The following is a 57,671-nucleotide window of genomic DNA, read 5'->3' as shown; positions in this document are numbered from 1 at the left end:
GACAGGATTATTGCCAGATTTTGCCATGATTCGTGATAGGGCGGTAAAACCGTTCCAGAAGAAAATATATAGCTTGTTAAGCTTCGGTTGGACAGGTAGGGCCAAAGATTGGCAACGTTTTGAAGAAGTATCTTTGGTTTTGGCAGGTTTGGCAACACCACTTGTACTTTCAGTACACACCATTGTATCGTTTGACTTTGCCACTTCGGTGATTCCAGGTTGGCATACAACCATATTCCCACCGTATTTTGTTGCGGGTGCAATTTTCTCAGGATTCGCTATGGTGAACACACTTCTTATTATTATGAGAAAAGTGTGTAGCCTTGAAGCATACATAACCGTACAGCATATTGAATTGATGAACATTGTAATCATGATTACAGGTTCAATTGTTGGATGTGCCTATATCACCGAGTTGTTTATTGCTTGGTATTCTGGAGTTGAATACGAACAGTATGCATTTTTAAATAGGGCAACAGGACCTTACTGGTGGGCTTATTGGTCTATGATGACTTGTAATGTGTTTTCACCACAGTTTATGTGGTTCAAAAAATTGCGTACAAGTATCATGTTCTCATTCTTCATTTCAATTGTTGTAAACATAGGGATGTGGTTTGAGCGATTTGTGATCATTGTAACTTCATTGCATAGAGATTACTTGCCTTCATCTTGGACAATGTTCTCTCCAACATTTGTGGATATTGGAATATTTATAGGTACCATAGGTTTCTTCTTTGTATTGTTCCTATTATATTCAAGAACATTCCCTGTAATTGCACAGGCAGAGGTTAAATCAATTTTGAAAGCTTCAGGGGAGAAGTACAAGAAACTAAGGGATGCTGGAAAACCTTTATATGAAATGCCAGCTAAGGCCGGTGCTAAAAAGGAAAAAGCTCCAAAGGCAGAAAAACCTAAATCAGATGAGAAGCAAGTTTCCTCGCTACTGGATGCCATTGGTTCCTTTGATGCAGATACGGAAACTGCCGATGATTTGAAAAAAGTTAAGGGAATAGGACCTCAAATGGAGCAAACCTTGAACCAAATAGGAATTTTTACGTTTGCGCAAGTAAGTAAAATGACTAAAAAAGAATATGACTTGTTAGACTCCATCACTGGTTCGTTCCCTGGAAGGGCGCAACGTGATGATTGGGCAGGACAGGCAAAAAAATTAAACGCTAAAAAATAATTATGGCATCAAAAGTTATACAGGCACTTTATACCGATGATGATATCTTGATGCATGCCGTAAAGAAGGTTAGGGCAGAGCACCATCATATTGAAGAAGTGTATACACCTTTCCCAGTGCATGGTTTGGATAAGGCAATGGGCTTGGAAGATACCCGAATAGCAATTACTTCCTTTATGTATGGATGTTTGGGACTTACCGTGGCCATTGTTATGATGAACTATATCATGATTGAGGATTGGCCCCAGGATATTGGCGGTAAACCAAGTTTTAGTTATTTGGAGAATATGCCGGCCTTTGTTCCTATTATGTTTGAATTGACGGTTTTCTTTGCAGCGCATTTAATGGTAATTACATTTTATTTAAGAAGTAGAATGTGGCCCTTTAAAAAAGCTGAAAATCCAGATGTGAGAACAACGGATGACCATTTTTTAATGGAATTGGGCATTCATGATAATGAAAAGGAACTTACAGCATTGTTGTGGGATACTGGAGCTGTGGAAATAAATGTTACAGAAAAGGATTCTTAAAAATATGAAGCATTTAGGTAAAATAAGTGTTGTCTTGGTTTTGGTTTTGTCTATGGCCGCTTGTGCTGACAAGAACAGTCCAAACTATCAGTATATGCCAAACATGTACGAGCCTGTAGGTTATGAAACCTATCAGGGAGTAGATAATGGATTGTTCCCCAATGGAACAGAAGCTATGCTTCCAGCGGAAAATACAATCTCAAGAGGCTATATGCCATACAAGTTTGAAAATACTCCGGAAGGCAAAGAATTGGCAAGATTAAATGTGAGTCCTTTGGATTCACTGCAAAGCGAAGCCAATTTAGCTACGGGGAAAGAGCTCTATGATATTTATTGCGCCATTTGTCACGGACCAAAAGGTAAAGGACAGGGTACTTTGGTAAAAAGAGAAAAAATATTGGGTGTTCCCAGTTATGATGATGTTGCACGTAACATTACCGTGGGAACCACATACCATACTATTTATTACGGTTTAAATTCCATGGGTTCTTATGCGGCCCAGTTTGCCAATGAAGAGGAGATGTGGCAAGTTTCGGAATACGTAATGAAATTAAAGGAAGACCTAACAAAATAATTGGATAAGAGGATACTATGTACACGTTTTCAAACAGACTAAAAATAGGATCTTTCATTGCAATGGCAGTTGGATTGATTTGTTTAGCAACAGGTTTTTTATCTGCTCCCAGTACTGTGGAAGAAGCCAAGGCAATGGTGGCTTCAGCACATGGTGATGGTCACGGAGGTGGACATGGCGAAGAAGCCTCAAGCCATGCTGCAGAAGGAGATCATGCAGAAAAGGATACACACGGTGAAGCTGCAGCACATGGAGAGGAGCATGATGCTTCGCATGACGAACATGTATTGCATCAATTACAGAATAGACCTTGGTCTGCATTATATGTTGCGGCCTTTTTCTTCTTTATGATATCCTTGGGTGTTTTGGCTTTTTATGCTATTCAGCGTGCTGCCCAGGCAGGTTGGTCACCCCTATTATTTCGTGTAATGGAAGGAATTACGGCTTATATCGTACCAGGCGGAATCATAGTATTTGTGATTTTGGTACTTTCTGTATTGCATATGAATCACATGTTTGTATGGATGGATGCTGATGTAGTTGCCCATGACAAACTATTACAAGGAAAAGCAGGATACTTAAACCCTACTTTCTTTTTGGTTCGTGCGGCCATTTTCTTGGGAGGTTGGATTTTCTATCGTGAGTATTCCAGAAAACTTTCATTGGCACAGGATGAATCTGACGATAATTCAAACTTTAAATTGAATTTCAGAATTTCCGCTGCTTTCTTGGTTTTCTATTTGATTACGGAATCCATGATGTCTTGGGATTGGATCATGAGTGTGGACCCACACTGGTTTAGTACCCTATTTGGATGGTATGTTTTTGCCAGTATGTTTGTTTCAGGGATTACCGTAATAGCAATGGTTGCTATTTACCTGAAATCAAAAGGACATTTAGAGGATGTAAACGATAGTCATATTCATGATTTGGCAAAATTCATGTTCGGTATCAGTATTTTTTGGACCTACCTGTGGTTTTCTCAATTTATGTTGATTTGGTATGCCAACATCCCAGAAGAAGTAACCTATTTTATTACAAGAATAGAAGATTATAAATTACCATTCTTTGGAATGCTTGCCATGAACTTTATATTCCCATTGTTGGTATTGATGAACAGTGATTACAAAAGGGTAAACTGGTTTGTTATCATGGCCGGTATTGTAGTGCTTTTTGGTCACTATATGGATGTGTTCAATATGATTATGCCTGCAACGGTTGGAGATCAATGGTATATAGGATTACCTGAAATTGGAGGAATATTGTTCTTTGGAGGATTGTTTGTGTATTGGGTATTCAACACCCTTACAAAACAACCATTACAACCAAAGCGCAATCCATTTATTGAAGAGAGTAGACAATTTCATTATTAATACGATTAAGTCTTAGAAAGATATACAATGACTGCATTATTAACATTGACTGTTTTAGTACTGGTAGCAATCGCAATCTGGCAGATGACCAAGATTTTTGAATTGTCTCAACTGAAAGCAGAAAGTACGGAGGTAGCCACGGATTCAGATAATAACTACAATGGTTATTTGTTGTTCGGATTCCTGATTTTTATCTACGGAATAACCATATTTAGCTTTGCTAAGTACAACAAAGTACTTTTGCCAGAAGCATCTTCAGCCCATGGTGGTGACTATGATCAATTAATGTGGGTATCCTTTGCCATTATCTTTTTTGTGCAGACCATCACACAGGCATTGTTGCATTATTTTGGCTATAAATATCGTGGGAAAAAAGGTCAAAAAGCTCTGTTCTTTGCAGATAACGACCGGTTGGAGTTCATTTGGACCATTATTCCAGTTATAGTTTTGGCAGGTTTAATTCTATGGGGATTGTATTCGTGGACCAATATTATGGACATAAATGATGATGATGACCCACTTATTGTAGAACTATATGCACAACAATTTAATTGGTCTGCTCGCTACGGTGGAGAAGATAATGTTCTAGGTGATGCCAGCGTAAGATTAATTGATATTGATAGGGCAAACGTTCTTGGTTTGGACGAAGCTGACCCAAATGGAGCAGACGATATTATAGTGAAAGAATTGCATCTTCCGGTTGGACGAAAAGTTAACTTTATGATGCGTTCACAAGATGTATTGCATTCTGCATATATGCCACACTTTAGAGCGCAGATGAACTGTGTTCCTGGTATGATAACACAATTTTCATTCACACCAACAATAACAACAGAAGAAATTAGATTAAATCCTGATGTAATTGAGAAGGTTAAAAGGACCAATGCCATTAGAGCAAAGCGCGCCGCAGCGGGAGAACCAAATTCGGATCCATGGGAATATGATTACATTTTACTTTGTAACAAAATCTGTGGAAAATCGCACTATAACATGCAAATGAAAATTATAGTGGAAACAGAAGAGGAATATAATAAATGGATTGCCGAGCAAGCTACTTTTAAAGAAACGCTTGCAACAGTTGAATAAGTTAGGCTAGGAAAAGAACTATAATAAAATTTAAAAAGATTATGTCAGCTACTGAACACGGACACGAGGATCACGGACATCATCATAAAGAAACCTTCGTTACCAAATACATCTTCAGTCAAGACCATAAGATGATTGCTAAGCAATATCTTATTACGGGTGTTTTGATTATGGGCTTCATCGGAATTGCAATGTCATTGCTATTTAGAATGCAATTGGCATGGCCTGGGGAATCTTTTTCCGTCTTTGAAGCGTTTCTAGGGAAATGGGCTCCTGGTGGAGTTATGGATGCTGACATTTACCTGGCATTGGTTACCATGCACGGTACTATTATGGTCTTCTTTGTGCTTACTGCTGGGTTGAGTGGTACTTTTAGTAATTTATTGATTCCATTGCAGATTGGCGCTCGTGACATGGCCTCAGGCTTCCTGAATATGCTTTCCTTTTGGATGTTCTTTGTATCTGCCGTTATCATGGTGATTTCATTGTTTGTTGAAGCAGGTCCTGCAGCAGCTGGATGGACTATTTACCCTCCACTTAGTGCATTGCCAATGGCGCAACCGGGCTCCGGAGCAGGTATGACACTCTGGTTGGTTTCTATGGCAATATTTATTGCATCATCCCTATTGGGTTCATTGAACTATATAGTTACTGTCCTTAACCTAAGAACAAAGGGAATGTCAATGACGCGTTTACCTTTGACCATTTGGGCGTTTTTTGTGACAGCTGTAATTGGGGTAATTTCTTTCCCAGTGCTACTTTCCGCAGCATTGCTGTTGATTATGGACAGAAGTTTTGGAACATCATTTTTCCTATCAGATATTTTTATTCAAGGAGAAGTATTACACTATCAAGGAGGATCACCAGTATTGTTTGAACACTTATTTTGGTTCTTGGGTCATCCAGAAGTATACATTGTTATTCTACCAGCTATGGGGATAGTGTCCGAAGTAATGGCTGTTAACGCTCGTAAACCTATCTTTGGATATAGAGCAATGATTGCCTCTATTTTGGCCATTGCATTCTTATCGACCATTGTTTGGGGACACCATATGTTCATTTCAGGGATGAACCCGTTTTTGGGGTCTGTCTTTACATTTACAACATTATTGATTGCCATTCCATCAGCAGTAAAAGCATTCAACTGGATTACTACCTTATGGAAAGGAAATCTGCAACTAAACCCTGGAATGCTTTTTTCAATAGGAATGGTGTCAACCTTTATTACAGGTGGTCTTACCGGTATAATATTGGGTGATAGTACATTGGACATTAATGTACATGATACGTATTTTGTAGTGGCCCACTTCCACTTGGTAATGGGTATATCAGCATTGTACGGACTTTTTGCAGGGGTTTACCATTGGTTCCCTAAAATGTTCGAAGGTAAGATGATGAACAAAAACTTAGGCTATGTCCACTTTTGGATTACGGCCATTGGATCATATGGAATATTCTTCCCAATGCATTTTGTGGGTATGGCCGGTGTACCTCGAAGATATTATGAGAATACAGCGTTTCCAATGTTTGATGAACTTACCAATGTTCAGGTATTGATGACGGTTTTTGCAATAATAACTGCAGGTGCACAATTGGTATTTGCCTTCAATTTTATTAGAAGTATTTTCTACGGAAAAAAAGGCCCCTTAAATCCATGGAAAGCCACTACTTTGGAATGGACAGCTCCACAGGAACATATTCATGGTAACTGGCCAGGTGCAATTCCACATGTACACCGTTGGGCATATGACTATAGTAAAACACATGAAAATGGTGAGTATATTCTTCCGGGTCAGGATTTTGTTCCACAGACCGTTCCGCTTCAGGACAATGAAGAAGAACTGAATCATTAAAACTTTACATAAAGAAAACCCATCCCACTCGGATGGGTTTTTTGTTTATGGAGTTTGGTACGGCAATTGTTATTTGTAATATCTTTAAGAACCTTAAATCAAACACTTGTGAAAAATCTTATAGTATTACTTCTATTGTTGTGCCAAGTAATGGTGCTGGCACAACGCAAACCCAAAATAAAAGGAAGTCGAATTGTTTCCGAGGTGAACGAGGAACTACCTGCTTTTAATGCAATTCAACTTAACGACAATCTAGATATCAAATTGAAAAAATCCTTTGGTCCAGGGTATACTATTGTGGCGGATGATAATTTGATAGACATCTTGAAATTTAGGGTAGAGGATAGCACGTTGGTGGTAAGTGCTTTCTATGATGTAACTGCCAAAAAGCAATTTGACATTACGATAAATTATACAGAACTAAGGGCAATCACTGTTAAAGAGGGTAGCATTATCTCAGATGATATTATAAATAGCGATGAGTTGTTTGTTGATGCCTTTGCAGATGCCAGACTGAATTTAAAGGCAAGCGCTGCGGTAATGGATATTAATTTGGAAGATAATAGCAAAGGAGACTTTAACGTAGATGTTGACTCACTGAATGTTGGATTGACCAATAGAGCTGAAGCTTACATCTATTCCGTAAATGAAGTGAGTGTGGTTGATTTGGATGGGAATGGATCTTTGACTTACGAAGGGACCTCAGATAGAATAGCAATTGACCTAACTGGAAATTCAAAATACAAAGGCGAGAAAATGGAAGCGGGAACAATACATGCGAAGCTTGAAAATACGGCAAACGCGCGCATGTACGCGTACCGTGATTTAGAGCTCTCCGCCAAAGGAAATTCCAGGGTTTACCTATATGGGAACCCTAAAATTACAATTCTTGAGTTTTTGGATACTTCCCAACTCATTAAGAAGGTAGAGTGAGTTGCACTATTTGGCGATTGGAGCGGTAATGCAGTGTTCCGGTATACCAAACCCATCTACCAAAACTTCAACGTGCGGGCGAAGTTCAGTGGACAAGCGTTCTACGCGTTGCCGAATTGCTTTGGATTTAGTTCCACTAAAATACCCCTGCTCCAAAAACCAACCCGTATCAGCATGAAGTTGGTGCAATGCATAAAGTGTTCCCAGCTTATCCAATAAAATTTTATGCTTTTTATCGGTAACCGAAGCACAAAATTCATTGTATATCTCGTAGGCCAATTCTACACTATAAGCTTTTCCCAAAGCCAGCAAATGGGTCTGGACTTTTAAAAACGCTTGATAGGATGGAATCCCTTTTTTGATATAACTTCGTATACGCATGGCCAATGTATAGGTAAGTCTGCGGGTTCTATAATTAAATGCATGCCGGTGAAATTTTGGATTATATAGATGTTCCTTGTCCACTTTATTCGAATAAATAGGATTGATGGTACTCAATTTATCTGCAAGTTGGCTTCGCAATAATTTTAAAACCGAAGTAAAACCAGCACTATTGAATTCCGCTTTAAAATCCGATAAAACCCCTTTGGCTGCCAATTGAAGTAAAACGTTATTGTCCCCTTCAAAAGTGGTAAATATATCCACATCCCCTTTTAGGTCTGCAATTCTATTTTCCAATAGATACCCTTTTCCACCACAAGCTTCTCTACACTCTTGAATGGTGTCATTTGCAAACCAGGTAATGATGGATTTAAGGCCAGCGACTTGGGTTTCTATTTTTCTTTTATCAGGTTGTGAATCATCGCTGTATCGTTTCATCATTTCCTCCAAAGTAACATGATAAATATATGCACTTGCAATTGCAGGAGTAAGTCGTAATTGATGCGTAGGGTAATCCATAATAAGATCTTCCTGAACCTTTACGCTGTCATTGAATTGCCTTCTGTTCAAGGCATGCTTAACCGCAATGGTCAATGCCATTTTTGCACCACCAACGCCTCCTTTTGCTACGCATATACGGCCACCAACCAAAGTGCCGAGCATGGTGAAAAATCGTTTATTGGGGTTCTTGATTGCTGAAAAGTAAGTTCCATCATCTCTGATTTCGCCGTATTTGTTCAATAAATTTTCACGAGGAACAGCAACTTGGTTAAACCAAATTTTACCATTGTCAACACCGTTTAAGCCAAGTTTATAGCCATTGTCTTCAATCGTGATACCATTCAATATAGTATTGTTTTTATCCCGTACAGGAACCAAAATGGCATGGACTCCTTCATTCTTGCCATCCACAATCAACTGTGCAAAAACGGATGCCATGGTTGAGTGCAGCGCATTGCCAATATATTCTTTATTGTCGTTTTTGCCTGGCGTATGAATTATAATTGAGTCGTTTTTTTTGTCATAAGTGGCTGTGGTTTTAATACCTCTAACATTGGAACCGTGTCCAGTTTCCGTCATTGCAAAACAACCCAACAGTTTTGCCTTGCCTGTATCGGTCAAGTATTGGTCATGATGTTTTTTAGTACCCAATTTTTGAATGCTACCCCCAAAAAGTCCAAATTGAACCCCAAATTTTATCGCTAGGCTGCCATCAACAAACATAAGGTGTTCAAAAATTGCTGCATAAGCTGGCATATTTCCGGTTCCGCCATATTCTGGACTGAACGCCATGGCACCATAACCCTTGTCGCCTAATAACTGAACCTGCTGCAATACTTTTCCTCTAAAATCTTCTTTGTTTCTAAGAACATCCCATTGAAAAATAGGTTGATTCAGAATATCACGAAAATCATCGACCGCCATAGAATGTGGCCCTTTTAAAATAGTATCAAGTGCGTTGGAATCATAAAAATTGGATGATTTATGGTGTATGACTTCAACATCGAATAAATGATTGTAATGGTTGGGTTGTATCCCCAAATTAATTTCAATATGTTTTAAATGGTCGTTGAAATCGCAATTATCACATTGTAAATTCCCGAAGCGTTGACTTAGTGATGTTAGTGGATAGGTATCACTTTCAATCAATTTAACATTGGAATTTGATATGGTGTGTTTCCAACTTTTCAATACGTTATCAGCAGGCGGGTTCTCCCGGTCCAACCAACGTGAAAGTTGATTTTTTTCATCAACATTAAGCGCTGCGTCCAACTCAATTGTTTTTTTGACTACGGATATTTCGGAGGCCGAAAGTAAATCATCGGACCAGATGACATAAAAAAAAGGGATGTATTGCAGAATGCCTAAGGAATAATCGGATTTAACCATAAAACGCTAAGTTGAAGAAATAGTATTTTTTTTGACGTAACTAATTTAAGGTATAGAATTTTAAGATAGATACTTCAATTCCTATACTTCAGCATTTTAGATAAAATGGTTTCTAGCACATCTGGTTTTCAACTATATTTGTTAGGATATGAATGAAAATCTAGACCCTACACCTGAGAATTTCTCTCAAGAAGAGCTTGATATTGAAAGAGCATTGAGGCCCATTACCTTTGATGATTTTACGGGTCAGGAGCAGGTGTTGGAGAATTTGAAGATTTTTGTCCAGGCGGCTAATCTACGCGACGAGGCTCTAGATCATACATTGTTCCATGGTCCGCCAGGTTTGGGAAAAACCACACTTGCACATATTTTGGCCAATGAATTGGGAGTGGGTATAAAGATTACTTCTGGTCCTGTTTTGGACAAACCAGGTGATTTGGCAGGACTATTGACCAATCTTGAAGAACGGGATGTTCTGTTCATAGATGAGATTCATCGTTTAAGTCCCATTGTGGAAGAATATTTGTACTCCGCCATGGAGGATTACAAGATTGATATCATGATAGAGACAGGGCCAAATGCCAGAACCGTTCAAATCAATTTAAGTCCATTCACTTTAGTGGGGGCTACAACGCGTTCAGGTCTATTGACAGCGCCAATGCGAGCACGATTTGGTATCCAAAGCCGATTACAATATTACAATACAGAACTTTTATCGACCATTGTTGAACGAAGTGCTGAGATTCTAAAAGTTCCCATTACAAATGAAGCGGCAATAGAAATTGCCGGCAGAAGCAGAGGAACCCCAAGAATTTGTAATGCCCTTTTACGAAGGGTTCGGGATTTTGCCCAGATTAAAGGCAATGGGAATATAGATATGGATATTTCAAAGTTCAGTTTAAAAGCCCTAAATGTAGATGCCCATGGTCTGGATGAAATGGACAATAAAATTTTAACTACTATCATCGATAAGTTTAAAGGAGGGCCAGTAGGTATTACAACTTTGGCTACGGCAGTTTCTGAAAGTGCTGAAACCATTGAAGAAGTTTACGAGCCTTTTCTGATACAGCAAGGATTTATCATGCGAACTCCAAGAGGACGGGAAGTGACCGAACTGGCCTATAAACATTTAGGCAGAATCAAAGGGGCAACACAAGGAGGGTTGTTTTAATTTGAGTCTAAAAACTACCTATACGAAACTTATCAAAACCGAAGCCAAACGCCTCGGTTTTTTGTCTTGCGGTGTTTCCAAAGCTGAATTTCTGGAAGAAGAAGCACCACGATTGGAAAAGTGGCTCAACCAAAATAGGCATGGTGAGATGCGGTATATGGAAAACCATTTTGACAAACGTTTAGATCCAACCAAATTGGTTGAAGGCTCAAAATCCGTAATTTCCTTACTCCTAAATTACCATCCTTCCGAAGAACAAAATCCGAATGCCTATAAGATTTCGAAATACGCCTATGGTACGGACTATCACTTTGTAATAAAGGGCAAATTAAAAAGCCTCCTTAATTTTATCCAGCAAGATATTGGAGAAGTTCATGGTCGCGCTTTTGTGGATTCAGCTCCAGTTTTGGATAAAGCATGGGCTGCTAAAAGTGGATTGGGATGGATAGGCAAGCATAGTAACCTGCTTACCCAACAAGTTGGATCTTTTTATTTTATTGCTGAATTGATTGTTGATTTAGAGTTGGATTATGATACTCCTGTCACTGATCATTGTGGTACATGTACCGCCTGCATTGATGCCTGCCCAACCGAAGCCATTGTGGAACCATATGTAGTGGATGGGAGTAAATGCATTTCTTATTTTACTATTGAATTAAAGAATGAAATTCCTAATGAGTTCCAAGGAAAATTTGATGATTGGATGTTTGGTTGTGATGTCTGCCAAGATGTTTGTCCGTGGAACCGTTTTTCAAAATCGCATAATGAACCACTCTTTAATCCAAATCCAGAACTGCTATCCATGACCAAAAAAGATTGGGAAGAAATTACCGAAGATGTCTTTAAAAAAGTGTTTAAAAAGTCAGCAGTAAAGCGTACAAAATTCTCTGGTTTACAGCGAAATATCAATTTTTTGAAATCCACATAACCAACTACATCGATTTCGTTCAATCTGCCAAGGTATTTGGTGTTAAGTTTTTTTTAAGAAAAAATTAAAAATACTATATTGGTAGCTGTTCATACTGTGATTTTCTCAAAAATAGACTATCAAATTTATCATAATCTAATTTTTTGATTTTTCCTCATTGAGATTTTGAACGATTTGAACCTAAACTAACTAAATTAAGAAAAACCATGAGTGGATTACAGACCCTAGATATTATTGTGATTCTTGTATATCTGGTAGGAATAATTATTTACGGAATATCAAAATCAAAAAGAAGCAGTTCAGAAGATTATTTTTTAGGTGGTAGAACAATGACATGGCCCATTGTGGGGATAGCGTTGTTTTCTGCAAACATTTCAAGTTCTACTTTGGTAGGTTTGGCTTCTGATGGTTTTCAGACAAATGTTAATGTATACAACTACGAGTGGTATGCCGTTGTAATCTTGATTTTCTTCTCTATATTTTTCTTACCTTTTTACTTGAAATCTGGAGTTTACACCATGCCGGAATTTATGCAAAGGCGTTATGATAAAAGATCCAGATATTACTTTTCTTTAATTACAATTGTAGGTAATGTATTGGTAGATACTGCTGCAGGACTTTATGTAGGGAGCATTGTGTTGAAACTATTATTTCCAGATGTTGATTCCACATATATTATAATAGGTTTGGCAGTTGCTGCGGCAGCATACACCATCCCAGGGGGGTTAAACTCGGTTATTCAAACAGAAGTAATTCAGGCCGTATTGTTGATTATAGGTTCATGTTTGCTTACTTATTTTGCATTTGATGAACTTGGTGGCGGATGGAGTGGTATGATGTCCAAGTTGGATGCAGCTTTGGCTTCTGGTGATGTTAATTTTGGTGATCGAGCTGCCGAAGGGAAATTCATCCCCTCAAATTCGGGTGAAGTATTTAGTTTGGTACGTCCCAATAACGATGAGTTTATGCCTTGGTGGGGGCTTCTGACAGGGGTTCCACTTTTGGGCTTTTATTTTTGGGCCAATAACCAATTCATGGTCCAGCGTGTATTAGGGGCAAAAGACCTTAACCATGGTCGTTGGGGTGCATTGTTCGCTGGGTTGTTAAAACTTCCTGTAATCTTTATAATGGTAGTGCCTGGGGTGCTGGCTCTTTTGCTTTTCAGTACTTTGGATATTTCAGGCTTAAACTATCCCTTGGCAGATGGGGGTATGTGTGAAAACCTTGTGGATTGCCCTAACCTTACCTATCCGGTATTGTTGTTCCAACTTTTGCCTACAGGTATATTAGGTCTGGTGGTGGCAGGATTGTTAGCAGCAATGATGTCTTCCGTTTCCGCAACATTTAACTCGGCATCAACACTTATTACAATGGATTTTGTAAAACAATTACGTCCAGAAATGACCAGCAAGCAATTGGTAAGGGCCGGGCAAATAGCCACATTGATATTGGTTGTCCTTGCTTCTGCTTGGGTACCCTTCATAGAACGAGTAAGTGATTCGCTCTGGGGATATCTTCAATTGGTAATTGCTTTTACCAGTCCACCGGTTGTTTCAGCATTTATATTAGGGTTGTTTTGGAAAAGGGCGAATGCAAATGGGGCATTTATGAGTTTACTTGTTGGTGGAGCCGCTGCGGTCTTTATGATTTTATCTGCTAGCTATGATATTTCACCTTATATAAATGAATTCCATTTTCTCGCAAAAGCAAATCTATTATTTGTGATTAGCATTCTAACCCATGTGGTGGTTAGTTTATCTACGGGACAACCTGATGCTCAAAAAGTAGCGGAGTACACCTATAAGAAGGAAATGTTTGCTGAGGAAACAGAAGAATTAAAGGGATTGCCATGGTATAAAAACTACAGATATTTGGCAATTATATTGCTTGTAGTTACCTCAATTATTGTAGGTTACTTTTGGTAGATAGGGATAAGAATTATATAATTGGGCGCCACTTACTATTGGCGTCTTTTTATTTGGGATTATTGTAACCTTAATCCAAAGAATAAGGTATAAATTTACACCTTCAATCTGTATAAATGAACAAAGAACAACAACGTCGGGAAGCACTCTTATACCATGCTAAACCCCAGCCGGGAAAAATAAAAATTGTTCCTACCAAGCCCTATGCCACGCAGCGAGATTTGGCATTGGCTTACTCTCCGGGAGTTGCAATCCCTTGTTTGGAAATTGAAAAGAACAAGGAAGATGTCTATAAGTATACCGCTAAAGGAAATATTGTTGCTGTAATTTCAAACGGTACAGCAGTTTTGGGATTGGGAAATATAGGCCCGGAAGCTTCCAAACCCGTTATGGAAGGCAAAAGCCTTCTCTTTAAGATTTTTGCTGATATTGATGGTATTGATATTGAATTGGATGCCACGGATGTAGATAAATTTGTAGAAACGGTAAAGGCTATAGCACCAACATTTGGAGGCATCAATCTTGAGGACATTAAGGCTCCTGAAGCGTTTGAGATTGAGCGTAGGCTCAAGGAAGAACTTGATATTCCAGTAATGCATGATGATCAACATGGTACGGCAATAATTTCTGCTGCTGCGTTATTAAATGCCTTGGAAATTACCCATAGAAAAATTAGCGAAGCCAAAATCGTTGTAAGTGGAGCCGGAGCTGCTGCAGTTTCCTGCACTAAATTATACAAAGCGTTTGGTGCAAAGGCTGAAAATATTGTGATGTTGGATAGTAAAGGTGTTATTAGGAGTGATCGAGAAAACCTTTCCATAGAAAAAATGGAATTTGCTTCTGATAGAAAGATTGATACTTTGGAAGAAGCCATGCAGGATGCAGATGTATTTATTGGATTGTCTATAGCCAATATACTTTCTCCAGAAATGCTCAAGTCCATGGCCAAAGACCCTATTGTTTTTGCAATGGCCAATCCCGATCCGGAAATTGAATATAATCTTGCCTGTAAGACAAGGGACGATATTATAATGGCAACAGGCCGTTCCGATCATCCTAACCAGGTGAACAATGTTTTGGGATTTCCATTTATTTTTAGAGGGGCACTTGATGTTAGGGCAACAAAAATTAATGAAGCAATGAAAATGGCGGCGGTTAGGGCATTGGCGGATCTAACACGGGAACCTGTCCCAGAACAGGTAAATATTGCTTACGATACAACACGATTGACTTTTGGCAAAGATTATATAATCCCAAAACCTTTTGATCCCAGATTGATTACCAAGATTCCACCGGCAGTTGCAAAAGCAGCCATTGAGAGCGGGGTGGCAAAGGCTCCAATTCAGGATTGGAAAAAATATGAGGATGAATTATACCTAAGGTCTGGAAATGACAATAAAGTTGTGCGCCTTATGCACAATAGGGCCAGGCAGAATCCGAAAAGAATTGTTTTTGCCGAAGCAGAATTACTAGATGTAATGAAAGCTGCACAAATTGTGTATGATGAAGGCATAGCGATACCAATTTTGCTGGGCGATAGGGAAACTATTGAAAACCTAAAAAAGGAATTGGATTTTGATGCCGAAGTACCGATCATAGACCCACGTTCTGACGAGTCAAAGGATATTAGGGCTACATATGCCATTAAATTATGGGAGTCCAGAAAGCGTAAGGGCGAAACAAAATATAGTGCTAATGTTAATATGGGCAAGCGCAATTATTTTGGTGCAATGATGCTTTTGGAAGGAGATGCTGATGGTATGATTTCAGGATATTCCAGATCGTACCCAAAAGTACTGAAACCGGTTTTTGAAGTTTTAGGACGAGCCAAGGGAGTGAAAAATGCGTCCACGGTGAATATTATGATTACCGAAAGAGGACCTTTATTCTTAGCAGATACCTCAATCAATATAGATCCAAGTGCTGAAGATTTGGCCGAAATAGCTCAAATGACGGCAAATGTTGCCAGTAATTTTGGATTTAATCCTGTAATGGCCATGTTATCCTATGCCAATTATGGGTCTTCAGGTCATCCAAATGCGCAAAAAGTAAGGGATGCCGTTAAAATTTTGCACGAACGCAATCCAGATTTGGTGGTCGATGGAGAAATCCAAACAGATTTTGCACTGAGTCAAGAATTGTGTCATAACAATTTTCCTTTTTCAAAGTTGGCGGGAAAAAAGGTGAATACGTTGATATTCCCTAATTTGGATTCAGCAAATATTACCTATAAGCTTCTAAAAGGACTGAATAATGCAGATTCTATTGGCCCAATTATGGTAGGGCTGCGCAGATCTGCACATATTTTGCAATTGGGGGCAAGCGTTGATGAAATGGTCAATATGGCTGCGGTTGCTGTTATAGATGCCCAAGAACGTGAGAAACGAAAAAAAGCAAAAATGGGAGGGAACAAATAGTTCTACAGCACCAATACCTAATAAACAAACTTCTAAATGATTACCCATTTAAACGGAAAATTAGTTGAGAAAAATCCAACCTACGTCATCATCGAATGTGGAGGTGTCGGGTACTTTCTAAATATTTCATTACACACTTTTTCACAATTAAAAGATGAGGAGAGTATCAGGCTTTTTACACATCTACAGGTAAAAGAAGACTCCCATACGTTGTTTGGATTTGTGGAAAAATCGGAACGGGAAATATTTCGATTATTGATTTCAGTTTCAGGTATTGGATCAAGTATAGCCCGGACCATGTTGTCCTCATTGTCACCTACCCAAATTCGGGATGCAATTGCCAATGGAGATGTTCCTTCCATACAGGCAATCAAGGGGATAGGAGCCAAGACAGCTCAACGAGTAATCTTAGACTTAAAAGATAAGATTTTAAAAGTCTACGATATAGGCGAAGTTTCCCTACAATCAAACAATACAAGCAAAGAAGAAGCGTTATCTGCTTTAGAGGTTCTTGGTTTTGTCCGAAGGCAATCTGAAAAGGTTGTGGACAAGGTATTATCCCAAGATTCATCATTAAGCGTTGAGGACATTATAAAATTGGCGCTGAAAAATTTGTAACTAGTTTGAAAAGAGGGGCAAAACCAATACTTAAATCATTAAGATTTAGGTACTTTTTCTTTTTTGTATGTTTTCTGATAGCCACTAACCTAATGGGGCAAGAAACCAATGAACAAGTTCAGGATTCGGTAAAAACGGGTGTTGCACTTGGGCAGTTGATATTGGAAAACCCTGATAGCATTATTGCTAAATACACGTATGACCCTAAACTTGATCGCTATATCTACACGGAAAGCGTTGGGGATTTTGATGTAAACCATCCTGTAATACTTACTCCTGATCAATATTTCGAGCTCGTTCGAAAAGAACGAATGAAATCCTATTTCAAAGAAAAAATAGATGCCTTTACAGGTAAGAAAGAGGGGAGTGAAGAAGCCAGAAAGAATCTCTTGCCTAATTTCTATGTAAATAGTAGCTTTTTTGAATCCATTTTTGGAGGGAATACGATCGAAGTAATTCCGCAAGGTTCTGTAGCTATGGATTTGGGGGTTTTATGGCAAAAAAATGACAATCCGGCACTTTCACCTAGAAATAGAACCAATCTTTCTTTTGATTTTGATCAGCGAATTAGTTTAAGTCTACAAGGAAAAGTTGGAGAGCGTTTGCTGGTGACGGCTAATTATGACACGGAGGCAACTTTTGACTTCCAAAATTTGGTCAAAATAGATTATACGCCAACAGAAGACGATATTCTAAGAAAAATTGAGATTGGAAATGTAAATATGCCCTTGAACAGTTCTCTTATTACGGGAGCGCAAAGCCTTTTCGGTGTAAAAACACAATTACAGTTTGGAAAGACCACAGTAACCGCAGTTTTCTCGGAACAACAATCACAAAATAATACTGTGGTGGCACAAGGAGGTGGAACCGTAAATGAATTTGCTCTTACTGCCTTGGATTATGATGAGGACAAACACTTTTTCTTGGCCCAATATTTTAGGGACAATTACGATGCTGCACTAACAAATTATCCCTTCATCCAAAGTCAAGTACAAATTACCCGTTTGGAAGTATGGATCACCAATCGTAACCAGCAAACGCTAAACGTTAGGAACGTTGTTGCGCTTCAGGATTTGGGAGAAGTGGAGTTAGGTGTCGATGGAAGGGAAGTTACCAGGATTGGAAAAGAAGGAAATGCTCCTGCAGGGTTCTTCAACGTTTTTGAAATGGGAGCTTTGCCCCGTAACGGAGCCAATGATTTTGATCCAGCCTTAATTGGTAATGGAGGGCAGTTAACGTCATCCATTCGGGATATTGCCACTGTAGAATCCGGATTTGGAGTAACGGCAAATCAAGGTTTTGATTATGCTATTTTAGAAAATGCCCGAAAACTGGAATTGACCAGAGACTATCAATTTGATGCACAATTGGGATATATTTCGCTTAACCAAAGGCTGAGCAATGATGAGGTTTTGGGAGTTGCGTTTCAATATACCTTCAATGGTGAAGTTTTTCAGGTGGGGGAATTTGCCAATGGAAGCGTGGATGCCACTACCGTTTCAGGAGGGGTAAATCCAATTGTTGAGAACAATACCTTGATTTTGAAATTACTTAAAAGTAATATCACCAACGTAGAAGATCCTATTTGGGATTTGATGATGAAAAATATTTACGCAACTGGAGCCTTTCAATTAAGCCAAGAAGACTTTAAGTTAAACATTCTTTATACTGACCCCACACCTAGAAACTATATTACACCAGTAGACCCCAATGTGGGTTGGCCTACAGGTTTTGAAGAACGTATTCTGATAGACATATTCAATTTGGACCGACTCAATGTGTACAATGATGTGCAACCGGGCGGTGATGGTTTTTTTGATTATGTACCTGGTATAACTATCGATACCCAATCCGGACGTATTATTTTCACCAAGGTTGAACCTTTCGGAGAATTCTTGTTCAATGAACTGGGAGGGGGAACCTATGATGTTGATAATGATCAGGGATACAATGAAAACCAACAGAAATATGTATTCCGTAATATGTATGCCAAGACAAAGGCGGCTTCGCTACAGGATGCGGAAAAGAATAGGTTTCAGTTAAAAGGGCGTTATAAATCTGAGGGAAGCAATGGCATTCCAATTGGTGCCTTTAATGTTCCACAAGGTTCGGTAAGGGTTACGGCAGGTGGTCGTCAGTTGCAGGAAGGGATAGACTATACGGTGAATTATCTGGCAGGTACAGTACAAATTTTGGATCCAAGTCTGGAAGCATCCGATACACCTATCAATATTTCCGTAGAAAATAATGCGGTTTTTGGACAGCAGACAAGAAGATTTACGGGAATCAATGTGGAGCATCAATTCAATGAAAACTTTGTATTGGGAGGAACCTTGTTGAATCTCAATGAAAGACCTCTAACGCAAAAATCCAATTATGGTGTAGAACCTGTTAACAATACCATTTTTGGCCTCAATGGAAATTTCAGTACGGAAATTCCCTTTTTAACACGATTGGCCAATAAGTTGCCAAACATAGATACTGATGTCCCCTCAAACCTTTCCATACGGGGTGAAGTAGCTTTTTTAAAGCCCAATTCGCCAAAGAATGCTGATTTTCAAGGGGAAACCACAACTTATATAGACGATTTTGAAGGAGCACAGGCCCTAATAGATATACGGTCGTCCTTGGGGTGGTTTTTGGCAAGTCCCCCGGTTGAATTTTTGGAAGACCGAACTGATATAGATGTAGGCTATGAACGTGCAAAAATGTCTTGGTACACCATTGATCCTATTTTTTACACCAACCAAAGGCCTTCAAGCATGTCAGATAATGATATTTCTTTAAATACCACTCGAAGGGTTTTTATAGATGAGGTCTTTTCGGAAACCGATATTGCCCAAGGGCAAACAACCGTTCAGGGAACTTTGGATTTGGTGTATTACCCAAACCAAAAAGGGCCCTACAATGCCAATCCTGATTTTGCAACGGAAACTCCGGATGACAAATGGGCTGGTATTATGCGTCCATTGAGCAGTACCAACTTTGAACAATCCAATGTGGAATTTGTCCAGTTTTGGGTGTTGGATCCATATATAGATGGACAAACCAATGGTGTCAATGATGGTGAGCTGGTATTTAATCTAGGTAATATCTCCGAAGATATACTGAAAGACGGCCGTAAACAATATGAAAACGGACTGCCTGCAAGCACCAATAGTGAAACTCCAAGAGAGACAATCTGGGGGCAAGTGCCCTCAACCCAATCTCTGGTATATGCCTTTGATGCAGACGAAACGAACAGGACATTACAAGATGTTGGTTTAGATGGATTGGACGATATTGCTGAGCAAGCTATTTATGGTCCTGGAGATGACCCCGCCCTGGATAATTATGAATATTATTTGAATAGGGAAGGTGGCATTCTAGAGCGTTATTTGGATTTTAATAACCCAGATGGAAATTCACCTGTTGCCGTAACCAATACAAATAGGGGATCTACTACTTTACCTGATGTGGAGGATATTGATAGGGATTTAACCATGAACACGGTGAATAGCTATTATGAGTATCGAATCCAAATAAAGCCAAATACAACCATTAACGATCAGTATGTAACTGATATTCGTGAAGGTTTGACATCAACACTTCCAAATGGAACCCAGTTGAACAGAAGATGGATTCAATATAAGATTCCATTAAGTGATTTTACGGATGCTGTGGGTGGAATAACGGATTTTCGCTCTGTTAGTTTTATGCGAATGTACCTCACCGGATTTACGGATGATGTTGTACTACGGTTTGCTACTTTGGATTTGGTACGGGGAGATTGGAGAACATATACGAACTCGTTACAACCCGATGTGGACAACGATCCATCTGATGATGGTACCGTAACCGATGTGAATACGGTAAATATTGAGGAAAATTTTGGGCGGCAGCCGATTCCGTATGTTCTGCCTCCGGGAGTGGTCAGGGAACAACTGAACAATAACAATACTATAATTCGCCAAAACGAGCAATCGCTTTCCTTTGTGGTCGAAAACTTAGAATCCCAAGATTCACGGGGTGTTTTTAAAAATGTAAATATTGATGTACGCCAGTATGAACGTATTAAAATGTTTATGCACGCCGAGAAAATTTTAAATAGCGATTATTCAGACGACGATACCCCATTGGTCGGTTTCCTTAGAATTGGAACGGATTTTTCAGAGAACTTTTATCAAATAGAATTGCCGCTTCAACTTACATCCTTCAGTGCAACATCTGAAGATGAAATTTGGCCCGACGTCAACGAAATTGATATTGCTTTGAGCGATTTGAATAAAGTAAAATCTCAAGGAATAGCATCGCAAACCCTAAGTCAAATTAATTATTACGAGGTAGTTGATGGAGAGGTGGTTTCGGTAGATGAATTTGCCCCCAGAACTTTGGGAAGGCTTCGGATAGGAATACGTGGTAACCCATCTCTGGGAAGTATTAGAGGTATGATGGTGGGTATTAAAAATATTGATGATCTGCCAGCAAGAGGGGAAGTGTGGTTCAACGAACTACGATTGGCCGGTTTGGATAACAATGGAGGTTGGGCCGCAGTTGCTGCTTTGGACGCAAACATGGCAGATTTTGCAAATGTTACGGCAACAGGAAGTAGAAGTACTTCTGGTTTTGGTTCCATTGATCAAATGCCCAACGAGCGTTCACGGGAAGATGCCATATCTTACGATGTGGTAACCAATATAAATGTGGGACAATTGTTTCCAAAGAAATGGGGGCTTGAGCTACCGTTCAATTATGGCATTTCTGAAAGTTTGATAACTCCAGAGTTTGATCCAGTATACGATGATTTAAAATTGGAGGACCGTATTGCAGCAGCCGAAACCCCAGAAGATGCTGAGACCATAAGGACACAGGCAGAAGACTATACCAAAAGAAGAAGCATCAACCTTATTGGGGTTAGAAAAAATAGAGGTGAGGAAGCAAAAGAGAACTTTTTTGACGTTGAAAACTTTACCTTCAATTATTCCTATAATGAAACCAATCACAGGGATTTTGAGGTTGCAGATCTACGGGATCAAAATGTGACCACCGGTTTTGTGTATAACCATAATTTTAAACCAGCCCCTGTAGCTCCATTTGCCAAAAAGGATTCACTGTTCACTGGAAAATACTGGCAATGGTTAAAAGAATTGAATTTTAATGTATTGCCTACAAGTTTATCGGTCAATGCAAACTACAATAGATCTTTTAACCAACAGCGTTTTAGGGATGTTTTGGAGCCGGGAGTTGAAGCTTTGGAATTGCCGCTCTTGCAACAGCGTAATTACCTGTTTAATTGGCAATATGCATTAAATTACAGTATTTCAAAGTCATTGCGTTTAAATTTAACGGCATCCAACAATAATATAGTAAGGAATTATTTTAATGTGGATGATGATTCGGATTCTGGTATAAATGCAGATTTGAATTTATGGGATGGCTTTTTTGATGTTGGAGAACCAAACCGACATTCGCAACGTATGGAACTGAACTATGAACTGCCCTTCAATAAATTTCCGTTTTTGGATTTTATGAATGCCCAATACACCTATACCAGTAATTTTGACTGGCAACGTGGCGGAGATGCTTTGATTGAGGTTTCAGGAGAGAATATAAATACAGTTCAAAATGCCAATACCCATACCATAACGGCAAATTTGACGATGCAACGCTTTTACGACTTTTTGGGGTTGAAAAAGCGAGATGGCAAAGTTACAGCGAATCAAGTTCAGGTACGAAGGGATAAAGCAGGAAATCCTGCATCAACCGAAACAGACGAAAAACCACCAAAAAAGACGAGCAAAGCCTTTAATACTTTGGTGGACATTGTAACCATGGTAAAACGGGTGAATGTAAACTACAGTGAAAATAATGGTACCGTACTTCCAGGATATACACAATCTGTAGGTTTTATTGGTTCGGCGCGGCCAACATTGGGATTTGTTTTTGGTAGCCAAGCCGATGTGCGTTTTGAAGCTGCACGTAATGGTTGGTTGACCACATTTACTGAGTTTAATTCCCAGTATATGCAAAACACAAATAAACAATTAAACCTTGCTGCTACTGCTAATCCCACCCAAGATTTGACCATTGATTTTACAGCCGACAGGCAATTTTCAAGCAGTACTCAAGAAAATTATAGCCCGCAAGAATGGATAAACAATCAGAATGGACTTGTTAATGAGTTGGGGAATTTTAGCATCTCAACAGTTATGATTGGAACGGTGTTCAATAAAAGCGATGAATTTGATTCGGAAACGTTTGAGACATTTAAACAAAATAGGATCACCATTGCCAACAGATTGGTTTCGGACAGGGGACAGACCCCGGGCACTTTGGATGAAGATGGTTTTCCAGAGTTATATGGAAAAACGCAACAAGAAGTATTGTTGCCCGCTTTCTTTGCTGCCTATACTGGTCAAGATGTTGACCGTGTAAATTTGGATGCCTTCAGGGAAATTCCAATTCCAAATTGGAACATTAAGTATACCGGATTGATGAAGAATAGATGGTTCAAAAAGAAATTCAAACGTTTTTCATTAAGTCACGGGTATCGTGCCGCTTACAGTATCAACTCATTTCAAACCAATCTGGAAAGAGAGAATACCACAACCGATCCAGACACTGGTGATTTATTGCCGGAGAACATAATTAACAATGTTGTGCTCAATGATGAATTTAATCCCTTAATGCGTATGGATTTTGAGATGAAGAATTCCTTTAGCTTTGTAGCTGAAGTCCGAACGGATAGAATGTTGTCTCTAAGTTTCGATAATAACCTCCTTACAGAAATCAACGGAAAGGAATATACCCTTGGATTGGGCTACCGTTTTAAAGATGTAAAGTTTGTGACCAACATAGGTGGTGAAAAAACGCGCTTAAAAGGCGATTTAAACTTAAAAGCAGATTTATCCCTAAGGGATAATATTACAATCATAAGAAACCTCGATATTGATAACAATCAAATTACTTCCGGTCAACAATTAATGTCCATCAAGTTCACGGCAGATTATGCATTGAGCAAAAGCTTGAATGCGCTGTTCTTCTATGATCACTCCTTTTCCCAGTTTGCGGTCTCCACGGCGTTCCCACAGACAACCATTAATGCCGGTTTTACCATAAGGTATAATTTTGGGAACTAGTTTTCAAACTGAATATTTTGTTATAAAATTTACTTGAATAGCTATATTCAATCCGTTACATTTGTCTTATGACTAATACAAAATAAGACAATGAACATTCCAGCAGAATTAAAGTATACCAAAGATCACGAGTGGGTTAAAATAGACGGAGATACAGCTACCGTTGGCATTACCGATTTTGCCCAAGGAGAATTGGGGGATATCGTTTATGTTGAAGTAGAGACTTTGGATGAAACTTTGGACAAAGATGAGGTATTTGGTACTGTGGAGGCCGTAAAGACGGTTTCCGATTTGTTTTTACCATTGACTGGCGAAATTATTGCGTTTAACGAAACCTTGGAAGATGAACCAGAGAAGGTGAATACGGACCCCTATGGTGATGGCTGGATGATCAAGATTAAAATAAGTGATGCTTCGGAAGTTGAAGGTTTAATGAGTGATGAAGAGTATAAGGCAATGGTAGGTGCTTAAAAAAAATATTTTTTTAATATCATTTGTAAGCTGGGTCTTGGTGATAACCATACTCAGCTTATTTTCTTTTTCAGGTTTGGATACGAGACAAGTAAACATTCCCTATGCAGATAAGATTACACACTTTTTCTTTTATTTTGTTTTTGCCCTACTGGGATGCCTTTTTTTACGGGAACGTACAAGAGGTGGGATAAAATTGTCCAAAGCAGTGTTGGTGATTTTGCTTTTGGCCATAGGGTATGGCATATTTATTGAGGTGTTACAATATGCGATTACAACAGATCGCATGGCTGAAATAGGCGATGTTTTGGCCAATTCAATTGGCGCATTTCTTGGGATAAGCTTAATTAAGTGGTATTTTTCTAAAGAAAGGCCGTTAAAATGGAAAATTTAATTGCTTATTTAACCAATTAATATTTAAATTAGCAAACACTAAAATCAAAACGATGGAACTAAAAAAGAATCCAAAAGCAGATGTAGGAAAAAACAGTTCACTCTATTTCGTAATAGGGCTGGCCGCTGTTTTGGGGTTGGTTTATGGAGCCATGGAGTGGAAAAAATACGATAATAGCGGTGATTATGACATTTCAATGAATGTTGAGGACCAGCTGGACGAAGAGGTGCCAATGACGGAGCAGATAAAAACTCCACCACCACCACCACCACCAGCAGCACCAGAAATCATCGAGGTTGTTGAAGATGAGGAAGAAGTGGAAGAAACTGTAATTGAATCTACGGAAACCAGTCAGGATGAGGAAGTAATGGAAATTGAAGATGTTGAGGTAGAAGAGGTTGATGAAGATCTTTCAGTTCCCTTTGCTGTAATTGAAGATGTACCGGTTTTCCCAGGTTGCGAAAGAGCATCCAATAAAAAGCAATGTTTCCAGGACATGATGCAAAAGCATATCCGTAAAAATTTCCGTTACCCAGAGATTGCCCAAGAAATGGGTGTTCAAGGAAGGGTAAATGTTGTTTTTGTTATCCAAAAAGATGGTAGCATTGGTAACATTAGAATGCGTGGACCGGATAAAAATTTGGAAAAAGAAGCGTTACGTATTATCAACAAGCTTCCTAAAATGACACCAGGCAAGCAGAGAGGTAGAGCGGTGAAAGTACCTTTTAGTATTCCAATTACATTTAAGCTTCAGTAAAATATATTATTTCTGCCGAGGCAGAAATGGAAAAGCCCTAACGGAAACGTTAGGGCTTTTTTTGTTTAGTTTTGACTTTGAGTTATTGTTGGCCTTTTTAGTGCCATAAGATGCAATCTTATAATAGCGAGGAGATACAATTAATTGAAATATGAAAGTCAAAAAAACAATGAATGTTCTCATTTTGTTTATATCCATTGGGTGTGCAGATTTGGTTAGGGAGTACCCAAATGGAATAAAATACATTAGTGAAGGATTGGAATACAATTTTGTGACCAAGGATGGAACTAGTGGTTTCTTTTTAGAATCCAATATAATTGGGGTTAAAGAAAGTTCCCAATATCTATTATTTGTTCAAATGATTGATAGCAAAAGACTTGAAGAAAAATTAGGTAGAGATATTTTTCCAAATATTAAAAATTTGGATTCAATAGACCTTAAACATCAGGTTGATTCAGTTTTAAAAAAATCCTCTCATTTGAGTGCACAGTTAATGCATGAAAAGGATATTGGATTTTACACTTAAAAAAGGATAGTCTAATAGGTCCAATAATTGACGAAAAAGTGATTGAGACCGAATATGGTTTTAAATTGGATTGAAGTGCTCTTGGCACCCCGCTAGTTTCCGCCATAGTCGAACACGTGCCACTGGTGGCGGTCAAGAGAAAGCAAGGAAAACAAGAGAGAGCCATAACAATACTGTTGTGGCTTTTGGTTTTTAAATGAAGAACCGGGACAGTATAGATTTCTCGCTTCGCTCAAAATGACAGCACTGCCCGAACCCAGTCATTTCGAAATGAAATGCGAAGCATTGATTGAGAAATCTAGAAAAATGGCAATGAGATTTCTCACACTTATTCCATTCGGTTCGAAATGACACCGGGGCACCGACATGACGAAAAGAAACCAACCTAAGCGGTTGGAAAACAATATTTCTGGGAGTATCTTTGCCTGTCAATACAAATGTGGATGAAATCTGCCGTAGGTTCCGTAAAAACTACATCCTGGTCCTTGCTATTTACTGATTTTAAGGAAATCACCAAAGCCAGACTGGCTGTAAGTGTGGTATTTTCATCCATTGCGGGGTATTTTTTGGGAGCATATCAATTGGATTTAGTCTCCATACTATTGCTTGCCTTTGGCGGGTATTGTATGGTTGGCGCTTCCAATGCATACAATCAGGTTATTGAAAAAGACTTGGATGCCTTAATGAACCGCACCAAAAACCGACCGATTCCTTCGGGACGTATGTCGGTGAACACGGCCATGGCAGTTGCCATTCTATTGACTATTCTTGGTGTAGTGGCCTTGTATGTTTTAAGTCCAAAAACGGCAATGTTCGGTGCAATTTCAATATTTCTGTACACCAGTGTCTACACTCCTTTAAAAACCAAAACGCCACTTTCCGTTTTTGTAGGTGCCTTTCCGGGTGCCATACCTTTTATGTTGGGATGGGTTGCAGCTACAGATGATTTTGGCATAGAGCCAGGAACACTTTTTATGATTCAGTTTTTTTGGCAATTCCCGCATTTTTGGGCCCTGGGTTGGATGTTGGATGAAGATTACAAAAGGGGCGGATTTAAAATGTTGCCCACAGGAAAAAAAGATACAGGTACAGCACTTCAAATTATATTGTATACCATTTGGATGATAGCAATCTCCATAATGCCCGCATTTGGTTTTACAGGTCGATTGCATTTATCCATTCCCGCGGCAGTACTTGTACTCATTTCGGGCTTGGTAATGCTCATTTTTGCGTTCAAATTGTATGAAAAACGGGATAATATGGCTGCAAGAAGATTAATGCTGGCCAGTGTCACCTATATTTCATTGATTCAGATTATTTACGTAATAGATAAGTTTATTAGTTAGCAAATGGATTTAACCGAGGGAACAGCACAAGAGAAAAATAGTCGATCCAAAAAGATGATGCTATGGTTTGGCATTGCCAGCCTTATTATGGGTTTTGCAGGATGGACCAGTGCCTATATTGTAAGTAGAAGCCGTGAAGACTGGATAAGTGATCTGGATTTACCGCAAGCATTTTTCATAAGTACCGCTATAATTTTGCTCAGCAGTTTAACATATCTATTGGCAAAACAAGCTGTTAAAAAGAACGATCAAAAGCAAGGAACCCTCTTTTTGTTGGTTACATTGGCTCTGGGAATTTCATTTATCGTAATACAGTTTTCTGGATTTTCACAAATGTTGGAAAACGGATATTACTTTACAGGGCCAACAAGCAGTATAAAAATGTCCTATGTGTTTTTAATCGCAGCCATACATATAGTACATGTTGTAGCAGGCTTAATTTCCTTGTTAGTGGTTCTGGTTCAGCAACTAAGGGGCAAATATATGCCGTACAATATGCTCGGATTGGAATTGGGAGCCACGTTTTGGCATTTTTTGGATTTTTTATGGGTGTATTTAATTCTGTTTATGTATTTCGTGAAATAAATTCATATACATGAAGTTTTCCTTTATGAATCGCTTTTGAAATACACCAAAAGATGTATTTTTGCTAAAGTTTTATTAAAACGACCTTTTTTATGGATACAACGGTAACAACCGGTTCAGAAGACAGCGTTTGGGGAGGTGGAAATCAACCACTGAACGCAAGTTATGGAAAAATGATGATGTGGTTTTTTATTGTCTCGGATGCCTTGACCTTTTCTGGCTTCTTGGTGTCTTATGGTTTTTCTAGGTTCAAGTTTATAGAAACTTGGCCTATTGCAGATGAGGTTTTTACCCACGTTCCCTTTTTCCACGGCAATTATCCAATGTATTATGTGGCCTTTATGACGTTCATTCTGATTATGTCTTCCGTGACCATGGTACTCGCTGTGGATGCAGGCCATAAGATGATGCAAAAAAAGGTAATCTTTTATATGTTCCTAACCATTATTGGAGGTGCCATATTCGTTGGTTCACAAGCTTGGGAATGGGCAACTTTTATAAAAGGGGATTACGGAGCTTTGGAAACCAAGGGTGGTAGAATACTTCAGTTTGTAAATGCCGATACTGGTGAGCGTGCTGCCTTAAGGGATTTTTCCAAGGATTTGCCTGAGGATAGGATAGTTCATGAAAGCAGTGCAGGTGTCTGGTATCAAAAAGACGGATATACAACTTCGTTTTCATTGAATGAAGTGATTGAAGGATTTAAGGCGAACCCAAATATTTTGATTCGTACCGAGACCATAAATGAAGAAGGCGAGAAAACATTGTTGAATCGACAAGAATCATTGGCTAAACTTAAGAATGCTACCCAAGTTGTTGAAGGTGCCAACCTTATTCACAACGAATACGGAAGTAGACTTTTTGCAGATTTTTTCTTCTTTATTACAGGGTTTCACGGATTCCACGTTTTTTCAGGAGTGTTGATAAACATCATCATATTTTTTAATGTGATTTTGGGCACCTATGAAAAAAGAGGGCACTATGAAATGGTAGAGAAGGTTGGTCTATACTGGCACTTTGTAGATTTAGTTTGGGTATTTGTATTCACATTCTTCTATTTGGTATAAAAAAATAATATGTCATTCCTGTTAAGGCAGGAACCTTTCAAAATAAATATATGGCACACGAGCATAAACTGGAAATTTTTAGAGGACTTGTAAAATTCAAGTCTAACATCCAAAAAATTTGGGGTGTACTTATTTTTCTAACTATAGTAACAGCGGTAGAAGTAGCTCTAGGTATTACAAAACCAGAATTATTTACTAAAAACTACTTTTTGGGGATGAAGTTGCTTAACTGGATTTTCATCATCCTAACCTTGGTGAAAGCCTATTACATTGCATGGGACTTTATGCACTTGCGCGATGAAAAGAGTTCTTTGCGAAGAGCAATTGTCTGGACCCCAATATTTTTAGTTTGCTATTTGATATTCATTCTGCTTTTTGAAGCGGATTACATTTATAATGTATTTAAGGAAGGTTTCTTGGCCTGGAACTTCTAAGAAAGTATTAACAGTGATAAAAGGCGGTTTTTCAAACCGTCTTTTTTATTTTTGTACCAGTAAGAATACAATGAAAAAAGCCTTTGTTTTAGTTGTTTTGTTTGTCTTTCCATTAGTGGCCTATCTATTCTTTGCATCAGGAGTAAATAATTTTGGAAAGCTGCCCATTCTCACAGAAAATATCCCCAGTTTAGAAACAATTGATACTAAGCTTACCCTTGATGATAAGATTACGATTTTAGGGTTTATTGGGAATGATGTAAAGGGGAGAAAGGGAAATGCCTTTAACCTCAACCAGAAAATTTACAAACGGTTTAGTAAGTTTAAAGACTTTCAGATGGTCATATTGGTTTCCAAAGGTAGTGAGGCCGAAGTTCAGTCCCTAAAGAAAGAACTGGGAACGCTATCCGATGTGGAAAAATGGAACTTTGCCTTTGCCTCAGATGCGGAAATAGCATCCTTCTTTGAAACTTTGGATGTAAACGTTAATTTGGATAAAAACCTAAGCACTCCCTATGTATTCATTATAGATAAAGACCGTAACCTTAGAGGTAGGAACGATGACGAGGATGAGGGGGTTAAATACGGGTTTAATACAAGCTCGGTTGCTGAACTCAACAATAAAATGGAAGACGATGTCAAGATAATTTTGGCGGAATACCGTCTTGCCTTAAAGAAAAACAATGCCAACAGGAGCAACTAACAAGAGAAAGTACACCTATGTTTGGGTATCTACAATTATTCTAGTTTTCGGAATCTTTGCTGTTTATGAGATTACCAAAAAACTTAAGGGTGGAACCATAGTTGAGAAAGACCGAATGAGCATTGGGTCAATACAAAGTGATTTAGGCTTTATTTTGACCAACGGAAAGAAAAGACGTGTCCCAACTTTTTCATTTTTAGATCAGGACAGTGTATTGGTTTCTGATAAAGACTACTTGGGGAAAGTCTATGTGGTTGAATTTTTCTTTACCACCTGCCCAACTATTTGTCCCATCATGACCCAGAATTTGGTAGAGCTTCAAGATACCTTTGATGAATTTGAAGATTTTGGTGTGGCCTCCTTTACCATCAACCCAAGATATGATACACCTACGATACTAAAAAAGTATGCTAAAAAATACGGCATTACAGACAAGGATTGGCACCTAATGACCGGAGATCAGGATGAAATCTATAAGTTGGCGCAAGAAGGGTTTTATATTGCAGCTAATGAAGTTGATGATGCTCCCGGAGGTTTTGAGCATTCAGGAATGTTTGCATTAGTTGATAAACAGGGATTTATTCGCTCCAGATACGATGAAAATGGTAATCCGTTGATTTATTATCGTGGAACTATTACTGAGAAACAAGGTGTGAGCAAAGAAGGAGAGCCCCAACAGATTACGATGCTCAAGGAAGATATTAAGAAGTTATTATTGGAAGAACAATGAAAGAAGCTGTAGCAAGAGAAAAGAATTTTAACAAATGGATTACAATTGTGTCCATTGCAATTCCTGTGGTGGTTGCTTTACTGTTTGGCTATAAAATTCCCAATGCGAAACCATTGTCGTTTTTACCCCCAATCTATGCTTCAATAAATGGAATCACGGCAGTTTTATTGGTCGCTGCTGTCATTGCCATAAAGAATGGAAAAAGAGGCGTTCACCAAAACCTAATGACCACTTGTATTGTACTTTCCTTATTGTTTCTAGTTATGTACGTGACCTATCACATGACCTCGGAGAGTACTGTATATGGAGGCGAGGGTGCTATCAAATACCTCTATTATTTTATATTGATATCCCATATTATACTTTCAATAGCAGTTATTCCATTGGTGTTGAGAACGTATGCAAAAGCCTATTTGAACGATTTTGCAGCACATAGGAAATGGGCCAAATATACCTTTCCCATTTGGTTGTATGTTGCAATTACTGGTGTAGTTGTTTATCTTATGATTTCACCTTACTATCAATATATAGGACATTAAATGAAGCTTAAATTTTCCATATTGATGCTATTGTTTTTTGTGCTTCCCGAAATGGTAGAGGCACAGTGCGCCATGTGCAGGGCCGTTGTGGAAAGTGATGCCAGTGGGAAAACCGCTGAAGGAATTAACGATGGGATTGTCTATCTAATGGCTATACCCTATATTTTGGTGGCTGGACTGTTCTTTTTTGTCTACAAAAAGATGCGAAACTAAAAGAGTTTAAAAATTTAACATTTTTTTTAACGTCAAGGTGTAACAATATGATGTAGATTATGTCATATAGAAGTACGCTCGCGTATTTCATCAATCATCAAACACCAACCACTATGTTCGACATTGAGAGGTGGCAAGAAATATTTGACACCATACGGAAGAACAAATTACGCACTTTTTTAACTGGGCTATCTGTAGCTTCCGGTATTTTCATCCTTGTAATTTTATTGGGTTTTGGTCAAGGCATGCAAAATGGTATTGAGCATGAATTCAAACAAGATGCAACCACCAGTATTTGGGCGTGGCCAGAAGCAACTTCAAAAGCCTATAAAGGACTTAACCCAGGACGAAGAATTCGGTTTAAGAACAATGATTTTGAAACCGCTGGAAGATTGTTCAAGGAAGATATTGAATATGAGTCTCCCAGAGTCTTTGTTCGTGATGTAGATATCAACTATGGAAACGAAGCATTGGTTTATAGCATACAAGGTGTATCCTCAGAATTTCAATTTATTGAAGGCTTTGGAACGGTAGAAGGTCGTTTTATCAACTATAAAGATGAAATCTCCTTGGGCAAGGTGGCCGTCATTGGTAAAAAAATCAAAAACGATGTTTTTAATAAGGTAGAATCTCCAATAGGAGAACTTATTGATATTTCCGGTATAAGATTTACCGTAATTGGAGTGTTCAAAGAACAAAATGACCGTGAAGAAGAACGCATCTACATTCCTATAACCACGGCCCAAAGGGTGTTCAGTGGAGATGATAAATTGAATACCCTCTCCTACACGTTACCTCCTGTGGAAAATTTTGAGGAAGCTGTGGCACAAGCGGTTAGTTTTAAGGATAATCTAAGAGAATTTTTAAAAGAGGAACATAAGGTAGCGCCTGATGATGAATCTGGTGTTAGGGTTTGGAGTGCCATGGAAGAAGCAAAGCGCTATTACGGCATTACTGGAAGCATGAAGTTGTTTTTCTGGTTTGTGGGTATCTGTACCATTATTGCAGGGGTTGTGGGTGTAAGCAATATAATGTTGATCGTGGTAAAGGAGCGAACAAGGGAAATTGGCATTCGCAAGGCACTGGGTGCCAAACCTTGGTCTATTGTGGGAATGATTTTGCACGAATCCATTTTTGTGACCGCTATTTCTGGTTTTACGGGATTGATTTTTAGCATGGCTTTGTTGGAAATTGTGGGTCCCCATGTTCAAATTGAATATGTGATGAATCCCTCAGTCAATTTTAATGTGGCATTTTCAACAGTATTGGTCCTAATATTTGCAGGAACACTCGCGGGATTTGTTCCCGCATGGAGGGCGGCAAAGGTACAAGTGATAGAGTCATTGAGAGATGAATAAGGACTCATTCATAATATAAATAAGTATGTTTAACTCAGACAGATGGCGTGAAATTTTGGAGGTGCTCACCAGCAATGTGGGGCGTACCATCCTAACAGCTTTTGGTGTGTGCTGGGGTATATTTATTTTGATTGTGCTCTTGGCTGCTGGAAAGGGATTTGAGAACGGGATACGACAGGATTTTGGAGATATTGCCACGAACACTATGTTCATGTGGACCCGAAGCACTACAAAAGCGTACGAGGGATTGCCAAAGGGAAGAAGTTTTGAGTTTAAGGTAAACGATGTCCAGGCTATTAAGGACAATGTACCCAATCTGAGATTTATATCTCCAAGAAATCAATTGGGTGGATTTCGAGGAGGGGGCAATGTAATCAGAGGTATTCGTGTTGGGGCCTATAATGTGTATGGGGATTATCCAGAAATAATTAATCAGGACCCCATGGCGGTGACCTCAGGCAGATTTCTTAATCATAACGATATCAATGAAAAAAGAAAAGTTGCTGTAATTGGCCAAGGTGTAAAATCAGAACTTTATGATAAGGGAGAGGAAGTATTGGGGAGTTATATAAAGATTAGCGGAGTCAATTTTATGGTCATTGGCACCTACAAGAAAAATAATAATGATGGAGACGGTGAAGAGGCCCAAAAGGAAATATTTGTTCCGTTTACGTCATTTTCGCAGGCCTTTAACAGAGGGGAAGATGTAGGTTGGATGGCCATAACGGCGCATGATGGAAGCTCCATTTCACAACTTAAGGAGAATATAATAGGGGTTATGCGGGAACGCCATAAAATACACCCAGAGGATAATAGGGCCATTGGCTACTTTGACCTATATGAACAGTTCAATAGAGTAGAGAGCTTGTTTGTTGGGCTTAAAGCCATTGCCTATATCGTTGGAATTATGGTACTGCTTTCTGGAATTATTGGAGTGAGCAATATCATGCTTATTGTTGTAAAAGAACGCACCAAAGAAATTGGAATACGAAGGGCATTGGGAGAACAACCTTGGTCCATTAAATTGCAAATATTGATGGAGTCCATTTTCCTGACCATAATTTCTGGAATGACAGGCATTATTTTTGGCTCTTTGGTCATTTATGGCATTAATTCCCTGTTGGACAGTGTTGGCCCGGTAGATATGTTCATTAACCCTAGTGTCAGTGTTGGAGTTGTGAGCGGAGCATTGGTCATTTTAATAATATCTGGGCTGTTGGCAGGATTTATTCCAGCTAATAGTGCCATTAAGGTGCGCCCGATAGAGGCTTTAAGAAACGAATAAAAACAAAACATCAATCAAATCAAACTATATAAAGAAAAATGAAAAAGTCAGTAACCATTATTATCCTATTGCTCATCGTAGTAGTTTTCGGTGGCTCTATGTATTACCTGTATCAAAAAAATTCTGAGGACCCTGTAGTTTACGAGACCGAGAAACCCTCTAAACAGAATATTGTCAAAAAAGCAGTCGCTACAGGAAGTATATTGCCATTGGAGGAAGTATTGATCAAACCGAATATTTCAGGAGTTATTGAAGAGATTTATGTGGAAGGTGGGGATTATGTAAAATCTGGAGATTTATTGGCAAAAATAAAAGTAGTTCCCAACTTGACTGCTTTAAATGATGCTCGAAATACTATAGATGAGGCCAAAATAAATTTGGATGACCAAAAAAGAAACTACGAGAGACAACTTTCATTGTTCAATAAAGGAGTTATTTCACAGGCCGATCTAGATCGTGCCCAAGTCACTTATGATCAAGCCAAACAATCTTATGGAGCGGCAAACAAACGCTATGATATTGTAAAAACAGGAACCACAAGTGGTTTTAGAAACGCTGCAAATACTTTGATAAAAGCCACGGTGAGCGGCATGGTCCTTGAAGTGCCGGTTGAGGTGGGAAATCAGGTAATTGAAAGCAATAACTTTAACGAAGGAACTACCATTGCAGCTATTGCTGATGTTGAAAAAATGATTTTTGAGGGCAAGGTAGATGAATCTGAAGTAGGAAAGATTAAGGAAGACCTGCCATTGGAAATTACGGTGGGAGCCATAGAAAATCAGGTTTTTGATGCCGTTTTGGATTATATCGCCCCAAAGGGTAAAGAAGAGAATGGAGCCATTCAGTTTGAAATCAAAGGAACCTTAAAGAAACAGGATACCACATTTATTAGAGCAGGCTTGAGTGCAAATGCGTCCATTATTTTGGCAAGGGCCGATAGTGTTTTGGCTTTAAAGGAAGCATTGGTTCAATTTGATAGCGAAACCAAGGAACCCTATGTAGAAATTGAAACTTCTGAGCAACAATTTGAGCGAAAAGATATAGAATTGGGTATTAGCGATGGTATTTATGTTGAGGTAAAATCCGGTCTAAAAGCGAAAGATAAAATCAAAGTATGGAACGCTATTGAAGAAGACGAAAATTCCAATTGATTATTTAACAAAAAATTTCAATAATTCTTGTAACATTTTAACAACTTGTAAGTCCTATTACTGGAGTAAGAATCCAGATAGCTAATATCACCAATCATGATAGAAATCAAAGACCTTCACAAATCCTATAAAATGGGGAGTAATTCCCTTCATGTTTTAAAGGGAATCAATTTTACGGCAGAGGCAGGGGAACTTGTCGCAATCATGGGGTCTTCAGGATCTGGAAAATCTACCTTACTCAATATTTTGGGAATGTTGGATGGCGCAGATAGTGGAGAATACATTTTAGATGGTGTTCCCATTAAAGACCTTACAGAGACCAAGGCTGCCCAATACCGAAACAAATTCCTAGGATTTATCTTTCAATCCTTCAACCTTATCAATTATAAATCCGCTTTGGAGAATGTGGCGCTACCGCTTTATTACCAAAAGGTGGGAAGAAAAGAGCGTCAAGAGAAAGCATTGAGTTACTTGGAGCGAGTGGGCCTAAAAGAATGGGCAACACATTTACCAAGTGAATTATCTGGTGGGCAAAAACAACGGGTCGCTATTGCGCGTGCCATGGCAGCTGAACCTAAGGTGCTTTTAGCTGATGAGCCAACAGGTGCTTTGGACAGTACCACTTCTTATGAGGTCATGGACTTGATTCAAAAAATCAATGATGAGGGCAATACTATCTTGGTGGTAACGCACGAAGAGGACATAGCACATATGTGCAAAAGAATTGTGCATCTAAAAGATGGGGTTATTGTTGAGGACAAGAAAATAAAACAAGTTAGGGCTGAGCAGTATGTTTGATAGGGATATTTGGCAAGAGATATTTCACACGCTTAAGAACAATAAGCTAAGGACTTTTTTAACAGGTTTTTCTGTTGGATGGGCCATATTTATTCTTGTCATGTTGCTAGCCTCCGTCAACGGTATGCAAAATGGCTTTACCAATCAGTTTAATGATGATGCCACTAATACAATTTTTATAAGACCCGGTACTACTTCAAAAGCCTACGCCGGTTTTGAGAAAGGGCGTCGTATCCAGTTTCAGAATGAGGATATTGACTATATCAGGGAAAGTTTTCCAGAGGATATTGAATACTTGAGCGCTCGATATTACAATGGAACCACAGCAAGATATAAAAGCGAAACTGGTTCGTACAGATTACAGGCAGTACACCCCGAGTTTCAAATGATTGAAAAAATCCTTGTCACCAAAGGTAGGTTTTTTAATGATGCAGACCTTACGAATAAATCCAAAGTGGCCATTATTGGTCGAAAAGTGAAGGAAGATTTATTCAAAAAAGAAGACGCTCTAGGAAAGTTTGTTGAGCTTAATGGATCACTGTTCAGGGTTATTGGGATATTTATTGATGAGGGAGATGACAATGCGGAGCGAAGGATATATATGCCCATCAGTACCTATCAAAGGACCTACGGGAATACAAATGATATTAGCGCTATTGCCTTGACGTACAATCCTTCTTATGACCTGACCAAGGCACTTGAATTTTCTGGGCGTTTGGAGGATATCATGAAAAGAAGGCATAAGGTTTCGCCAGAAGACCAATCAGGTGTGAATGTTTGGAACTACGCCGAAGCATTTGATGACATTAGCAGTTTTTCAGCCGTGTTGAATACCATAAGTATAGGAGTTGGTTTTCTAATTTTAATAGCTGGTATTGTCGGTATTGGAAATATTATGGTATTTACCATTAAAGAAAGAACCAAGGAAATAGGAGTTAGAAAAGCTTTGGGCGCCATGCCCAAACAAATTATCAATCTAGTGCTTTTGGAATCTACCTTCATAACAGCATTATCCGGTTTTATAGGATTGATTTTTGCATGGATTATATTGTCTCTGATAGGACCAAACATTAATACTCCGGCATTTAGTAATCCATCGGTCAGTTTGTCTACCGTGGTCACCGCAACCATTATTTTAATTGTTGCAGGGGTGTTGGCAGGGTTAATTCCTGCAATAAAGGCAGCCAATGTTAAACCGATTGTTGCACTTAGTGATAAATAATTATGTGGCTATTTGATAAAGACTTATGGGTTGAGATTTTCCACACTTTGGGAAAGAATATGTTCCGTACATTTTTGACCATGCTGGGGGTTATTTTCGCTATGATTATTCTCATTTTGCTTTTAGGTTCCGCCAATGGCATGAGCAATGGTTTTAATAAGGTTTTTGCAGGAACGGCATCAAATAGCCTGTTTGTTTGGGGTCAATCTACTTCTGAGCCCTATAAAGGTTTTGAAAGAGGTAGAAGAATACGTTATAAGATTGAGGATGCTGAAATATTAAAAAGACAAATACCTGAAATTGAAGTATTGGCACCCAGGATAGAATTGGGCAGCCATAGGGCAACAGTTACGGTTTATAGAGAAGGCAGAACAAGTGGCTCTTCGGTTTATGGAGATTATCCTGAAATTGACAACATCACCAAAAAGAAATTGGTTGAAGGAAGGTTTTTGAACAAGACTGATATAGAAGATTCCAAAAAAATATGCGTAATAGGTGAGGAGACCTATAAATTGTTGTTTGATAAAGGTGAAAATGCAATAGGAGAAGATATTCGTATAAATGGGGTGTTCTTTTCCGTTGTGGGAATCTATAAGCCGAACAATAATATAAATATTGATGGTGAAAATGCGGTTTTTATCCCATTCACTACGTTTCAAAAAGCATTTAATACAGGAGACCGTATGGGATGGATGGCCATTTCCGTGGAACCGAACACAAAAGTCCCGGTTGTTGAGAACAAGATTAAGGAAATATTAAAGAACAAATACGATATTCATCCAGATGATCAGAGAGCCATAGGCAGTTTCGATATGTCTGAGATTTTTAATAATATCACCTCATTTACCGATGTTTTAAAAGGCTTTTCCTTTTTCGTTGGAATTTTCACCCTATTGGCTGGAGTAATTGCCATAAGTAATATCCTTTTGATTACCGTGAAAGAACGCACCAAAGAAATTGGGGTACGGAGAGCTCTGGGAGCAACACCAAGAACGGTTAAACGACAAATAGTTGTGGAAGCTATTGTGTTGACAGCTTTTGCCGGACTCATTGGGTTTGCTATTTCCGTTGGTATATTGGCATTTTTAAACTCCATGTGGGGCAGCGGTGAAGATTTTCCATTTGTAAACCCAATGGTAAGTATACCCCAGTTTTTAATATCATTCCTGTTGATGGTGAGCCTAAGTGTGCTCATAGGATTGATTCCGGCCAACAAAGCGGTCAAAGTAAGACCAATAGAGGCATTAAGAGAAGAATAACCAAATACGTATAATTAGATAACAATCAAAAAAAATATAATGAATAAGTATGTAAAGTATGGGCTAATTGGAGTTTTGAGTATAGGAATTTTATACGCAATCGTATATTTTCTGAAGCAAAATAGTACTCCCGCTCAATTATATAAAACAGAATCTTTAGAGAAAAAGGACATTGTAAACAAAGTGATTGTCACCGGAAAAGTAATCCCTGAAGATGAGATTAATATTAAACCGCAAATTTCTGGAATAATAGATAAGATTTATTTAGAAGAAGGGGTCAATGTAAAAGCAGGGGATTTGATTGCGTCCATAAAAGTTGTTCCCAATGAACAATCTCTGAATCAGGCCGCCGGTCGTGTACGCAATGCGGAACTTGCCTTGAACAATGCAAAGATTGAGTATAATAGAAATAAGGCTTTGTTTGATAAAGGTGTTATTGCCAGTCAAGACTTTAATACCCAGCAATTAACCTATGATCAAGCGCAACAAGAATTAAAAAATGCCCGTGCAGATTATCAAATCATACGGAAAGGTTCTGCAGGAGGATCGTCTAGTGCCAACACCAATATAAGGGCTACTGTATCTGGTACAATTTTAGAAATTCCAGTTAAAGAAGGGGATCAGGTTATCCAGAGTAATAATTTCAATGACGGAACCACAATTGCAACAATAGCGGATATGCAGCAAATGATTTTTGAAGGTGAAGTTGATGAAGCTGAAGTTGGTAAATTACATGTTGGGATGCCATTGGAAATCAATCTTGGAGCATTGGAAAAGAACAAATTTGATGCAAAACTTAAATTCATTGCTCCTAAAGGAGTGGAGACTGAGGGAGCTGTCCAGTTTAAGATTGAAGGTGATCTGGTAGTCAATGACAGCACCTATGTGCGAGCTGGATATAGTGCAAATGCTTCTATAGTTTTGGAGGAGAAAAAGGACGTTCTAACGCTCAAGGAAGCGCTATTGCAATTTGATAAGGAAACAGAGAAACCCTTTGTTGAAATTGAAATAGGGGAAAATGAATTTGAACGCAAAGACATAGAATTAGGAGTTAGTGATGGAATAGATGTTGAAATAGTCTCTGGGCTTGAGGAAGATGACAAAATCAAAGTTTGGAACAAATTGGAGAAGAAGGACAATGCCGATGATTAATCAATCAACCAATTAATATCAATCAAAAATCAAAAAAAGAATGAAAACAAGAATAACAATCATACTATTATTGTGTTCAGTATGTATCTCCAGTGCCCAAATGCGAAAATGGACATTGCAAGAGTGTGTAGAATATGCAGTGGAGAATAACCTTACTATAGAGCAAGCAGAATTGGATCTGGACAATGCAAGAATAGATAAATCCGATGCAATTGGTAATTTGTTGCCAAGGTTGAATGGTGATGGACGTTTGACAGAAAACGTAGGTCTATCGTTTAATCCAACATCACAAGAACCGGTAAATACGCAATTGAACTTTACAGGTAATCTAACCTCTGTATTAGATATATTCGACGGACTTAGAAATATAAGGCAATTACAGCGTTCCAAACTGAGTGCAATTTCTAGTCAATACCAACTAGATGACCTTAAAGATGATATTAGGTTGAACGTTGCTAATGCATATTTACAAGTTTTGTCCAATAAGGAGCAGCTGAAAGTTTTTGAGGCACAATATGCAGTTACGGAACAGGATTTGTTGCGTACAAAGGAATTGGTAGAATCTGGAGTGGTGCCAAGAGGCGATTTATTAGAAATTGAAGCTACGGCCGCGACCCAAGAACAACAAATTATTAACGGAGAAGGTTTGGTATTGATTTCAAGAGTAAATCTTGCGCAATTACTACAGATTACCGATTATGAAAATTTTGATATAGCTGATGAGTCATTTGAAATACCACCTTCTGACATTTTGGATAATTCAGCAAAAGTCATCTTTGATAAAGCATTGACCTTTAGAAATGACATTAAGCTATCAGAATCAAACGTTGATTTAGCGAAAAAGGATTTAGAAATTGCCAAGGGAGCATACTATCCCACGTTATCAGCATTTATAAATTATAATACAAGATATTCTGACCAAAACCTGAATCCACAAGATTTATCCATTATTCCGTTCACGGATCAATTATGGCTATTTGATGGTCTCGCCTATGGATTCACATTGAACATACCCTTCTTTAATGGTTGGAGTACTAGAAATAGTGTTAAAAGATCAAAAATAAGTCTTCAAAGGTCTCAATTAGAATTGGAACAGACCAAATTAGAATTGGAATCGGAAATTCAACAAGCTCATGTGAATGTAACTACTTTTGGTAAGGCACACGAGGCTGCAATTAAAACAATGGAAGCCAGAAAATTGGCCTATGAATATGCCAAGGAACGTTTTAATGTAGGTTTGATGAACTCTTTTGATTTTAGTCAGGCGCAATCCCGTGTGGACAATGCAGAAGCTGATGTGATCCGTACCAAATACGATTATATTTTTAGACTGAAAATATTGGAGTTCTACTTTGGTATTCCAATTTCCTTAAACTAGTATCTTTGTGGCCGCTATGGCCAGAATACTAAATTTAGAAACAGCAACGACCAATTGTTCTGTCAGTATTTCGGATGGTTCCAATATTGTTTGTTTAAAAGAGAACAATGCGGTCAACTATTCACATTCCGAACAATTACATGTTTTTATAAAAGAAGCCTTGGAAGAGGCTTCTTTATCTTTTTCAGATTTGGATGCAATTGCTATTAGCAAAGGTCCTGGTTCATACACAGGATTGCGCATTGGTGTTTCTGCTGCCAAAGGATTGTGTTTTTCTTTGGATCTGCCTCTAATCTCTGTACCTACCCTTGAAAGTATGGCCAACCAGATTGGAGTATCGAAAGGAGAGCTGATTATTCCTGTTCTTGATGCAAGGCGCATGGAAGTGTATTCGGCAGTTTACGATTCAAGCTATGTTGAGATTCGGGATACTAGGGCAGAAATTATTGATGATAACTCGTTCAATGAATTTAGTTCGTATTCCAAGGTTTATGTTGTTGGTAGCGGAGCAGAAAAATGTAAAGAAATCTTAAAGCCGACTAATTTCCATTTTAATACCTCCATTGTTCCATCAGCAAAGGAAATGGCACAAATTGCCTTCAATAAATACCAAGAAGGTATTTTTGAGGATGTGGCTTATTTTGAGCCTTATTATTTAAAGGATTTTGTTCTTCAGGTAAAGAAAAAGAACTAATCTGCTTCATGAACTACCCTTTGCGGGAACGGAATTTCAATTCCTGCTTGGTCAAAACGTAGCTTTGTTTCTTCAATCACATGAAAATGCGCAGCCCAAAAAACATCATTTTTAGCCCAAAATCGTAAGGTGAGGTTTACGGAGTTATCACCTAGTTCGCCTACGTAAACTTCAGGGATTGGCTCTTTAAGAATATCTTCTGTATCTGAACAAATCTGTAACAGAATTTCCTTAGATTGTTTTATGTTGGAGCCATAACCAATTCCTACATCAAATTTATCTCTCCGTGTGTCCTCCATATTGTAGTTTATGATACTCCCGTTAGAAAGTTGCCCATTGGGTATAATGGCAACCTGATTTCCAAACGTATTCAGTTTAGTGCTAAAAATGGTGATTTGCTTAACACTACCGTCAATACCTTGGGCTGATATAAAATCACCCACCTTAAAAGGTTTAAAAAGAAGAATCAAAACCCCGCCTGCAAAATTTGCCAGAGAACCTTGCAACGCCAGACCTATGGCGAGACCAGCAGCACCGACCATGGCAACAAGAGAAGATGATTTTACTCCTAGTTGGGTAACTACTATAGTAAAAAGAAGAACTTTAAGGGCTATACTAATAAAGCTCTGTAAAAAACTTTCCAACGTAAGATCATAGTCTTTTCGTTCAAAAAACTTACGAACTAATTTATTGATAAAACGGATAACCCATAATCCAACAATTAATATGACAATTGCCAGTATTAGATTGGGCATAAAATCCCAAAACCAATCTATAGCCTTTTCCAAATGTTGTTCAAAGTTTTTAAGTTCTTCCATGATTACTTCAATAAGGACAAAGCAAAGTTAAATCCTGTTTTTCAACAATACATTGATTTTAAGCTTTTATTAATCTTTTAATTGTTCTAAAACTTCTTCACTGGAAGTGACAGGCAGCTTACAGGCTCCTTCAATACAAACATAAATAAGGGTTTGTCCTTCATTATACCTATTTTTCAATAGGTCGATGCTTCCTTCTTTTTCTGAGCCTACCAAAATACTGTTTGGTAAATAGTTACTACTAATTTCTTTCCCCAGATCTTTATGATTTTTGCCAACGACGGCTATCTCATAAAAGTTTTCATTTTCATATAAAACCAAATGCATCCAATTGGCATATCCCTGTGCACTTTCATCAAAATTATCTTGGACATTTTTAAGCATTTGCTTCGCAATTTCCCCGTAATCCTCTTGAGGAAAGAGTTTGTGGAACTTCAATAGGTTTTTAGCCATAATGGAGTTTGAAGCTGAAATTACATTATCGCTGGTTTCAATGCTTCTTCTAATTAACGAATCATCTTCATCCGAAGTAAAAAAGAACATCCCTGATTCCTTGTCTAAAAAATGCAGTTTGGTGTAGTCCAACATTTTTTTGGAGTGATTCAACCACGTTTCATCAAAAGTAACCTCGTAAAGGGCAAGAAAAGCTTCAATTGTGGAGGCATAATCCTCTAAAAACGCATTTATAGTGCTGTTTCCTTCTTTGTGGTTTCGGTAAAGGGAGTGATCCTCTTTAATCATTTCTTTATCAATAAAACTGGCATTTTTCAGTGCCAAGGTAAGATAAGCTCCATTCCCTAAATATCTATAGGCGTCTACCAGACCTTTTAACATTAATCCGTTCCAAGATGTAAGAATCTTATCATCTAATCTGGGTTTGGAACGCTCTGTCTTTTTTTCTTTTAAGGTGTTCAGCGAATTTTTTAATTTTTCCTTAAGGATGGCAATAGTGACATCGTGCTTTTTTGCAATCTCATCATCTGTCTTATCCCGAATCAAAACATAATTTTCTTTTTCCCAAAGCCCATAGGAATTAATATTGTAATAATCCGCAAAGATTTTATAATCATCACCAAGTAAATTGGCCAACTCTTCCTTTGTCCAGACGTAATATGCCCCTTCCTCCAATTCACCATGTTCGTCCAAACTATCTGCATCCAACGAAGAATAAAAGCCTCCTTTTTCATCAAGCAGCTCTTCTTCAACAAAACCAATTGTTTGTTCCACAACATCTTTATATAGGTTGTTTTTTGTAACGGCGTAGGCCTTGGCATATAAACTCACAAGTTGGCCGTTATCGTAAAGCATTTTTTCAAAGTGGGGTACATGCCATTTAGTGTCAACGGCATATCTGGAAAAGCCTCCACCAACATGGTCATAAATTCCACCATAGGCCATACGTGTGAGTGTAGTATTTACATAATCCATTATTTCTGGATTAGAACTAGCGGTGGCGTAGTGAAGTAAAAAATCCCAATTATTGGGCATCATGAACTTCGGCGCACGTTTATAGCCTCCAAGAAAATCATCAAAGTATTTAGACCAATTTGTTACAGCAGTGTTCAACTGATCAAGAGTGTAAATTCCCGAGTCTTTTTTGTTTTCAACTAAATTAATGGCATTGATTCCGTTTGCCAGATCACTTGCGTATTGTACAATTTTAGATTTATCGTTTTTATACAAATCCGTAAGTTGTTTCAGGGATTTAATCCAGTTTTCTTTGGGAACATATGTAGCTCCCCAAAAGGGTCTTCCGTCTGGGAGAGCGACCATGTTAAGAGGCCATCCACCGTTTCCTGACATCATTTGAATGGCATCCATATAAATTTGATCTACATCGGGTCGTTCTTCCCTATCAATTTTAATATTGATGAAGTTTTCGTTCATCATTTGGGCTACTTCCTCGTCTTCAAAACATTCTTTTTCCATTACATGGCACCAATGACAGGCGGCATAACCTATGCTTATTAGAAGTGGTTTGTCCTCTTTTTTTGCACGCTCTAAAACTTCAGGACTCCAAGCTTCCCAGTTTACAGGATTGTGGGCATGCTGTAATAAATAGGGGCTGGTTTCATGAACAAGGGCATTAGTGTGTTTGTACTCCACTTTTTTTGATTTTTGGGTGCAACCATAGTTTAGGAAGAGTAATACAGATAAAAGGGTAATTCTTTTGAGCATTAAAATAGTTTTGAATATAAAAAATGCGCCCTTCAAGGGCGCATTTTTTTCTGTACTCCCTTTTTGATTATTTAACTTCAAAGGTGATTTTCACATTGACTCTGTAATCATCAATTTTACCATCCTTTACAGAGGCACTTTGTTCATTAATATAAACTGAACGAATATTTTTAACAGATTTAGAGGCTTGTTCAAGGGCATTTTTTGCTGCTTGCTCCCAACTCTCATCTGAATTTGCTAATACTTCGATTACTTTTAATACTGACATAGTTAATGATTTTTAAATTTATTCAAGTTAGCAAAAATTGGCTACAAAATAAATTTCAAAAACTGAAAATTAACCGTTAAGCGCAACCACCTGATTTATTTTATCACCCATCATGTTTTTTAACATGGTTTCAATACCGTTTTTAAGGGTGAATGTGGAAGATGGACAGCCGCTGCAGGCTCCTTGTAAAATTACATTGACCGTTTTGCTGTCTTCTTCATAGGATTGAAAAAGGATATTTCCTCCATCGCTGGCAACCGCAGGTTTAACGTACTCTTCCAAAATATCAATTATTTGTTGGGAGGTGTCATCATAATTGGTGTCAGCGACACTTTGTTCTACCGTTTCTTTTGTTTTTTGGACTGTTTCTGGGGAAACCACTTCTTTTCCATCTGCCAAAAAATTACGAATAAATTCCCGCAGCTCCATTGTGATATCGTTCCAATCCGCCACTTCATATTTGGATACAGAAACGTAGTTTTCATCAAAAAAGACCTCTTTTACAAACGGAAAGTGGAAAAGTTCCCTTGCCAATTGGGAATCTTTGGCATCATCAATATTTTTAAATTCGTAAGTGTACGGAACTATCTTTTTATTAGATACAAATTTCATGGCAGCCGGATTTGGAGTAACCTCGGCGTAAACGGTAATCGGTTGCTTCTTTTGGGTTGTTTCCTCATTAACAATAGGTTCTCCAGCATTCAAATAGTCAACCAATTGCTGGGCCACTTCATCCTTTACATCATCCCATTCAACAATGTCAAACCGTTCAAGAGCTATGAAGTTTCCGGAGATATATACGGTTTTGATAAAAGGGAGGTAAAATAGTTGTTGCGCCAAAGGAGAATCCTTGGCTTCGTCTATATTTTTAAGCTCATAATTACCCTTTACCAAAAAGTGGTTTACTTCAAATTTTAGTATTTTGGGGTTGTTGGTATCAACAACCGTAATATTAAATTCTTTCATAGCTTATATTTAATGCAAAAATACAAAGTAAACATGAGTGATAAAATATATAATAATGTAGGGCTTCAATCGTTATCTAAATGTTTGATTACCTTTAAATATCAACTTTAGCCCCATAATCACTACATGAGACACTGTCTAACCCTACTAATCATCTCCCTAGTTTTTGGGCTATCTTCTAAAGCTCAAGAGGGAATTCCTGTTTACTTTGACTATCTGGCGGACAACTATTACCTTGTTTATCCTTCCATGGCCGGTATTAGTGAAGGAGGAAAAATACGCCTTACAGCTAGAAAGCAATGGTTTAATGTGGATGAAGCACCTAGTTTACAGACTTTAAATGCCAATTTTAGGGCAGGTGAGCGAAGCGGAGTGGGTGTTATTTTATTTAATGATTCCAACGGATACCACTCTCAAACCGGTTTTAAGGCGACCTATGCCCACCATTTACAGTTGGCTGGGGATTTTAGAACCTTGAATCAATTGTCCTTTGGTCTTAGTGCAGGTGCTATTTTAAGTAGTTTGGACGAAACCGAGTTCAGGTCCGTAATACCCGACCCAATAGTTTCAGGGACCAAAAACACCACAAGCTATTTTAATGTGGATTTAGGAGTGTCCTATAATATTTTTGAGTTCTACGCGCATGCCGCGGTGTTAAACCTTTTAGGAAGTGGGCGTGATTTATATACTTTGGCGGAGTTTGATAATCTAAGAAGATACTTGTTTTCCTTAGGTTATGTTTTTGGAAAGAGAACCAGAATTGAACCTTCTATTTTGTTTCAAATGACTGATTTTACTAAAGAAAAAACGGTTGATTTAAATGCCAAGGTATACAAGGATGTTAGTTTTGGAACAGTTTGGGCAGGATTATCGTATAGAAGAAGTTTTGATGGGGCCCAATTCCAGACCAATGGTGGTTTTGGGGAGCAGCGATTACAGTTGTTTACACCAATTGTTGGCGTAAATGTCAATAACTTCATGTTTTCATATAACTACTCGTACCAATCTGGGGATATTCGTTTTGATAATGGAGGATTCCATCAAATTACTTTAGGATATGACTTTGGGCAGAGTGATGATGGCAAACGTTACGATTGTTATTGTCCTGCAGCTCAATAATGAAAAAGCCCATCATTTCTGATGGACTCCTTTTTTTCATTTCGCCTAATAATTTAATCCCATTTATAATTTTTCTTGGCAGCCTGATTTTTAATGGCCGATAGTAATGCATTTTCTAATTCTCCAGTTTCTTCTTTCTGGTTTTTGGCAATGTACGCTTCACGCTTTTTATTCAATTCTTGAATCTGTTTTTGGATTTTATCACGCTCCACTTTCTTGTCCGCAACATATTGCTTGATCTCTTTTTCGGATTTTCCCTTTAATTCTGTGGGTAGGTCTTTGTCCTTTAAATCAGAAATGGAGACTTCATCATCTTCAACGGCATCAACCAAATCCCATTTAGAATTTTTATAGAGTCTAGAGCTTTTGCTTACTGCCCGTTTTACGACAACTGCCTCTTCCAATTCTGCTGCGTTGGAATCTTGTACGGATTGAAGCGCTTTCTTTTCCCTTCCCAAATAACCATACGATATATAGGTGTTGTTCAATTGTGAGTTAAGTCGGATAATTACATCATCATAAGGCGTGTCAATATGAACAACCTGTCTGTTATGGTCAATGGCCATATACTCTCCGCCGGTCAAGGTTGCTCCGTTTTTCCATTTGGTGGAAATCCCCTGCTCATAATTCCCACAAAAAATAGTATTTACAATGACATCTTTTTCCTTGGCATTGGATGTGGCATCCCTATAATTAAGTCTACCTTGTGTAAAAGGCTCGTTGCCAGCAATGAAAATCATTTTAAGGTCGTCTGCATTTTTACCCCAATCCAACTGCTTCAAAGAAGTGTGGATTACCTGTCCACAATATTCTTCCCCTCCATTAGTGGTCAAGGAAAATAGTTTTTCCGAGATTTCATCAAGGTCACCACTAAAACCTATTACCTGTCTAATATAGCCTTCATTAGAGTCTAAATTGTCGTTTCCATACTCATAAAGTGCTATTTGAAGCGAAGGCCTAACTTCGTTTCCACATTTGGCATGTGTAAATTCATTTACAATATCCCATAGTTGTGCTTTAGCTTGGTTAATAAGTCCGTCCATGCTGTTGCTTGTGTCCAACAACAAAGCAATTTTCACATATTGTTTTGCTGGTTTTTCCTTGATGGTTGAGGTTGTTAACAGTGTTGCGTTTTTTTGTACTGGGTTTTTAAGGTTACATGCGTACGTTGTACCCACCATTAGCGAAAAGATTGTTATTCCCAATACGTTTTTTAAATGTTTCATTGTTTAATGTTTTAAAAAGATAGGCTAAAAGTATTTCCATCTTTTTTTAATAAAAACCGGGAATGAGTGAACGGGTGTTTAGAATGAGTGAGCAATGCAAATGATTTTGTAAAGTGTTAAAATGATACTGTTTTTAGAGGTTTTTGGCGAAAATGTCATTTTTTAATACGCTCTAGATGAATTAAGTTTACCTAAGTTTTTAGGAATAAATGATAAAAGGAAAACACATAATATTCTTCTTTTTGATTGTGTTTTACTCGGGATTTTCCCAGGTAGGCAATGAGTCTTCGCGGGTTGAAATCAAAGGCTCGGTTCAAGGAAAGGAAAATTCCATTCCAATTTCTGGAGTTGAAGTATCCACTGATAGGGGAGAGTATACAATTACCGATGGATTGGGTGAATTTAGAATCAAAGCATCTATTGGGGACATGCTCATTTTTGAAAGCCCGGAAATAGAAACGGTCAAACATCGTATAACGTCTGATGAGGATGTGGATGTTTTGGTTGAGGGTTATACCGTAAAACGAAGTAATAAGAAGGAGAAAAGTATAAGCTCCAGAAGCATTTCAAACCATCAACGGTTCATAGATTCAGCTAACGTATACAAGAGCACGGATTTGGAAAAGAGCATAGACTTTATTGCTCAATCAATGTCTCAATTGGGCAAGCGCGGAAATAAAAATGAATTCGCTTCTTCCTTAACCGCATTAGGCGAAATATACTTATTTCATTCGCAATATGATCTTGCAATCACCAATTTTGAGGATGCGCTTGAACATAGGGAATCTTCAAAAACTAAATTACTGCTGGGGAAAGCGTATATATTGAACAAGGAGTTTGAAAAAGCAAAATCCATACTTACGCCTTTATTGGATGTTAAGAATATGGTTCCTTTTCAAAAAGTTGAACTCTATGAAAGTTTGGGAGATGCCCATAGTGCTTCATCCAACTTAAATGAGGCGCTTGAATTTTATCAGGCTGGGCTTAAAATTGCCCAGAAAAACCAAATTTCCCCAAAAATTATTGATTTAAATTCCAAAATTGCAGATTCCTATGCCAAGGAAAATCGTTTGGTAGAAGCGGAAGGATTTTACAATAATTCATTGAATCTTTCCAAAAAAGTGGCACCAGAAAGAGTAATACAGGAAAATGAAAAGATTGCCGATTTTTATAATAAGGAGAATAGATATGAAGATGAAATCCAGTTGCGTAAACAAAGTTTAAGCGGGTTACTGCAATTGCCCCAGCAGACAGTTGCTGAGGAAAATAAAAGTTCACTTAGTCCAGATTCCATCACTTCACAACGAATCAACTACAAAATAGCCAATGCATACGTTGCCCAAGATAAATTGGATGAAGCTATTCCATATTTACAAAGAAGTATTGTTGAGGCAGATAGTGAGGATGACCTGGTGGTACAAAAAGACGCTACCCGAAAACTTTCTGAAGTGTACCGTTACAAAGGAGATTTTTCAAAGGCATTGGAAACGTATCAAGAATATGTAGCTGTAGTTGATAGTTTGTACGTTAGAAAGGAACAGGAAATTTCGAGAGCGGCAAGATTTAATCGTGAAATCGTAAGCAAGCAAAATCGTATATCGACTTTGGAACAAGATCGCCAATTATCACAAAGCAAGTATAGTCTTGCAGTCACAGAACAACAATTGTTTGAAGAGACAAGTAAAAGGCAAAAATGGATCATTTATTCGCTGATTTTTGGGTTGATATTAATGGCGCTTACCACCTTTTTGTACTATCGGAATAGCAAACAACAGAAATTGGCGAATAACCTACTTGCATTAAAATCCTTGCGAACGCAGATGAATCCACATTTTATTTTTAACGCATTGAATTCCGTCAATAATTATATTGCAAAAAGTGATGAGCGGAGCGCTAATCGGTTTCTGAGTGATTTTTCAGTTTTGATGCGAAGCGTATTGGAAAATTCCGAAGAAGATTTTATACCTCTCTCCAGAGAATTGGAACTTTTGGAATTGTATGTGAAGTTGGAACATTCCCGTTTTTCAGATAAGTTCGATTATGAAATCAATATTGATAAAAAGATAGATATTGAAGCTTTTGAAATTCCTCCGATGCTCCTTCAACCCTATATTGAAAATGCCATTTGGCATGGACTCCGCTATAAAGAAGAAAAGGGGTTTTTAAAAATTGAGGTGAATCAAATCAACAAAGAACTACTGGAAATTACAATTGCGGATAACGGAATCGGAAGAAAGAAGTCGGCGGCATTAAAGACGGATAATCAGAAGAAACAAAAATCAAAAGGTATGGGGAACATTAAAAAACGTATCCAAATTCTTAATGATATGTACAAGAACAAGGTAGATGTTGCCATTTCCGATTTAGAAGAAGACCAAACTGGAACAAAAGTATCTCTAAAGCTTAAAAAAGATTGATGGAATTACGGACTATACTAGTAGAAGATGAGGCAAATAGTAGGGAGATACTAAGAAATTATATAGCCAAATATTGTGATGGGGTCAAACTTTTGGGAGAAGCTTCCAATATTGATGAAGGATTGACCCTGATTCAAAAACATCAGCCAGATTTGGTTTTTTTGGATGTAGAAATGCCCTTTGGCAACGCTTTTGATCTTTTGGATAAAATTCCAGACCGCACTTTCGAAACAGTTTTTGTAACGGCTTATAACCAATATGCTATGGACGCATTGAACAGCCACGCCTCATATTATCTAATGAAGCCAATAAATATTGATGAGTTGATAAAGGCGGTGGATTATGTAAAGGAAATCAAAGCGAAAGAAAATGCTTTGGATGGTCAGGTGTTAAAAGCCAAATCAATTAAAACAGAAGGAAAGATAACCTTGCCACAACAGGATGGCTTTCAAGTTTTGGAAGTTGGTGATATCTTCTTTTGTAAAGCTGATGACAACTATACGGAAATATACCTGGAGCATAAAAAAATAGTAGTGAGCAAAACACTCAAATATTTTGAAGATGCCCTTAACGAATATGGCTTTGCAAGGATTCATAAATCATATTTGGTCAATGTGGGCGAAGTAGTAAAATATAAAAGAGGAAAAGGGGGTAGTGTTGTACTTTCAAATGGGAAGGAACTATCCGTTTCGGCATCAAAAAAAGCAGCATTATTAGCTTATTTTCAATAAAATCAACTAAAGAATATGATACTTAAATCCGTAAGGGGAAAATCTCCAGAAATTGGAAAGGACTGTTTTATTGCCGAAAATGCCACAATCGTTGGAGAGGTTTCCATGGGATATCAATGCAGCGTTTGGTTTAATGCCGTAATTAGGGGGGATGTACATTTTATTAAAATGGGGAACAAGGTCAATGTGCAAGACGGAGCTGTTATTCATTGCACCTATCAAAAATCACCTACAACAATTGGAAATAATGTGTCCATTGGCCATAATGCATTGGTTCATGGCTGCACCGTGAAAGACAATGTGCTGATTGGTATGGGAAGTATCATTATGGACGATTGTGTTGTGGAGAGCAATTCCATAATTGCTGCCGGAGCAGTACTTACGCAAGGCACCCATGTAGAAGAGGGGAGCATTTATGCTGGAGTTCCGGCTAAGAAAATAAAAGATGTAAGTCCGGAATTAAGCTCAGGAGAAATTAATCGTATAGCAAATAATTATGTTACCTATGCCAGTTGGTTTAAGTAGCTTGGCAATTTAAAATATCCTTATTTTAGCACCCTCAAAACTAGACTAAATGAACGCATATATTTTCCCTGGGCAAGGAGCTCAATTTGTAGGAATGGGCTTGGATCTTTACGAGAATCACAACCATGCACAAGAGTTGTTTGAACAAGCCAATGATATATTGGGCTTTTCCATCACTGATATCATGTTCGAAGGAACTCCAGAAGATTTAAAACAGACCAAGGTAACCCAGCCTGCAATTTTTTTACACTCAGTTATTTTGAGCAAGGTTATGGGGGAAAATTTTAAACCTGATATGGTTGCTGGTCATTCGTTGGGAGAATTATCGGCATTGGTGGCCAATGGCGCTTTGAATTTTGAAGACGGATTAAAATTGGTTTCTCAGAGAGCTTTGGCCATGCAAAAGGCATGTGAGTTACAACCAAGCACAATGGCTGCAGTTTTAGGTTTGGATGATGAGGTGGTCGAAAAAATATGTGAGGAAACAGACGGGATTGTTGTCCCTGCAAATTATAATTGTCCAGGACAGTTGGTGATTTCAGGAGAGGTGGAAGCTATAAATAATGCCTGTGAAAAGCTAAAAGAAGCAGGGGCCCGGAGAGCTTTATTACTTCCTGTTGGTGGGGCGTTCCATTCACCATTGATGGAACCGGCCAGAGAAGAATTGGCAGCAGCTATTGAAGCAACAAATTTTAGCGCTCCTGTTTGCCCGATCTATCAAAATGTACCAACTACTGCAGTAACAAGTGCTGATGAAATTAAAGACAATTTAATTTCACAATTGACTGCTCCGGTAAAATGGACCCAAAGTGTGCAACAGATGATTAAGGATGGAGGAAAATCCTTTGTAGAAGTTGGTCCGGGAAAAGTGTTGCAAGGGTTGGTGAGAAAAATAAATTCTGATACTGAAACTGCATCCGCTGTCATTTAAATAAGGATTTTTCCGACCCAAAAGGCATTTCACCCAAGAAACCTAGATTTAATCCACAAAGTTGTGGTGTTCCTCCTTTTTTTAGTAATATTGATTCTTCCCAAATCACCGACCAAACCAAAATGTGAACTGTACTGAAAATCATTAAATAGGTGATGTCATCCTTCTTTAAAAAAGCTTCTTTTTTATTTTTCTCTAATTTTGGGAAAGAGAAAATACTTCTAATATCATTTATACTATTTGGTTTTAGTCTTGGTTTTGGACAAGCCACGGTTGAGTTTTCCCAGGCGACGGGCTCAGATGACGAGAACAGTGGGGGCAACCTTCCTGTACTGGTTGTCACGGGCACGGTTGTTTCCCCGAGCAATGTCAGGGTCGTCGATGCGGGCACGGGGAGTGCTGTGGGCGGTGACGACTATAGCTTCACGACGCCCCAGGTGGTGAACATTCCCGCCGGGACCTATGCAGGGACGACCATAGCGATACCGACACTTTTGATAAGCGGAGACACGGACATCGAGCTGGACGAGACCATTGACCTGTCTTTGGACCAGGTCGGTGTTGTAGCGGGCGATGCGGTGCTTGGTGGGCAGACCACCACGACCTATACGATAGACAATGACGATGTTGCCTCAGCCACGGTTGAGTTTTCCCAGGCGACGGGCTCAGATGACGAGAACAGTGGGGGCAACCTTCCTGTACTGGTTGTCACGGGCACGGTTGTTTCCCCGAGCAATGTCAGGGTCGTCGATGCGGGCACGGGGAGTGCTGTGGGCGGTGACGACTATAGCTTCACGACGCCCCAGGTGGTGAACATTCCCGCCGGGACCTATGCAGGGACGACCATAGCGATACCGACACTTTTGATAAGCGGAGACACGGACATCGAGCTGGACGAGACCATTGACCTGTCTTTGGACCAGGTCGGTGTTGTAGCGGGCGATGCGGTGCTTGGTGGGCAGACCACCACGACCTATACGATAGACAATGACGATGTTGCCTCAGCCACGGTTGAGTTTTCCCAGGCGACGGGCTCAGATGACGAGAACAGTGGGGGCAACCTTCCTGTACTGGTTGTCACGGGCACGGTTGTTTCCCCGAGCAATGTCAGGGTCGTCGATGCGGGCACGGGGAGTGCTGTGGGCGGTGACGACTATAGCTTCACGACGCCCCAGGTGGTGAACATTCCCGCCGGGACCTATGCAGGGACGACCATAGCGATACCGACACTTTTGATAAGCGGAGACACGGACATCGAGCTGGACGAGACCATTGACCTGTCTTTGGACCAGGTCGGTGTTGTAGCGGGCGATGCGGTGCTTGGTGGGCAGACCACCACGACCTATACGATAGACAATGACGATGTTGCCTCAGCCACGGTTGAGTTTTCCCAGGCGACGGGCTCAGATGACGAGAACAGTGGGGGCAACCTTCCTGTACTGGTTGTCACGGGCACGGTTGTTTCCCCGAGCAATGTCAGGGTCGTCGATGCGGGCACGGGGAGTGCTGTGGGCGGTGACGACTATAGCTTCACGACGCCCCAGGTGGTGAACATTCCCGCCGGGACCTATGCAGGGACGACCATAGCGATACCGACACTTTTGATAAGCGGAGACACGGACATCGAGCTGGACGAGACCATTGACCTGTCTTTGGACCAGGTCGGTGTTGTAGCGGGCGATGCGGTGCTTGGTGGGCAGACCACCACGACCTATACGATAGACAATGACGATGTTGCCTCAGCCACGGTTGAGTTTTCCCAGGCGACGGGCTCAGATGACGAGAACAGTGGGGGCAACCTTCCTGTACTGGTTGTCACGGGCACGGTTGTTTCCCCGAGCAATGTCAGGGTCGTCGATGCGGGCACGGGGAGTGCTGTGGGCGGTGACGACTATAGCTTCACGACGCCCCAGGTGGTGAACATTCCCGCCGGGACCTATGCAGGGACGACCATAGCGATACCGACACTTTTGATAAGCGGAGACACGGACATCGAGCTGGACGAGACCATTGACCTGTCTTTGGACCAGGTCGGTGTTGTAGCGGGCGATGCGGTGCTTGGTGGGCAGACCACCACGACCTATACGATAGACAATGACGATGTTGCCTCAGCCACGGTTGAGTTTTCCCAGGCGACGGGCTCAGATGACGAGAACAGTGGGGGCAACCTTCCTGTACTGGTTGTCACGGGCACGGTTGTTTCCCCGAGCAATGTCAGGGTCGTCGATGCGGGCACGGGGAGTGCTGTGGGCGGTGACGACTATAGCTTCACGACGCCCCAGGTGGTGAACATTCCCGCCGGGACCTATGCAGGGACGACCATAGCGATACCGACACTTTTGATAAGCGGAGACACGGACATCGAGCTGGACGAGACCATTGACCTGTCTTTGGACCAGGTCGGTGTTGTAGCGGGCGATGCGGTGCTTGGTGGGCAGACCACCACGACCTATACGATAGACAATGACGATGTTGCCTCAGCCACGGTTGAGTTTTCCCAGGCGACGGGCTCAGATGACGAGAACAGTGGGGGCAACCTTCCTGTACTGGTTGTCACGGGCACGGTTGTTTCCCCGAGCAATGTCAGGGTCGTCGATGCGGGCACGGGGAGTGCTGTGGGCGGTGACGACTATAGCTTCACGACGCCCCAGGTGGTGAACATTCCCGCCGGGACCTATGCAGGGACGACCATAGCGATACCGACACTTTTGATAAGCGGAGACACGGACATCGAGCTGGACGAGACCATTGACCTGTCTTTGGACCAGGTCGGTGTTGTAGCGGGCGATGCGGTGCTTGGTGGGCAGACCACCACGACCTATACGATAGACAATGACGATGTTGCCTCAGCCACGGTTGAGTTTTCCCAGGCGACGGGCTCAGATGACGAGAACAGTGGGGGCAACCTTCCTGTACTGGTTGTCACGGGCACGGTTGTTTCCCCGAGCAATGTCAGGGTCGTCGATGCGGGCACGGGGAGTGCTGTGGGCGGTGACGACTATAGCTTCACGACGCCCCAGGTGGTGAACATTCCCGCCGGGACCTATGCAGGGACGACCATAGCGATACCGACACTTTTGATAAGCGGAGACACGGACATCGAGCTGGACGAGACCATTGACCTGTCTTTGGACCAGGTCGGTGTTGTAGCGGGCGATGCGGTGCTTGGTGGGCAGACCACCACGACCTATACGATAGACAATGACGATGTTGCCTCAGCCACGGTTGAGTTTTCCCAGGCGACGGGCTCAGATGACGAGAACAGTGGGGGCAACCTTCCTGTACTGGTTGTCACGGGCACGGTTGTTTCCCCGAGCAATGTCAGGGTCGTCGATGCGGGCACGGGGAGTGCTGTGGGCGGTGACGACTATAGCTTCACGACGCCCCAGGTGGTGAACATTCCCGCCGGGACCTATGCAGGGACGACCATAGCGATACCGACACTTTTGATAAGCGGAGACACGGACATCGAGCTGGACGAGACCATTGACCTGTCTTTGGACCAGGTCGGTGTTGTAGCGGGCGATGCGGTGCTTGGTGGGCAGACCACCACGACCTATACGATAGACAATGACGATGTTGCCTCAGCCACGGTTGAGTTTTCCCAGGCGACGGGCTCAGATGACGAGAACAGTGGGGGCAACCTTCCTGTACTGGTTGTCACGGGCACGGTTGTTTCCCCGAGCAATGTCAGGGTCGTCGATGCGGGCACGGGGAGTGCTGTGGGCGGTGACGACTATAGCTTCACGACGCCCCAGGTGGTGAACATTCCCGCCGGGACCTATGCAGGGACGACCATAGCGATACCGACACTTTTGATAAGCGGAGACACGGACATCGAGCTGGACGAGACCATTGACCTGTCTTTGGACCAGGTCGGTGTTGTAGCGGGCGATGCGGTGCTTGGTGGGCAGACCACCACGACCTATACGATAGACAATGACGATAGTTTTACGGTGACCGTTACTGCCAATGATGCAGCTGCAGCAGAAACAACACCTGCAAATGAACAAGGGCTCTTTATTATTGATTTGGGAGGTTTGAACAGTACAGGAAGTGCAGTGACTGTCAATTTCGCGCTTACAGGAAGTGCAATAAATGGAACCGATTATGAGTCTATTGGTACTTTTGTGGAGGTTGGCGATGGTTTTGGGAATGTTGGTATTCCTATTATACCCATTGATGATGCCTTTTTGGAAAGCAATGAAATTGTAACCATTGAACTTCAAGCAGGTAGTTACGCTATTGGAACTCAAGATTCGGCCGATGTGACAATTACTGATAACGATACGGCTACCCTATCTATTAATGATATCAACGTAGCGGAGAATGATGGGGTTGCCCAATTTTCTGTGACTTTGAATGGGGTAGTGGCAAACCCTTTCACAGTAGCCTACACCACTTCGAATGATACCGCTGAATCAGGGTCGGATTATATAGCTGATAG

At 39.6% G+C, this 57,671-nt stretch carries 46 protein-coding genes (2 of these 46 only partly in view); 40 read left to right on the top strand and 6 right to left on the bottom strand.

Translation table 11 applies throughout. The annotated features are described in order from the left end of the window. The 7 genes from nrfD to AAY42_RS09095 form a co-directional block, all read left to right on the top strand. A protein-coding gene (gene nrfD / locus AAY42_RS09125) for an NrfD/PsrC family molybdoenzyme membrane anchor subunit (protein ID WP_082433384.1) crosses the window boundary here: on the top strand, window positions 1-1,186 show its 3' portion. It extends 539 nt beyond the left edge of the window; 1,186 of the gene's 1,725 nt are visible here — the last part of the coding sequence; its start codon lies beyond the left edge, outside the window; it ends in the stop codon at window positions 1,184-1,186. A 2-nt stretch (window positions 1,187-1,188) separates the two neighbouring features. Next, window positions 1,189-1,716 carry a DUF3341 domain-containing protein gene (locus AAY42_RS09120; protein ID WP_055394416.1) on the top strand — a complete coding sequence of 176 codons (528 nt, stop codon included), beginning with the start codon at window positions 1,189-1,191 and terminating at the stop codon, window positions 1,714-1,716. 4 nt (window positions 1,717-1,720) lie between these two features. Further along, entirely contained in the window at window positions 1,721-2,290 is a 570-nt protein-coding gene (locus AAY42_RS09115) for a c-type cytochrome (RefSeq protein ID WP_055397828.1), read from the top strand. A gap of 17 nt (window positions 2,291-2,307) precedes the next feature. Continuing rightward, window positions 2,308-3,663, top strand: coding sequence for a hypothetical protein (locus tag AAY42_RS09110; protein WP_055394414.1), 1,356 nt, complete (start codon window positions 2,308-2,310; stop codon window positions 3,661-3,663). Window positions 3,664-3,690: 27 nt separating this feature from the next. Further along, window positions 3,691-4,749 (top strand): cytochrome c oxidase subunit II, encoded by a 1,059-nt coding sequence (locus AAY42_RS09105; RefSeq protein ID WP_055394412.1) that lies wholly within the window; start codon window positions 3,691-3,693, stop codon window positions 4,747-4,749. A gap of 41 nt (window positions 4,750-4,790) precedes the next feature. Continuing rightward, complete coding sequence (locus tag AAY42_RS09100; RefSeq protein ID WP_055394410.1) at window positions 4,791-6,602, top strand: cytochrome c oxidase subunit I; 1,812 nt, start codon at window positions 4,791-4,793, stop codon at window positions 6,600-6,602. Window positions 6,603-6,710: 108 nt separating this feature from the next. Next, a complete protein-coding gene (locus AAY42_RS09095; protein ID WP_245625607.1) occupies window positions 6,711-7,535 on the top strand; it encodes a GIN domain-containing protein in 825 nt (274 codons plus the stop codon). A gap of 6 nt (window positions 7,536-7,541) precedes the next feature. On the opposite strand, the gene AAY42_RS09090 is transcribed toward AAY42_RS09095, so the two are convergent. Beyond that, on the bottom strand, window positions 7,542-9,806 hold the full coding sequence (locus AAY42_RS09090) for an acyl-CoA dehydrogenase family protein (RefSeq protein ID WP_055394406.1): 2,265 nt from the start codon (window positions 9,804-9,806) through the stop codon (window positions 7,542-7,544). Window positions 9,807-9,954: 148 nt separating this feature from the next. Here AAY42_RS09090 and ruvB point away from each other — a divergent pair, with 148 nt between their 5' ends. The 27 genes from ruvB to tsaB all read left to right on the top strand — a co-directional run bounded on the left by ruvB (window position 9,955) and on the right by tsaB (window position 42,045). After that, the gene (ruvB, locus tag AAY42_RS09085; RefSeq protein WP_055394404.1) at window positions 9,955-10,977 is read left to right on the top strand and encodes a Holliday junction branch migration DNA helicase RuvB; all 1,023 of its coding nucleotides are present in this window, start codon (window positions 9,955-9,957) and stop codon (window positions 10,975-10,977) included. Window position 10,978: 1 nt separating this feature from the next. Beyond that, complete coding sequence (queG, locus tag AAY42_RS09080; protein WP_055394402.1) at window positions 10,979-11,905, top strand: tRNA epoxyqueuosine(34) reductase QueG; 927 nt, start codon at window positions 10,979-10,981, stop codon at window positions 11,903-11,905. A gap of 206 nt (window positions 11,906-12,111) precedes the next feature. Further along, window positions 12,112-13,830 (top strand): sodium:solute symporter, encoded by a 1,719-nt coding sequence (locus AAY42_RS09075; RefSeq protein ID WP_055394400.1) that lies wholly within the window; start codon window positions 12,112-12,114, stop codon window positions 13,828-13,830. 116 nt (window positions 13,831-13,946) lie between these two features. Further along, on the top strand, window positions 13,947-16,247 hold the full coding sequence (locus AAY42_RS09070) for an NADP-dependent malic enzyme (protein ID WP_055394398.1): 2,301 nt from the start codon (window positions 13,947-13,949) through the stop codon (window positions 16,245-16,247). A 36-nt stretch (window positions 16,248-16,283) separates the two neighbouring features. Further along, window positions 16,284-16,865: a Holliday junction branch migration protein RuvA gene (gene ruvA, locus AAY42_RS09065; RefSeq protein WP_055394396.1), complete on the top strand. Its 582-nt coding sequence runs from the start codon at window positions 16,284-16,286 to the stop codon at window positions 16,863-16,865. A gap of 5 nt (window positions 16,866-16,870) precedes the next feature. Beyond that, window positions 16,871-23,983: a T9SS outer membrane translocon Sov/SprA gene (gene sov, locus AAY42_RS09060; protein ID WP_055394394.1), complete on the top strand. Its 7,113-nt coding sequence runs from the start codon at window positions 16,871-16,873 to the stop codon at window positions 23,981-23,983. Between the two features lie 90 nt (window positions 23,984-24,073). Next, window positions 24,074-24,454: a glycine cleavage system protein GcvH gene (gene gcvH / locus AAY42_RS09055; RefSeq protein ID WP_055394392.1), complete on the top strand. Its 381-nt coding sequence runs from the start codon at window positions 24,074-24,076 to the stop codon at window positions 24,452-24,454. A 40-nt stretch (window positions 24,455-24,494) separates the two neighbouring features. Beyond that, on the top strand, window positions 24,495-24,848 hold the full coding sequence (locus AAY42_RS09050; protein ID WP_175288744.1) for a VanZ family protein: 354 nt from the start codon (window positions 24,495-24,497) through the stop codon (window positions 24,846-24,848). Window positions 24,849-24,900: 52 nt separating this feature from the next. After that, on the top strand, window positions 24,901-25,605 hold the full coding sequence (locus tag AAY42_RS09045; RefSeq protein ID WP_055394388.1) for an energy transducer TonB: 705 nt from the start codon (window positions 24,901-24,903) through the stop codon (window positions 25,603-25,605). Between the two features lie 151 nt (window positions 25,606-25,756). Continuing rightward, on the top strand, window positions 25,757-26,131 hold the full coding sequence (locus AAY42_RS09040) for a hypothetical protein (protein ID WP_055394386.1): 375 nt from the start codon (window positions 25,757-25,759) through the stop codon (window positions 26,129-26,131). A gap of 443 nt (window positions 26,132-26,574) precedes the next feature. After that, window positions 26,575-27,477, top strand: coding sequence for a heme o synthase (cyoE, locus tag AAY42_RS09035; RefSeq protein WP_055394384.1), 903 nt, complete (start codon window positions 26,575-26,577; stop codon window positions 27,475-27,477). A 3-nt stretch (window positions 27,478-27,480) separates the two neighbouring features. Next, a complete protein-coding gene (locus AAY42_RS09030; protein ID WP_055394383.1) occupies window positions 27,481-28,062 on the top strand; it encodes a cytochrome c oxidase subunit 3 in 582 nt (193 codons plus the stop codon). A 92-nt stretch (window positions 28,063-28,154) separates the two neighbouring features. Next, entirely contained in the window at window positions 28,155-29,129 is a 975-nt protein-coding gene (locus AAY42_RS09025) for a cytochrome c oxidase subunit 3 (protein WP_055394381.1), read from the top strand. A gap of 50 nt (window positions 29,130-29,179) precedes the next feature. Next, window positions 29,180-29,563 carry a cytochrome C oxidase subunit IV family protein gene (locus AAY42_RS09020; protein WP_055394379.1) on the top strand — a complete coding sequence of 128 codons (384 nt, stop codon included), beginning with the start codon at window positions 29,180-29,182 and terminating at the stop codon, window positions 29,561-29,563. 70 nt (window positions 29,564-29,633) lie between these two features. Then, complete coding sequence (locus AAY42_RS09015; protein ID WP_055397821.1) at window positions 29,634-30,266, top strand: hypothetical protein; 633 nt, start codon at window positions 29,634-29,636, stop codon at window positions 30,264-30,266. Continuing rightward, window positions 30,247-30,996: an SCO family protein gene (locus AAY42_RS09010; protein WP_055394378.1), complete on the top strand. Its 750-nt coding sequence runs from the start codon at window positions 30,247-30,249 to the stop codon at window positions 30,994-30,996. Before AAY42_RS09015 ends, AAY42_RS09010 begins: the two co-directional genes overlap by 20 nt. Beyond that, window positions 30,993-31,535, top strand: coding sequence for a DUF420 domain-containing protein (locus tag AAY42_RS09005; RefSeq protein WP_055394376.1), 543 nt, complete (start codon window positions 30,993-30,995; stop codon window positions 31,533-31,535). The genes AAY42_RS09010 and AAY42_RS09005 overlap by 4 nt, the downstream gene beginning before the upstream one ends. Continuing rightward, on the top strand, window positions 31,536-31,748 hold the full coding sequence (locus AAY42_RS09000) for a hypothetical protein (RefSeq protein ID WP_055394374.1): 213 nt from the start codon (window positions 31,536-31,538) through the stop codon (window positions 31,746-31,748). 113 nt (window positions 31,749-31,861) lie between these two features. Beyond that, on the top strand, window positions 31,862-33,106 hold the full coding sequence (locus AAY42_RS08995; RefSeq protein ID WP_055394372.1) for an ABC transporter permease: 1,245 nt from the start codon (window positions 31,862-31,864) through the stop codon (window positions 33,104-33,106). A 25-nt stretch (window positions 33,107-33,131) separates the two neighbouring features. Next, the gene (locus tag AAY42_RS08990; protein ID WP_055394370.1) at window positions 33,132-34,391 is read left to right on the top strand and encodes an ABC transporter permease; all 1,260 of its coding nucleotides are present in this window, start codon (window positions 33,132-33,134) and stop codon (window positions 34,389-34,391) included. A gap of 38 nt (window positions 34,392-34,429) precedes the next feature. Next, window positions 34,430-35,542, top strand: a complete 1,113-nt coding sequence (locus AAY42_RS08985) for an efflux RND transporter periplasmic adaptor subunit (RefSeq protein WP_055394367.1) — start codon at window positions 34,430-34,432, stop codon at window positions 35,540-35,542. A gap of 96 nt (window positions 35,543-35,638) precedes the next feature. After that, complete coding sequence (locus AAY42_RS08980) at window positions 35,639-36,340, top strand: ABC transporter ATP-binding protein (RefSeq protein WP_055394365.1); 702 nt, start codon at window positions 35,639-35,641, stop codon at window positions 36,338-36,340. Then, a complete protein-coding gene (locus AAY42_RS08975; protein WP_055394363.1) occupies window positions 36,333-37,562 on the top strand; it encodes an ABC transporter permease in 1,230 nt (409 codons plus the stop codon). Before AAY42_RS08980 ends, AAY42_RS08975 begins: the two co-directional genes overlap by 8 nt. A gap of 2 nt (window positions 37,563-37,564) precedes the next feature. Beyond that, window positions 37,565-38,821, top strand: a complete 1,257-nt coding sequence (locus AAY42_RS08970) for an ABC transporter permease (protein WP_055394361.1) — start codon at window positions 37,565-37,567, stop codon at window positions 38,819-38,821. Between the two features lie 39 nt (window positions 38,822-38,860). Continuing rightward, the gene (locus AAY42_RS08965; RefSeq protein WP_055394359.1) at window positions 38,861-39,973 is read left to right on the top strand and encodes an efflux RND transporter periplasmic adaptor subunit; all 1,113 of its coding nucleotides are present in this window, start codon (window positions 38,861-38,863) and stop codon (window positions 39,971-39,973) included. A 40-nt stretch (window positions 39,974-40,013) separates the two neighbouring features. Continuing rightward, window positions 40,014-41,351, top strand: a complete 1,338-nt coding sequence (locus AAY42_RS08960; RefSeq protein ID WP_055394357.1) for a TolC family protein — start codon at window positions 40,014-40,016, stop codon at window positions 41,349-41,351. A gap of 16 nt (window positions 41,352-41,367) precedes the next feature. Next, a complete protein-coding gene (gene tsaB / locus AAY42_RS08955) occupies window positions 41,368-42,045 on the top strand; it encodes a tRNA (adenosine(37)-N6)-threonylcarbamoyltransferase complex dimerization subunit type 1 TsaB (RefSeq protein WP_055394355.1) in 678 nt (225 codons plus the stop codon). On the opposite strand, the gene AAY42_RS08950 is transcribed toward tsaB, so the two are convergent. The 4 genes from AAY42_RS08950 to AAY42_RS08935 all read right to left on the bottom strand — a co-directional run bounded on the left by AAY42_RS08950 (window position 42,042) and on the right by AAY42_RS08935 (window position 46,275). Further along, entirely contained in the window at window positions 42,042-42,863 is an 822-nt protein-coding gene (locus AAY42_RS08950; RefSeq protein WP_055394353.1) for a mechanosensitive ion channel family protein, read from the bottom strand. The genes tsaB and AAY42_RS08950 overlap by 4 nt on opposite strands. Before the next feature lie 69 nt (window positions 42,864-42,932). Further along, the gene (locus AAY42_RS08945; RefSeq protein ID WP_055397819.1) at window positions 42,933-45,041 is read right to left on the bottom strand and encodes a thioredoxin domain-containing protein; all 2,109 of its coding nucleotides are present in this window, start codon (window positions 45,039-45,041) and stop codon (window positions 42,933-42,935) included. Window positions 45,042-45,108: 67 nt separating this feature from the next. Then, window positions 45,109-45,309: a dodecin family protein gene (locus tag AAY42_RS08940; RefSeq protein WP_055394351.1), complete on the bottom strand. Its 201-nt coding sequence runs from the start codon at window positions 45,307-45,309 to the stop codon at window positions 45,109-45,111. A 69-nt stretch (window positions 45,310-45,378) separates the two neighbouring features. Then, complete coding sequence (locus AAY42_RS08935; protein ID WP_055394349.1) at window positions 45,379-46,275, bottom strand: NifU family protein; 897 nt, start codon at window positions 46,273-46,275, stop codon at window positions 45,379-45,381. Between the two features lie 126 nt (window positions 46,276-46,401). Between AAY42_RS08935 and AAY42_RS08930 the strand changes: the two genes are divergently transcribed. Further along, a complete protein-coding gene (locus tag AAY42_RS08930; RefSeq protein WP_055394347.1) occupies window positions 46,402-47,394 on the top strand; it encodes a PorP/SprF family type IX secretion system membrane protein in 993 nt (330 codons plus the stop codon). Window positions 47,395-47,447: 53 nt separating this feature from the next. Here the strand turns inward: AAY42_RS08930 and AAY42_RS08925 are convergent, their stop codons facing one another. Continuing rightward, window positions 47,448-48,620: a vWA domain-containing protein gene (locus AAY42_RS08925; RefSeq protein ID WP_055394345.1), complete on the bottom strand. Its 1,173-nt coding sequence runs from the start codon at window positions 48,618-48,620 to the stop codon at window positions 47,448-47,450. Window positions 48,621-48,829: 209 nt separating this feature from the next. On the opposite strand from AAY42_RS08925, the gene AAY42_RS08920 reads away from it, so the two are divergent. The 5 genes from AAY42_RS08920 to AAY42_RS08900 all read left to right on the top strand — a co-directional run. Beyond that, a complete protein-coding gene (locus tag AAY42_RS08920; protein WP_055394343.1) occupies window positions 48,830-51,037 on the top strand; it encodes a tetratricopeptide repeat-containing sensor histidine kinase in 2,208 nt (735 codons plus the stop codon). Continuing rightward, a complete protein-coding gene (locus AAY42_RS08915; protein ID WP_055394341.1) occupies window positions 51,037-51,768 on the top strand; it encodes a LytR/AlgR family response regulator transcription factor in 732 nt (243 codons plus the stop codon). Before AAY42_RS08920 ends, AAY42_RS08915 begins: the two co-directional genes overlap by 1 nt. A gap of 15 nt (window positions 51,769-51,783) precedes the next feature. Then, the gene (locus AAY42_RS08910) at window positions 51,784-52,293 is read left to right on the top strand and encodes a gamma carbonic anhydrase family protein (protein ID WP_055394339.1); all 510 of its coding nucleotides are present in this window, start codon (window positions 51,784-51,786) and stop codon (window positions 52,291-52,293) included. A gap of 49 nt (window positions 52,294-52,342) precedes the next feature. After that, window positions 52,343-53,224, top strand: a complete 882-nt coding sequence (gene fabD, locus AAY42_RS08905) for an ACP S-malonyltransferase (RefSeq protein WP_055394337.1) — start codon at window positions 52,343-52,345, stop codon at window positions 53,222-53,224. A gap of 155 nt (window positions 53,225-53,379) precedes the next feature. Continuing rightward, a protein-coding gene (locus AAY42_RS08900) for a T9SS type B sorting domain-containing protein (RefSeq protein ID WP_055394335.1) crosses the window boundary here: on the top strand, window positions 53,380-57,671 show its 5' portion. 2,383 nt of this gene lie beyond the right edge of the window; 4,292 of the gene's 6,675 nt are visible here — the first part of the coding sequence; the start codon lies at window positions 53,380-53,382; the stop codon falls past the right edge of the window.

The sequence above is a fragment of the Flagellimonas eckloniae genome (genome assembly GCF_001413955.1).
Taxonomy (GTDB): Bacteria; Bacteroidota; Bacteroidia; order Flavobacteriales; family Flavobacteriaceae; genus Flagellimonas; species Flagellimonas eckloniae.
The sequence above is the reverse complement of the archived record's forward strand: the minus strand, read 5'-3'. Positions and strand labels throughout refer to the sequence as shown.

Excerpts from the sequence above, each read along its gene's own strand:
- tsaB (WP_055394355.1), top strand. The coding sequence starts at position 41,368 with ATGGCCAGAATACTAAATTTAGAAACAGCAACGACCAATTGTTCTGTC.
- AAY42_RS08910 (WP_055394339.1), top strand. The coding sequence starts at position 51,784 with ATGATACTTAAATCCGTAAGGGGAAAATCTCCAGAAATTGGAAAGGAC.
- AAY42_RS09015 (WP_055397821.1), top strand. The coding sequence starts at position 29,634 with ATGAAAAAAGCCTTTGTTTTAGTTGTTTTGTTTGTCTTTCCATTAGTG.
- gcvH (WP_055394392.1), top strand. The coding sequence starts at position 24,074 with ATGAACATTCCAGCAGAATTAAAGTATACCAAAGATCACGAGTGGGTT.
- AAY42_RS08935 (WP_055394349.1), bottom strand. The coding sequence starts at position 46,275 with ATGAAAGAATTTAATATTACGGTTGTTGATACCAACAACCCCAAAATA.
- AAY42_RS08995 (WP_055394372.1), top strand. The coding sequence starts at position 31,862 with ATGTTCGACATTGAGAGGTGGCAAGAAATATTTGACACCATACGGAAG.
- AAY42_RS09115 (WP_055397828.1), top strand. The coding sequence starts at position 1,721 with ATGAAGCATTTAGGTAAAATAAGTGTTGTCTTGGTTTTGGTTTTGTCT.
- AAY42_RS09075 (WP_055394400.1), top strand. The coding sequence starts at position 12,112 with ATGAGTGGATTACAGACCCTAGATATTATTGTGATTCTTGTATATCTG.
- AAY42_RS09025 (WP_055394381.1), top strand. The coding sequence starts at position 28,155 with ATGGATACAACGGTAACAACCGGTTCAGAAGACAGCGTTTGGGGAGGT.
- AAY42_RS09070 (WP_055394398.1), top strand. The coding sequence starts at position 13,947 with ATGAACAAAGAACAACAACGTCGGGAAGCACTCTTATACCATGCTAAA.
- cyoE (WP_055394384.1), top strand. The coding sequence starts at position 26,575 with ATGAAATCTGCCGTAGGTTCCGTAAAAACTACATCCTGGTCCTTGCTA.
- AAY42_RS08960 (WP_055394357.1), top strand. The coding sequence starts at position 40,014 with ATGAAAACAAGAATAACAATCATACTATTATTGTGTTCAGTATGTATC.
- fabD (WP_055394337.1), top strand. The coding sequence starts at position 52,343 with ATGAACGCATATATTTTCCCTGGGCAAGGAGCTCAATTTGTAGGAATG.
- AAY42_RS09000 (WP_055394374.1), top strand. The coding sequence starts at position 31,536 with ATGAAGCTTAAATTTTCCATATTGATGCTATTGTTTTTTGTGCTTCCC.
- AAY42_RS08925 (WP_055394345.1), bottom strand. The coding sequence starts at position 48,620 with ATGAAACATTTAAAAAACGTATTGGGAATAACAATCTTTTCGCTAATG.
- AAY42_RS09005 (WP_055394376.1), top strand. The coding sequence starts at position 30,993 with ATGAAAGAAGCTGTAGCAAGAGAAAAGAATTTTAACAAATGGATTACA.
- AAY42_RS09090 (WP_055394406.1), bottom strand. The coding sequence starts at position 9,806 with ATGGTTAAATCCGATTATTCCTTAGGCATTCTGCAATACATCCCTTTT.
- AAY42_RS08985 (WP_055394367.1), top strand. The coding sequence starts at position 34,430 with ATGAAAAAGTCAGTAACCATTATTATCCTATTGCTCATCGTAGTAGTT.
- AAY42_RS09110 (WP_055394414.1), top strand. The coding sequence starts at position 2,308 with ATGTACACGTTTTCAAACAGACTAAAAATAGGATCTTTCATTGCAATG.
- AAY42_RS08940 (WP_055394351.1), bottom strand. The coding sequence starts at position 45,309 with ATGTCAGTATTAAAAGTAATCGAAGTATTAGCAAATTCAGATGAGAGT.
- AAY42_RS08950 (WP_055394353.1), bottom strand. The coding sequence starts at position 42,863 with ATGGAAGAACTTAAAAACTTTGAACAACATTTGGAAAAGGCTATAGAT.
- AAY42_RS08990 (WP_055394370.1), top strand. The coding sequence starts at position 33,132 with ATGTTTAACTCAGACAGATGGCGTGAAATTTTGGAGGTGCTCACCAGC.
- AAY42_RS09020 (WP_055394379.1), top strand. The coding sequence starts at position 29,180 with ATGGCACACGAGCATAAACTGGAAATTTTTAGAGGACTTGTAAAATTC.
- AAY42_RS08930 (WP_055394347.1), top strand. The coding sequence starts at position 46,402 with ATGAGACACTGTCTAACCCTACTAATCATCTCCCTAGTTTTTGGGCTA.
- ruvA (WP_055394396.1), top strand. The coding sequence starts at position 16,284 with ATGATTACCCATTTAAACGGAAAATTAGTTGAGAAAAATCCAACCTAC.
- AAY42_RS09100 (WP_055394410.1), top strand. The coding sequence starts at position 4,791 with ATGTCAGCTACTGAACACGGACACGAGGATCACGGACATCATCATAAA.
- AAY42_RS09120 (WP_055394416.1), top strand. The coding sequence starts at position 1,189 with ATGGCATCAAAAGTTATACAGGCACTTTATACCGATGATGATATCTTG.
- AAY42_RS08980 (WP_055394365.1), top strand. The coding sequence starts at position 35,639 with ATGATAGAAATCAAAGACCTTCACAAATCCTATAAAATGGGGAGTAAT.
- AAY42_RS08970 (WP_055394361.1), top strand. The coding sequence starts at position 37,565 with ATGTGGCTATTTGATAAAGACTTATGGGTTGAGATTTTCCACACTTTG.
- AAY42_RS08945 (WP_055397819.1), bottom strand. The coding sequence starts at position 45,041 with ATGCTCAAAAGAATTACCCTTTTATCTGTATTACTCTTCCTAAACTAT.
- AAY42_RS08915 (WP_055394341.1), top strand. The coding sequence starts at position 51,037 with ATGGAATTACGGACTATACTAGTAGAAGATGAGGCAAATAGTAGGGAG.
- AAY42_RS09030 (WP_055394383.1), top strand. The coding sequence starts at position 27,481 with ATGGATTTAACCGAGGGAACAGCACAAGAGAAAAATAGTCGATCCAAA.
- AAY42_RS08965 (WP_055394359.1), top strand. The coding sequence starts at position 38,861 with ATGAATAAGTATGTAAAGTATGGGCTAATTGGAGTTTTGAGTATAGGA.
- AAY42_RS08975 (WP_055394363.1), top strand. The coding sequence starts at position 36,333 with ATGTTTGATAGGGATATTTGGCAAGAGATATTTCACACGCTTAAGAAC.
- AAY42_RS08920 (WP_055394343.1), top strand. The coding sequence starts at position 48,830 with ATGATAAAAGGAAAACACATAATATTCTTCTTTTTGATTGTGTTTTAC.
- ruvB (WP_055394404.1), top strand. The coding sequence starts at position 9,955 with ATGAATGAAAATCTAGACCCTACACCTGAGAATTTCTCTCAAGAAGAG.
- AAY42_RS09105 (WP_055394412.1), top strand. The coding sequence starts at position 3,691 with ATGACTGCATTATTAACATTGACTGTTTTAGTACTGGTAGCAATCGCA.
- AAY42_RS09010 (WP_055394378.1), top strand. The coding sequence starts at position 30,247 with ATGCCAACAGGAGCAACTAACAAGAGAAAGTACACCTATGTTTGGGTA.
- AAY42_RS09040 (WP_055394386.1), top strand. The coding sequence starts at position 25,757 with ATGAAAGTCAAAAAAACAATGAATGTTCTCATTTTGTTTATATCCATT.
- AAY42_RS09045 (WP_055394388.1), top strand. The coding sequence starts at position 24,901 with ATGGAACTAAAAAAGAATCCAAAAGCAGATGTAGGAAAAAACAGTTCA.